Source organism: Actinophytocola xanthii (genome assembly GCF_001921205.1).
Classification (GTDB): Bacteria; Actinomycetota; Actinomycetes; order Mycobacteriales; family Pseudonocardiaceae; genus Actinophytocola; species Actinophytocola xanthii.
In genome coordinates, this window is the sequence record NZ_MSIE01000085.1 from 1 (window position 1) to 40,715 (window position 40,715).

Genomic DNA, 40,715 nt, shown 5'->3' on the forward strand with positions numbered 1-40,715 from the left:
CGCGCTGCAGGAGTTCCTCCGCAACCCGGACGACGTCGACGGCCTCACCAACAGCATCGAGGACCAGAAGGCATCCATCTTCGGAAGCTGAGGTGCCATGACGACCAACCCGTCCCCCGACCCGGTCCGGCACGTCCTCAGCGAGGCGATGGGATACGTGTACGCGGCCGCGATGCGCGCCGCGGTGGAGCTCGAGATCGCCGAGCGGCTGGCCGACGGGCCGCGTCTGCCCGAGGAGCTCGCCGCCGACGCCGGTGCGGACGCGCCGTCCCTGGCGCGGCTGCTCAGGTTCCTCGCCACCCGCGGCGTCTTCCGCGAGGACGCCGAGGGCCGGTTCCACCTGACCCCCTACGCCGATCCGCTGCGCGCCGACGCACCGAGGTCGATCAGGACCGGCGTCCTCGCCGTGACCGCCGAGGTGTTCTGGACCTCCAGCAGGGACCTCGGCGAGGCGGTGCGGAGCGGCGAGCCCGCCTTCGACCGCCGGTACGGACGTCCGTTCTTCGACTTCCTGGCCGCGAACCCGGACGAGGGCGCGATGTTCAACGACGGCATGGCGAACCTGTCCGCGATCGAGGTCGACGACATCGTCGCGAGCTACGACCTGCCCACGACGGGCACGGTCGTGGACGTCGGCGGTGGCCAGGGTGGGCTGCTGCTGGCGGCGCTCCGCGCACGCCCGGGGCTGACCGGCATCCTGTTCGACCGCCCGGAGGTGTTGCCGGGCAACGTCCTGGCCGGGCTTGGCGAGGCCCGCTACGACCTGGTCGCCGGGGACTTCTTCGAGTCGGTCCCCGGCGGGGACCTCTACCTGCTGAAGAACGTCCTGCATGACTGGTCCGACGAGCAGTGCGTGCGGATCCTGGAGAACTGTCGCCGCGCGATGCGCCCGGGCGGGCGGGTGCTCGCCCTCGACGCGGTGATCGAGCCCGACAACCAGCCGCACTTCGGCAAGACGACGGACATGTTCATGATGCTGCTGGTGCCGGGCCGGGAGCGCGGGCGGCGGGAGTTCGAGGACCTGTTCGACCGGGCGGGGCTGCGGGTCACCCGGGTGCTGCCGACGCCCAGCGCCGTCGCCGTGGTCGAGGCGGTGGCCGCGGCGTCGTAGGGCCCGTCCGGGCGCCTCAGCGCACCTGGACCAGGGCGTGCGTGCCGGTGGTCCGCCAGGGTTCGCCGTCAGCGTCGAGGTGGGTGAGGACCTCGTCGGGGACGCCGACCACGACGTCGGACTTGAGCGTGCGCAACGCGGCGACCGGACCGGGGAAGTAGTCGGTCGCCGCCGCGAACGGGGTGGTCGGCGGCCACCAGCGGTCGCCGACGAGGCGGCGGTAGTTGAGGTCGCCCTTCATGATCGTCAGCGAGGCGGCGGCGAAGTCCTCCGCGAGGTCGGCCGGCATGTGGTGGTAGGACCACGGCGCGCACGAGAACGGGTGGGCCCGGATCGCGACGACGCCGTCCACCACCCCCTGCCACAGCCGACGGCCGGCCTCCCCGGCGGCGCCGGAGGCGGCGACGAGCCGGCGCAGCGCGGCCGTCACGTCCGCGGGCGTCGCGTCCGAGACGAAGTAGGGCGTCGGCTTCACGTGCAGGAGGACGGTCGCCGCCCGGCCGGTGGCGAGCAGGTGGTCGGCGAGCAGCAGGTCGGGCACCAACTCGCGGGCCGCGTTGTCGACAACGAGACAGACCCCCGCGGGAGCGGCCTCCTCGAGCAGGGTCCACAGCCGCGCGCTCTGGTCGGCGACCAGCGGCGTGGACGGGTCCCGCTCGTCCGGGTCACGCCGAGCGGTGACCTGGAACCCCAGGTCGGCCCGGTTTCCCCAGAGCGAGGCGGTCAGCAGCGCCGCGTCCTGCTCGGCGTCCGGCAGCGCGGCGAGCGGGTCGAGCGCGGCGAGGTCGCTCTCGAGCGCGCCGCCGAGCAGCTCCGCGGTCTTGAACGGCTCGAACGGGTCGACACCGCGCCACGGCCCGTCGGCGAAGTAGCCGACGGCGTGGAGCAGCTTGCGGTAGAAGTAGCTCTCCGCCCACAGGAACGGCACGTCCTGCCAGTGCGCGCCGAGGTACTCCCGACCCCACTCGGCCCAGAGGTCCCGATCGTGGGCGTCGGCCGGGAGTGGTCGGACGGGGCCGGTGATCTCCTCGGCGAGCTCGTCGAGCGCGCGCCGCCGGTCGGGCGGGTACGGCAGACCGGCCGCGACCTTCGCGATGAGCGCCGGGTGGCGCTCGCGCCAGACCCCCCAGGGCAGGGAGCCGGGCACGTTACTGAGGATCTGCGGCACGTCCGGCAGGGCCGGCGCCTCGACGTCGCGGTTGGTCACAGCCGAGTCTCACACATCCGTCGGGGGCGTCGTGCTTCGGCAGCCGCGGACGCTGTTCGACCCGCACGCCTTGAGCACGGCTCGGGCGTGGTTCGTGATGAAGCGCCTGCTCGGGGCCGAGGACTCACGAAGAGCGTCGCCCTGCTCGGAGAAGGAGCGGCCGCCCGGCGAGCACCACCGCTGCCGCGCTGAACCTCCAGCAGCCAAACCCCACCCGCAGGGCACCACCGCTCCCGCGATTGAGCGTCCAGCCCCCAGTGAACAACCCCCGCCCGTTCCCGGGGGCGTCCCGCCTTGCCAGCGTATCGGCCGGTGGGGCTCCGTGCGGGGTGGGGCGCGAACTGTGGACAACTCCCGGCTGCGAACGGAAGGTTCGGTCGCGAGGGGACGGTTCCCGGCGGCTACTGGAGGGGCCGCCGGAAACCGTACCGCCGGTCAGCCGGGCAGGCGCCAGACCTGGTTGCTCGCCCCGGCGCAGTCCCAGATCTGCAGTCGGGTGCCGTCCGCGGAGCTGGGGCCGGTGGCGTCCAGGCAGCGGCCGGACGCGGGGTTGCGGAGGGTGCCGTTCGACTGGGGCTGCCAGACCTGGGCGCCGGTGCCGTTGCAGTCCCAGAGTTGGACGACCGTGCCGTTGGCGGTGCCTGCGCCGGACACGTCCAGGCACTTGCCGAGGGCACGCAGGGTGCCGCCGGCGGCGACGGTCCAGCTCTGGGCGCCGGTGCCGTTGCACGTCCAGAGCTGGACAGCGGTCCCGTTGGCGCTGCTGGCACTCGCGACGTCGACGCACTTGCCCGCGATGCCGGTGATCGGTCCGGTCTGCCCGCCGGGCGGGGGCGTGCCGCCCGTCGCCACCTCGTAGATCGCGCTGACCAGCGACGTGCTGCCGGTGGTGTCCTGGGACAGCTCCCAGTTCATGATGCCACCGGCGTTGGCCATCGCCCACTGGGTCTTGCGCCGGATCGTCGGCAGACCGTTGTAGCACTGCGAGACGCCGTTGACCGTGGCGCAGTCGCGGTTGGCGTTGGCCGGGTCCATCGCGACGAGCTGAGCATAGGTGTAGTAGTCGGGGCGGCTGTAGAACGGCACGCCGAGCACGGTCTTGGCGGCCGGCAGACCCCGACTCTTCCAGTACTCGGCCGAGGCGATCGACCAGTCGTAGTTGGCGTGCGGGCTGCCGCCGTCGTAGGCCATGACGTTGAGGAAGTCGACGTAGCCGAACACCGCCGGCTGGACGCCGCCCGCGGTGTTGCCGCCGGAGACCACGGCCGCGGTCAGCAGCTTGCCCCGGCTGTGCATGGCGTCGGCCAGCTCCCGCATCAGCGCGGTGAAGTTGTTGCCCGAGGTCCCGGGATCCGGGTACTCCCAGTCGATGTCCACGCCGTCCAGGTTGTACTGGTTGACCACGCCGACCACGCTGTTGACGAACGTGGTGCGGCTCCCGGCGTTGGCGGCCAACGCCTCGAACGCGGAGTCGTTCCCGTCGTTCCAGCCGCCGACGGCGAGCGAGACCTTCACGCCGTTGGCGTGGCCGAGGGACACCAGCGAGGACAGCTTGCCCGGGTCGGGTACCGCCTGCAGGGTGCCGTTGGAGTTGGGCAGGACGAACGCGTAGTTGATGTGCGTGAGCTTGCCGTACTGGACGGAGTTGACGCTGCCGGACCAGGACGGCAGGTAGCCGACGCTGCGGAAGCCGTTGGGCAGCGCGGCGGCCGCCCCCACCTCGGGGGCGGCGGCGGCCGTGGCTGTGGGGACGAGGGCGGGAAGAGCGAGGAGGAACGCCAGGAGCACGGCGAACACACGGGACGTACGCAACGGAACCACCTTCCGAGGCAGGGGGTGAAGGTGCTGGCTCCTATGCATTATTTGGTCTAGACCTATTCGCCGCAAGCCCCTGGCGTTCCCAGTGCCTCAGGCCTCGGCCGGCTCGGCGTACTGGCGCGCGGCGATCTCCTCCGCCCGGCGCACGTCGGCGTTGGTGAGCCGCGGCGCCGGGCGGCCCGGCTCGGCCGGTCTCGCGATGTCCATGAAGAACCGCTCCATGCCGCCCGGCGTGTAGATGCGGATCATTCTGGCCGTCCCCTCGCCGACGTTCTTCCAGATGTGCCGCGTGCCGCGCGGGATGAAGGCGTAGTCGCCGGGCCGGATCACGAACCTCCGACCGCCGGCGGACACCTCGAACTCGCCGTCCAGCACGAAGAAGGACTCGTCGGCGTCGCGGTGCAGGTGCTCCGGTGGGCCGTTGAGCGGCGGGACGACGGTGTCGACCACGGCCAGCGCGCCGCCGGTGGTGTCGGCCGTCGCCTTGAACGTGTAGGTCGACATGATGGGACCGGCGCCGTCGACCAGATCGGCCGGCGCCTCCTCGGGCACCCACAGGGCGATGCCCTCGCCCGCGGGGACGTGCACGACCTGCGGCGTGTGGTGGGTGGTCTCGGTCGTGGACATGGCTACCTCCGGTGTACGCGGGGAACTGAAGTGGAACGGACGGTTGGGGAACCGGACCCGCGCTGCTGGAGTCCGAATTTTCGATTGTCCAGGCACCGCTTCATGTTGCGCCTCGCACGTTTACGCGAAAATCGGCCTTTCCCGACCCCGCCCGGCTGTCCGCGGGAATTCCTGACCGTGCACAGGATCCCGTGAAGACGTGATACCGGCAGCCGGCGCCCCGCCGCATTCTCGTGCTCGGAGGAAGTGCTCCCGCGGTGTGGCCGCGGGGGGCAGTAGAGATGTGGGGATCACCGAATGACCGGGACCGGTTCCAGCCCGTGGCGAACCTTCACCCTGCTCGCGGCGACCCAGTTCATGGTCGTGCTGGACGCCGGCATCGTCTACGTGGCACTGCCCTCGATCCAGCGCCAGATGGACTTCTCCCCCGCCGGCCTGGCCTGGGTGATGGACGCCTACATGCTCGCGTTCGGCGGGTTCATGCTGCTCGGCGGCCGGGCCGCCGACCTGCTCGGCAGGCGGCGGGTGTTCCTCGTCGGCCTGGTCGTGTTCGCCGCGGCCTCACTGGCCTGCGGGTTGTCCACGCAGGCCTGGCAGCTCGTCGGGGCCAGGGCGGCGCAGGGGCTGGGGGCGGCGATCGTGTCGCCCGCGGCGATGGCGCTGATCATCGAGCTGTTCGAGGGCGAGGACCGGCACAAGGCACTGGGTGTCTTCGGCGGGATCGGGGGACTCGCCGGCGCCACCGGGGTCCTGTTCGGCGGACTGCTCACCTCGGTCGGCTGGCAGTGGACCTTCCTCGTCAACGTGCCGGTCATCCTCGTCGTCCTGGTCCGGAGCCTGCGCGTGCTGCCCTCGACCGGTCACCGCGCCGAGGGCGGCCTCGACCTCGTCGGCGCGCTGACCAGCACCGGCGGGCTCTGCCTTGCCCTGTACGGGATCCTGCGCCTCGGTGGCGATGGCTGGGGCACCGGGGCCGCCGCGGCACTGGCCGGCTCCGCCGCGCTGCTGCTCGCGTTCCTGGCCAGGCAGCTCCTCGCCACCGCACCGCTGATCCCCCGCACGCTGTTCCGGGTCCGCGCCGTCGTGCTGGGCAACCTGGCCAACACCGCGGTAGGCGGGCTGATGTTCGGCGTGTTCTTCCTCGTCACCCTCTACCTCCAGTCCGTCCGCGGGTACTCCCCGCTCGTCGCGGCCCTGGCCACGGTGCCGATCAGCCTCGCGTTGTTCGCCGGCTCGCAGCTCGCCATCCGCGCCTTCGGCAGGATCCGGCCGGTGGCCGCGCTCGCCGGTGGCCTTCTGGTCCAGGCGTTCGCCCTCGCCGACTGGGCGCTGGTCCTGGCGCCGCGCGGAAACCTCCTCACCTCGTTCGTCCTGCCGGGGATGGTCTGGGGTGCCGGTCTCGGCGCCTCGGTCGTCGCCGCCTTCGTCGTGTGCACGAGCGGGTTGCACGGTCCGGTCCAGGGCGCGGCCTCGGGCATGGTCTCGACGACCCTGCAGGTCGGCGGCGCGGTGGGGTTGGCGGTGTTCAGCGCGACAGCCGCCCGCCACACCGAGACCGCGCTCGCCGACGGCACGGGTCCGGTGGAGGCGATGGCGGCCGGGCACGCGCTCGCCCTGTGGGCGGCGGCCGTGCTCGCCGTGCTCGCGATCCCGGTCGTGGTCTGGGCACGCCACACCCGAGGAGGGCGGGACGACGCTCCCGCGGCGCCCCCGGCCCAACCCCGGCCCGCAGCCGACCGACCCACCGCCACGCACGCAGAAGGGGACCGACCGTGACGACACAGCTCGCGAAGGACTACATCACCATCGACGAGGGCGCGCAGGACCAGCTGTTCCGCCGAGCCCGGACGGCGAACTCGTTCACCGACGAACCGGTGACCGAGGCACACGTCCGCGCCATCTACGACCTCGTGAAGTGGGCACCGACCTCGTTCAACCAGCAGCCGCTTCGGGTCGTACTGGTCCGCTCGCCGCAGGCCCGCGCCCGGCTGGTGGAACACATGTGGGACAACAACAAGGCGAAGACCGCCGGCGCGCCGCTGGTGGCCGTCCTCGCCGCGGACACCGAGTTCCACCACGAGCTGCCGGCCCAGTTCCCGGTGTTCCCGGAGGCCAAGGACGCCTTCTTCGCCGACCCCGAGGTGCGCCGGGACTCCGCGGTGCTCAACGCGGCGTTACAGGTCGCGTACTTCCTGATGGGGGTCCGCGCGGCCGGGCTCGCCGCGGGACCGATGAGCGGGTTCGACGCCGTGGGGGTGGCGAAGGAGTTCTTCCCCGACGGGATCCACCGGCCGCTGGTCGTCATGAACATCGGGCTGCCCGGCGAGAACGCGTGGTGGGACCGGTTGCCCCGGCTGGCCTACGACGAGGTGTTCGCTTCGGTGTAGGCGCCGGGAGCGTGCGCGGGGTCGGCCGACGCGGCCCGCACGTCCTGCTCGACCACCCAGCGGGTGAGCGCCACCCGGCTGGAGACCCCGAGCTTGCCGAAGATGTGCCGCAGGTGGCTGTCGACGGTGTGCGGCGAGAGGAACAGCTCCTCGGCGACCTCCCGGTTCGTCTTGCCGCGCGCCACGATCCGGGCGACCCGCATCTCCGACTCGGTCAGCACGCTCCGCCCCGCCGCCCTGGTGGCGGGCCGCTGCTGGCCGCGGCGCACCCCGAGGTCGGCCAGCCTGCGGTTCACCCGCTCGAGGTCGCGGCGCGCGCCGCTGCTCGAGTAGAGCCCGGCGGCCTCCCTGAGCAGCGCGACCGCGCCGTCTCGGTTGCCGGCGCGACGCTCGGCGTCGCCGGCGTCCTCCAGCGCGGAGGCGCGGCCGAGCAGCCGAGGGCTGTCCCGGAAGGCCGCCACCGCGGCTTGCAGCGCGGCCCGGTCCTCCCGCAGCAGCCCGAGGGCGTGCTGGGCCGCCCCGGTGATCGACCGGACGCCCGGGTTGTTCCTGGCCAGCGCGGCCGACGCGGCGACGACGACCTCAGCCGGCTCGACGGCTCCCGCCCGCAGGCACATCCGCACCAGCACCGGCGCCGAGCATGGCTCCTGGGTGAGCAGCAGTGGGCGGCGTGGGATCGCGGCGAACAGGGGGGCGAGCGACTCCATTGTCCCCGCGGGGTCGCCGCACGCCTCCTGGTACAGCGCCGAACGCCAGGCGAGGTCCTCCATCCGGGAGCCGATACCGGTCATCCGCAGCTGTCGGGCCCGCTCGACGCAGTCGCCGGCCACCGCAAGCTCGTTGCGCCGCACGGCCAGCGCGGCCAGCGTGCCGAGCAGCGGGACGACCATCGCCATCGCGGTCAGCTGCTCGGCGATCGCGACACCGGCCTCGGCCTCGGCCTGCGCGTCCACGAGCATGCCGGACGCCATCAGCAGCTCGGCCCGGTAGTAGTGCCACAGCGGCTGCGACCAGGCGGTGCCCAGCTCCACCGCCTCCCGCTGCCCCATCTCGTAGACGGTGGACGCCTCGGTGAAGCGGTCGGCCGCGGCCAGCGCGTGGCCGAGCCACACCCCCGGGTGCTGGTACCTGGTCTCCCCGCCCACCGAGTCCGCGATCCCCACGGCGTCCCTGGCCCGGGCCACGGCACCCGCGATGTCGCCCCTGGCCTGCTCCACCATGCTCTGCGCGGCGAGGCCGAGCACCAGGGCGGACTGCTCGCCGGCGGCGTCGCTGAGTCGGACCGCCTCGTCCGCGGCGTGCCCGGCGTCGTCGATGTCGCCCGCGTTGAGCAGGGCGTGCGCCCTGATCGCCCAGAGCTGGGCGCGGACCTGCACCGGGGCGTCCTTCCTGGTGAGCACCCGGCCGGTGTACTCGACGGTCGCGGTGTCCTGGCCGGCGTGCTTGAGCGCCTCGGCCATGCCGAGCAGCAGGGTGGCCTCGGTGTGCGCGTCCAAACCGGCCCGCAACGCGGTCTCACCGAGCGCCTGGGCCTCGGCCAGCCGCCCGACGCTCGCCAGCAGCCGGACCGCGTCGGCCACCAGCCGCGGCCGGGCGGGGTCACCGGGCTCGAGCAGGGGCAGCGTGCGGGTGATCAGGTCGGCCGCGGCGCCCGGCGCGGTCACCGCCACCCGGGCGACGGCGTTCTGCACCACGCCGACCGCGTCCTGGTTGCCGCGCAGCCCGCAGCGCAGCAGGTGCTCGGCGATCTCGGTCGGCGGCCGGCCCTCGTTCCTGAGCACCTCCGTGGCCTCCCGGTGCAGGACCTGGCGCACCGGGCCGGGCAGGTTGCTGTAGACCGCCTCGCGGATCAGGTCGTGCCGGAAGGCGAGCTCGGAGCCGAGGTCGACCAGCGTGTCCACCCTGATCGCCTCGTCGGTAGCCGGCACCAGCTCGATCGCGGAGCGGCCGAGGATCCGGGCGGCCTCGTGCAGGGTGAACGGCCGACCGAGCACGCTGCCGGCCTCGAGCAGCCGCCGGACGTCCTCGGACAGGGCCCGCAGCCGGTGCTGGACCGAGGTCAGGAAGCTCGGCGGGAGGTCCTCGGCCACGGCGGTCGCCGTCTCACCGGAGATCACGATCTGTCCCTGCTCACGCAGGCCGGTGAGCACCTCCTCGAGCAGGAAGGGGTTGCCGGCGCTGCGCTCGGCGAGGGCCAGCACCGTGTGGTCGGGCCGCGCCCCCAGGATGGCGGTGGACAGCTCCACGACCTCGGCCGGCCGGAGCGGGCCGAGGGTCAGGCGCGGGTAGTCCGAGGCGATGAGCCGGCTGATCGCCTCCTGGGCCGGGGTGTCGGCCGGGGTCGGCCGCCGCGCGAGCACCCACAACACCGGTGAGGAGGACAACGCCGGCACCAGGATGCGCAGGGCGAGCGCGGTGAGCTCGTCGGCCCACTGCAGGTCGTCCAGGATGATCGTCAGCGGTCGGCTCCGGACGTACTGCTCCACCAGGTCGCCGAGGTGGTCGACGAGCCAGAACCGGCTCCCGGCCGGGTCGCCGAGCCGGCCGAGGTCGGTCAGGACCGGCGGCGTGCTGGCGCGCAGCGCGCCGAGCAGCGCCGCGAGCGGGGCCATGTGGTCCAGCTCGGTCGCCGCGCCCGCGGCCACCGCGACCCGGGCGGCCGCCGCCTCGCCGGCGAACGCCTCGAGCAGCCGGCTCTTGCCGATGCCGGCGGGCCCGTCGACGATCACCAGGCCACCACTGCCCTGCGCCACCGCGGTCAGCGCCGAGCGCAGCTCGGTCAGCTCGGTCCGCCTGCCGACGAACGCGGACCTCGCGGCCTGCATGTTCCTGTCCCCCGACGCAGTCACCCGCCTTCGCTCCCACCCATATCACTCATCGGTAATTGGTAGGGATCGTAACGCGGCCTTTTGCCTGGGGGGCACCGGCAACAATTTTCTACTGTCCGTAGATTTGAACCGAGATATTCTCCGGCGTTCACCCGAACGGGCAATGTTGGGAAATGGCGTGAAAACGGGACGCGGACGAAATTCCGCTCGCTCAGCGCGGGATCGGCAGTGCGGCCCGGTCCAGGTGGTCGAGCAGGTCCTCCGCCCAGCCGGCGTCGTAGTCGAGCAACCGCGGGAAACCGGTCGGCGGCCGGTTGGACCACCGGTAGGTGACCCCCGGGTTGTGCACCTCGAACCCGTCGGCGGTGAACAGGTGCGGGCTGCCCTGGACCTGCTCCTGCTGGGCGGTCCGCCAGTCCCGGTAGACCTCGGCCCGCCCCCGGCCGTGGGCCAGCGCGTGGGCCAGCGCCTCCGCGTCCACCTGGGCGCACTGCCCCGCGACCTCGAGGATCACCGCGGGGATGCTCACGCAGCGGCCCTGGGCGTAGAACGCGTCGCGCAGCGCGGCGTCCAGCTCGTCGCTGCCGGACAGGCCACCCACCTCCGGGTCCTTCGCGGCCTGGACGGCCTCCATGGCCGGCAGCATCGTCACCGGGTACGCGCAGTCCGGCCCCGGCCACATCCGCCACCCCATCGTCGCGTCGTACCCGCCGATCACGACGATCTCGGCGTCGACGATGTGCTTGGGGGTCGGCATGCGGTTGAACAGCTCGAGCGGGAAGGCGCGGTGGTCGACCCGGAGCTCGCCGCCGCGCCGCGCCGCGGCCGCGCGGAGGGTGTGCAGCGCGAGCGAGGCCCACGGGCACCCGATGTCCGACCACACGGTCACCGTGCCCGGGTCCGCGTTCACCACCGGATCGTGCCCCCGGGCCGCCAACGGTGTCTCGGCCATGTCGCCTCCTCTGAGCAGGATCGATGCCCTGAACAGCACCGACGCCATCGTCACGTTCTCTTTGACCGGCGCGCATCGCTGCTTCTCGTGATCCCCGCTCCCCCGTTCGGGTGGCCGTGGCGGAGTTCGGGGTGACTCCGCGGTGGGCGGACATGGCGTGAAACCGGGATACCGCCGGGACAGACGGGAGGCGAGGCTGGTGCCCGTCGCGACCCACCGATCGGTGGGTGGGGATCGAGGATCGATCGATGGGGTGGAGCCGATGAGCACCGTAGCCGGGAACGTCGCGGAGTTCACCGCCGTCGACGAGGCACCCGACGCGGCCTGGTTCATCGACTTCATGGACGCGGCGAACTCGCTGCCGGCCTACGGCGAGATCCGGGCGCGGCTCGCCGGCGAGCTGGGCGAGCTGACCGGACGAGCCGTGCTCGACGTCGGCTGCGGCACCGGCGACGACACGCGCGAGCTCGCCTCGCTCGTCGGCGACGGAGGCCGGGTAGTTGGCGTGGACCTCAGCGTCGCGATGGTCGCCGAGGCGCGCCGCCGCGCCGCGGGGACGCGGCTGCCGATCGAGTTCCGGGTCGGCGACCTCGCCCGGCTCGAGCTCCCGGACGGCTCGTTCGACCGCGTCCGCGCCAAGCTCGTGCTGATGCACTGCGCCGACATCGAGGCGGCGGCGGCAGCCCTGGTCCGGGTGACCCGGCCCGGTGGACGCCTCGCCGTGTTCGACTACGACTTCGACACCGCGACCGTGGACCACCCCGACGTGGACGCCACCCGCGAGGTCGTCCGCTGCGCCTCCGACGGCCATCCCAACAACTGGAGCGGCCGGCAGCTGGCGCGCCGGTTCCGGGACCTCGGCCTGCGGGACGTGCGGGTGACCCCGCTGACGGCGCTGCTTCCGTTCGAGTTCTTCCACAGGTCGCTGAGTGGGAGGCTGGCCTCCGCGCAGGCCGGTGGCGACCTGCGGATGTCGGCCGGCGAGCTCCGCGCCTGGTGGCGTCCCTTGGCGAGGGCCGCGGACGAGAACCGGTTCTTCGGGTCCCTGACCGGTTTCGTCCTCGGGGGGACGCGGTGAGACGGGCCGACGGGAACGAGGGCACCCCGTTCACCGGCCCGGCCACCTCGCCGCGTCCCACCCTCGTGTTGGTGCACGGCGCCTGGCACGGCGCCTGGTGCTGGTCACCGCTCGCCTCGGCCCTGCGCAAGCGGGGCATCGAGACCCGGGCCGTCGAGCTGACCAGCCACGGAACCGACCCGGCCGTCGTCGGCGACCTGCGCAGCGACACCGAGCTGGTGCGGGAGACCGTGCGGGCCGTACCGGGTCCGGTGGTGCTGCTCGGCCACTCCTACGGCGGGGTCGTGGTGACCGAGGCGGCCGAGGGACTGGACACCGTGTCGCGGCTGGTCTACCTGGCCGCGTTCGTGCCGGACAAGGGCGACACGATGCGGAGCCTGACCGGCGGAGGGGACGCGCCGTGGATCCACTTCGAGAACGGCCTGCTGAGCGTCGAGCGGGGGTGGGGGCGCCGGCTGTTCTACAGCGGCTGCGGCCCGAGGACCGCGCTGGACGCCGAACGCAGGCTCCTGCCCCAGTCGGCCGCGTCCTTCGCCCAGGAGGTGCGCGGGACCGCCTGGCGCACCATCCCCTCGACCTACGTCGTCTGCGCCGAGGACCGGGCGATCGCGCCCGGCGTCCAGCGCCGGATGGGCGCCGCGGTCGGGGAGGTGGTCGAGCTGCGGTCCGGCCACTCGCCGTTCCTGTCGCATCCGGTCGCCGTCGCCGACCTGCTCGACAGCCTGGTCTGATCGCGTCGGGGGAACGCGATCGCGGAGCAGGGCCCCGGTCCGAGCCCGCCGGGGCCCGCTCCCGCGTCATCCGCGAGGAGCGCCGAGCTCCTCGCGCACCCGCGCCGTGGACAGCACCCGCGCGCAGCTACGCGCCGCGTAGCCGAGCGCCCGGCGGTGCTCCTCGAGCGAGAAGTCGGCGAGCGCGTCGGCGGCCAGGAACGGCTGGATGTCCAGCGTGAACGCGTCGACCGCGGTCAGCAGGCAGCCGAGGTTGGCGTAGACGCCACAGACGATCACCTGGTCGCGCCCGAGCCGGTCGAACAGCTCCCGCAGCCCGGTGCGGTGGAACGCGCTGTACCGCCACTTGGTCACGACCGTGTCGCGCCGGCGCGCGGCCAGCGGCTCGACGATGCGCCGGTGCTCGGGGCTCGTGCTCATCCCGGGCCCCCAGAAGTCCCGCAGCAGACCACGTTGCTCCCGGCTCATCCCGCCGGGTTGGGCGGTGTAGACGACCGGGACGCCGTGCGCGTCCGCGGTGTGCCGCAGCAGCGCGATGTTCTCGACCAGAGTGGTCACCGGCTCCTGCCCGGGGCTGAACGGGTCCACGAAGTACTGCTGCATGTCGTGCACCAGCAGGACCGCCCGGTGCGGGTCGGGCGACCACCCCACCCGGTTCTCGGGCAGCTCGGGCTCGGTCGGCATCGGGTACCCGGCGATCGGCGCCACGGCCACGATCTCCTCCTCTCAGCCGCCCAGCGCGGCGCCGCCGTCCACGTACAGGTCGTGCATGGTGATGTGGCCGGCCAGCTCGGAGGCGAGGAACACCACCGCGTCGGCGACCTGCTCGGGCCGCGCCAGCCGGCCAAGCGGGATGCCGACCCGGAAGGCCTCCGGCGAGCCCGCGACGACCGCGCGTGCCCCGTCCGCACCGTCCCACATGGACCGCTGCATGGGCGTGTCGGTCGAGCCGGGCGAGACCACGTTGCACCTGATCCCGTGGGACGCCAGCTCGAGACCGAGGCACTTGGTGAACGCGACGGTCGCCGCCTTCGACGCGGCGTAGGCCGCCATGTCGACCCGCGGGACGCCCGCGGCGTTGGACGCCACGGTCACGATCGCGCCGGACCTGCGCCGCACCATCCGGCGCGCCACGGCACGGGACACGTGGAACACCCCGTCGGCGTTCACGGCGAACACGGCCCTCCAGTCGGAGTCGCTGAGCTCCACGACCGGTCCGGTGCGGAGCACGCCGGCCGCGTTGACCAGGATCCCCACCGGCCCCAGCGCCGCCTCCACGGTGGCGACGACCTTCTCGACCGCGTCGGCGTCCCGGACGTCGGCCGGGAACGCGAGCAGCCGCCCGGGCAGCCGGGTGGCCAGCCGCCGGAGCGCCTCGCCGTTGACGTCCACGCCGGCGACGGTGACGCCGTTGGTGCAGAGCGCCTCGCTCACCGCGGCCCCGATTCCCTGTGCCGCACCGGTCACCAGCGCGACCTTGCCGGCGATCCCCAGCTCCCTCATCTCCGCGCCCCGTCGGTCCGGCCGACCGCCGCCGCGACACGCTCGGCGTCGTGACCGAAGAGCCATGCCCGGCTGTCCAGCTCCCAGTCGTCGTCCAGTGTTCGGTCCCGGGCGTGTTGGCCGGGACCGTCCAGGAGGTGGTGGTCGCGCTGGTTGTCCGCGACGAAGCGGCGGACCCTGGCCACCCGGGGGCGCCGGATCCGCTCGTAGCGGCGCAGCGCGTGCGGCACGGTGTCCGCTGAGGACCGCGCGAGGAGCGCGGCGAGCGTGACGGCGTCCTCGACGCCTTGGCTGAGCCCCTGGGCGCCGAACGGCAGCATCGGGTGGGCGGCGTCGCCGACCAGCGTGGTGCGGGCGCCACTCCAGCGCGCCGGCTCCGGCCGGTCGTGCAGCGCCCACCGGGAGACGCTCTCCGGCGCGGCCAGCAGGGCGCGCAGGACCGGGCTCCAGCCGGTGTAGGCGGCGAGCAGGTCGGACACCTCGCCCCGGACCGACCACGACTCCTCCCGCCAGTCCCCGGCCGGCGTGCTGGCGGCGAAGCTGAGCCGCCGGCCGGCCGAGATCGGGTAGCACACGCAGTGCCGGCCGGGACCGACCCAGATGCTCACGTCGCCACCGGAAATCCCGGGCACCGCGGCGATGTCGACGACGCCGCGGAAGACCGCCTGGCCGGAGGGGCGCGGGGCGTCCTCGACCAGGCACCCGCGCACCACCGAGCGGATCCCGTCGGCGCCCACGACCACGTCGGCCTCCGCCACCGAGCCGTCGGCGAACTCCACCCGCGCCGTCCCGTCCAGCTCGCGCACCCCGACACAGCGTCGGCCCAGCCGCACGACCCCGGCCGGTACCGCGTCCAGCAGGCACCGCTGCAGGTCGGCGCGGTGCACGGTCAGGTAGGGGGCGCGGTAGGCGCGTTCGCAGTCCGCGCCGAGCACCGTCGAGGTGAGCAGGCGGCCGTCGTCCCACCGCCGCACCTCGATCGCTCCCGGCCGGGCCGCCACCCGGTCCAGCGCGGGCCCGAGGCCCAGCTCCAGCAACGGCCGCGTTCCGTTGGGAGACAGCTGGATTCCCGCGCCGACCGCGGCCAGCCCGCCCGTCTGCTCGAACACGCGACACTCGATTCCGTGCCGCGCCAACGCCGCCGCCAGGGTCAGACCCGCCATGCCGGCGCCGACGACGGCCACCCGGAGACTCCGCTGGGCCACACCGATCCTCCTCGCCTCCGCACCGCTCAGTGGTAGAGCAGCGCCTTGCCCCAGTCCTCGTCGGCACCGAACAGGCTGCGCGGCTTGACCACGTCGTGCGAGGCGGTGAGCACCTCGGTCGGGACCAGGGTGCCGGGCTCGACACCGGTCACCGCCACCTCGACGCCGTAGGCGGCGCGGACCGCCGCGGTGAGCGCCGAGACCGCCGCCCTCCGGTGCGCCGCGGCGACCTCGATCTCGACGGTCAACCGGTCCGGCTCGGCCCTGGCACGCCAGAAAAGCACCCCGTAGTGCGCCGGGAGCTCGAAGACCAGCTCCTCCAACCGGTTCTGGGTGACCGTCGCCGAGCCGACCGGGTAACCGAAGGCGGACCGGCCGAGCACCCGCACGGTCGGCAGCGGCGAGCCGCAGTCACAGCCGGCGTAGCTGACCTCCACGGTGTCCTCGAGGTTGTACCGCAGCAGCGGCATCGCCTCGCGGAACAGCGGGGTGACCACCAGCTGGCCGCGGCCCTCCCGCCCGGTCCGGCCGGTGGCGGGGTCGTGGACCTCGAACAGCGCCCGGTCGGCCCACAGGTGCAGGCGCTGGCACCGGCACTCGCCGGCGAGGCTTCCCGTCTCGGTCGAGCCGTACTCCTCCACCACCGGCACGTCCCAGATCTCGGTGATCCGGCGTCGGCGGGCTGGGGTCAGCGGCTCGCCTCCGACGAACAGCGCGCGCAGCGCGGGGAAGTCCGCACCCGGCCGGCGTCCGGCGGCCTCCGCCGCGGCCGCCCACAGCAGCGTCTCGGTCGGCATCGACCAGGTGAGCGTGACCTCGAGGTCGTGCAGTACCCGTACGACCCGCGAGTACGGCATGGCCAGCGAACGGTTGTCGCCGGGCACGACCGTGGCGCCGTGGCGGCGGGCCGCGGCCTGCGCCAGGTGACCGGTGATCATCAGCGCGTACGGCGTGCGGACCAGGAACACGTCGGACTCCTCGATCGGGATCCGCTTGCGCGCGTAACGCTCCGCCAGGTCCACCCAGTCGCTCTCGGTGTAGTAGGAGGGCGTCGGGGTGCCGGCGGTGCCGCTGGACTCGTGGTAGGTCGCCAGCTGCCGCTTGGGCACCGCGAGCATGCCGAACGGGTAGGCCTCGCGCAGGTCCTGCTTGGTGGTCAGCGGCAGGGTCGCCAGGTCCGCCCGGCAGCGCAGGCCGGACAGCGCCGTGCCGAACCGCTCGCGGTAGAACGGCGAGCGGCCCGCGGCGGCCAGCACCTCCGGGATCCGACTGTCCTGTAAGTGCTCCAGCTCCTCGCCGGTTCCGAACATGCTCACTCCTCCCCCAGCAGCCGCAGCGCGTTGCCCGCGGAGATCAGCCGCCAGTCGCGGTCGGCCAGGCGCAGCGCGGCGAACTTGGCCAGTTCGACCCGCGGGTGCTGCAACGGGTACTCCGTGCCGAACACGAGCCGGTGGGCACCGAGCCGGTCCAGTGCGACCCGGAGCGTCGCGGTGTATCCGCCCGAGGTCTCGACGGAGATGTTGGGTTCGCCGGCGACGAGGCCGACGCCGAAGGTGTCGATCAGGGTCACGCCCAGGTGCCCGAGGACGAACCGGACGGCGGGGAACCTCCTGGCCAGCGCGACCAGGTCGGCCACCCTCGCTCCCGGCCGGGGCAGGCACACGACGTAGACCGGGTGCGCGGCCCGCTCCGCGACCGCGACCAGCCGGACCGTCCGGGGGTCGGTCAGCGCGACGCCGTGCACGGCCGGCGAGAGCTCGAGACCGCGGAACTCGCCGGTACGGGCGCGGTAGTCGTCCGGGTCGCGGTGGGGGTTGGCGAAGAAGAAGGGCAGCAGCCGCCCGGCGGACCCGGCGCAGGCGGCGAGCACGGCGTCGTTGTCCGCGTCCTCGTCCGCGTGGCCGCCCTCGACGACCTGCCGGGAGAGCCTGTCCAGCTCGATCACACCGCCGGCCGACACGGCGGCGCGGCCGATGCCGTTGTCGTCCATCGCCGCGAGCAGCCGGTCGAGGGCGTCGGGTCGCGGCACGAACCTGGCGTGGAAGTCGATGACGGGCGTACGCACGGCGGCTACCGCTCCAGGCAGAACTCGTCGATGGGGTAACCGACGTGCCGGTCCGCGGTGGGCAGGTACCCGAGCACGCGGTCTCCCGGCTGGAGCTCGGTGCTGTTCAGCACCGTCCCCTGTGGACCCAGGACGCGGACGTGCCAGTCGTCCTGCAGGATCAGGTTCACCCGCTGCCCGTCCGGCGCCACCGCGTCGATCGACAGCAGCGGGCGAGTCTCGATCTTCACCCGGCCCACGGTCACGGCCCTGGTCTGCCCCTTGACGTCGACCGCCAGAACCGTGCTCCCGGCGGCCAGCTCGCTCAGGTAGCTCGTGCGACCGTGCTCGGCGACGGTGTAGGAGTGGATGGCTCCGGCGTTGACCCGGAAGGGCCGGGTCGGCATGTACGGCAGCGGGTGGGTCTCGCTGACGCAGAGGATCATCCCCTTCGAGTGGGAGCCGACCAGGATCCCCTCGTCCTCCCGCAGGTACGAGCAGGTGTCCACACAGGCCCGCTCACCCATGCCGGCGTGCTCGGTCGCGACGACCTCCAGCTCGACCAGCTCGAGAGGGCCGGGCCGGGTGGTCGCGGCGGCCTTGAGCGCGGTGGCGTCGCCGACCGCTCGCGGCGCGAGCAGCACGCCGTCGGAGCCGTGTTCGAGCACCCCGAACACGATCCGCGCCTCCGCCACGTCCGCCACCGCGCTCACCGTGCTCCCGGTGGCACCGCTGGCCGCGGCGAGCACGATCTCGAGAGGGATCTTGGTCGGGTCACGGAACTCGAGCACGCTCCACCGTTCCGAACGGGCCGCCGCGCAGGCGAGGTCGAGCGTTGGCTTGTCCACGATCTCGACGTACCGGCCGAGTTCGAGCTCGGGGTGGGCCGCGGCCAACGGCTCCGGGAGCACCTCCCCCGGGCCGAGCAGGACGATGTCGACGCCGTCGAGCCGCTCGGGGAGCCCACCGGTCGGCGCGAGCAGCACCTTCCGGACGGTCGGCGGCAGACCGCGCAGCACGCCGGGGTCGGCGGCGACGACCGCGTCGACCCGCTGGTGCACCGCCTCTTCGAGGATCGCGTCCAGTCCGGACCGGACGGCACGCACGTCGAGCCAACAGAGTTTCACGTCAGGTCTCCTTGTCGAAGCCGGGTGTCCGCGCCTCAGGTGGCGGGCACGGACTCGAGCCGGCCGCGCGGCCCGCCCAACCGGCCGTGGACGAGCGCGGCCACGCGGCGGGCCAGCAGCGCCGGGTCGGCCGCCCGGAAGATGTTGCGGCCCATGGCGAGGCCCGCCACCCCGCCGCGCAGCGCCTCCCCGACGAACGCGACAACCTCGTCGTCGGACGCCAGCTGCGGCCCGCCGGCGACCAGCAGCGGGATCGGGCACGCCCGCGTGACCTCGGCCATCTCCGCGGCCGTGCCGGCGAACGGGGTCTTGACGATGTCCGCGCCGAGGTCGGCGGCCAGCATCGCGGCGTGCAGCACCAGCTCCGGGTCCCGCGGGTCGGTGATGCGCGGGCCGCGCGGGTACATCATCGCCAGCAGCGGCACGTTCCACCGGTCGCAGACGTCGGCGACAGAGCCGAGGTCGGCCACCTGGCTCCGCTCGTCACGCGAACCCAGGTTCACCTGCACGCTCACCGCGTCCGCCCCCAGCCGCAGCGCCTCCTCCACCCCGCTCACGAGGTACTTGGCGTCGGGGTCGGGCGCGTGCACGGTGCTGGCACTGAGATGGATGACCAGCGACAGCCGGCTGAAGCACTCGTGGCGCACCCGGCGCAGGCTTCCCTTGTGCAGCACCACGGCGTCCACCCCGGTGCCCGCCAGGGCGGCCACCACGTCGTCGAGGTCACGCCCCGGGACAAGCCGACCCGCGCTGACCGAGTGGTCCAGCGGGACGACGAACAGCCGCTCGCCGCTGTGCCGGTAGAGCCGGCGCAGCCTCAGCTCGCGGGCGAAGTGGTTGACCGACATGCTTCCCCCTCAGACGGCGATGTCACGGGCCGCGGCGTCACGGTCCACGGCGGTGCGGTACACGGCGTCACGGTCCACCGCCTCGCCGCCGGCCGGACCGAGCCCGAACTCCTCGTGCAGCAGGGTCACCGCCTCACACACCCGCTCGCGCGGCACGGTGGCCGAGGCACGCAGCTGGGAGGTGGACACCCAGCTCGTCGCGATCCCGGCCGCGGCGAGGACGGCGATCATCCGCGCCACGTACGCCGGCCGGTTCAACAGCCCCATCCCGATCAGCGACACCTTCCCGACGCCGTCGTCGACCCGCACGTCACCGCCGCGGCTGCCGGCCGACTTCTCCAGGGCTGCCCGCACGTCGGCCACGTCGCTGCGCCGGATGGTGAACCCCATCCGGAACTCGTCCTCCTGCGGCCCCGACCGGGCGACCAGGTCGACCGGTACCGCGTTGTGCGCCAGGATCTCCAGAATCTCCGCGGCGAGGTCGGCCCGCCCTCGGCAGTGCACGAGAACCCTGGCCACGTCCAGGTCGTGGCTGACCGCGACCACCGCTCCGCTCGTCTCCAGCAAACCCACGCCTCCCCGCCTCGAAACGACCGTTCCCGCACCGGGTCCGGTGGCGCTGCGCACCCGCAGCTCGACTCCTGTCATCGCGGCGAGCTCCACCGCACGGGAGTGGAGCACCCCCGCGCCCGCGAACGACATCTCGGCCATCGCCTCCGGGGTGATCCGCGGCAGCTGCCGGGTCCGGGGCACGACCCGCGGGTCGGCCGAGCGGACCCCGTCCACGTCGGTGAACACCTCGCAGCGGTCCGCCCCCATGGCCGCCGCCACCGCGACGGCCGTGGTGTCCGAGCCGCCACGGCCCAGCGTCCGCACGTCCCCCGCCCGGTCGGCCCCGTGGAACCCGCCGACCACGGCCACCCTGCCCGCCTCGAGCAGCTCGGCCATCCGACCGGTGTCGATCCGGTCGATCATGGCGCCGCCGTGCCGGCCGGTTACCCGGATGCCCGCCTGCGGACCGGTCAACGAGACCGCCGGGACACCCAGCCGGGCCAGGGTTATCGCCAGCTGGGCGGCCGCCGCGCACTCGCCGGTTGCGAGGAGCTGGTCGACCTCGCGGGCGGCGAAGGAGCCCACCGCGCCGCCCGCGACCTCCTCGGAGAGCCGCAGCAGCTCGTCGGTGGTGTCGCCGCGGGCGGAGACGACGACCACCAGCCGGCGCCAGCGGCGGTGCGAGTCGGCGACGCGACGCGCGACCGACCGAAGTTTGTCCACAGTCGACAACGAGCTGCCACCGTACTTCTGCACCAGGACCGCCATGTGCATCACTATCGCCGCCTGTTCCGGACCGTAAGGGGCCATGACCCGATCGGGGCGGATGGCCGACCCGATCAGGTAGAGCCAGGCTGCTATGCCGCCCGAATCGGGGCATCACCTGATCACGGGATGTTCCACCAGTACCCGATCAGTCCCTTCTGGACGTGCACTGTGGACTAACAGTCGGAAGCGAATGACGTGAAGACGTGATACGCGCACGGGACCGGTGGCGCGACGATCGGTGCTGCGTCCCGGCGGGAGGAAGAGGTGCGAGTTGAGCGTGCGACAGCTGCCCGGAAGACCCGCCCTCGACGAGCGGGTACTTGTCGTCGGCGCGGGCCCGGTGGGGTCGGTCCTCGCGCTGGAGCTCGCCAGGCACGGCGTGGGCAGCACGGTCGTCGACCGGTCCACCGCGGCGCCGGCGTTCCCGAAGATGGACTACCTCAACGGCCGGACGATGGAGCTGCTCCGCCGGCTCGGGCTCGCCGACGAGGTCCGGCGCGGCGGCGTGGACACCCGGCTGAGGTCCGACTTCATCTGGACCGACACCCTCACCCGCCCACCGATCGCCACCTGGCACTACCCGGCGCCGGACACGCTGGCCGGGGAGCTCGGCGAGGTCGACGACGGGTCGGCGCCGCTCGAGGTGTACCAGCGGATCCCCGGCTCCCTGCTCGAGAACCTGCTGCGCCGCCGGCTGCGCGAGCACCCGCTGGTGGACCTGCGGGAGGGCTGGACGTTCACCGACCTCGACGAGCGGCCCTCGGGGGTGGTCGCCTCACTGGTCGCGCGGGACGGGGGCGCCAGACACACCCTCCACGCCCGGTACCTCGCCGGCTGCGACGGGGCCAACAGCGTCGTGCGCCAGTGCCGCGGCATCCCGATGCCCGCGGCGGGACCGGTCACCAGCCGCTGCTCGGTGTACTTCACCTCCGCCGACCCCCTGCTGCGCCGCCACGGCCGGGCGTTCGTGACCGTCGGTGCCAAGGGCATCACGCTCGTGTCGCGGGACGAGGAGGACACCTGGACCGCCTCGTTCCAGGTCCCGACCGACGAGCCGTTCGTCGGCGACCCGGTCGAGGTCATGCACGACATGCTCGGCGCCGAGTTCACCGTGGACGAGGTGATGGGGGTCGGCCAGTGGCAGGGCTCGCTCGCCGTCGCCAGCCGTTACCGGGTCGGCCCGGTGTTCCTCGCCGGGGACGCGGCGCACCAGTTCTATCCGTTCGGCGGACACGGCGCGAACACCGGAATCGCCGACGCGGTCGATCTCGGCTGGAAGCTGGCGGGGGCCGTACACGGCTGGGGCGGCGACCGGCTGCTCGACAGCTACGAGGCCGAACGACGCCCGGTGGCGCTGTTCAACCGCGAGATGTCCGCGGACCTGCTCGAGGTGTGGGGCCGGTTCGTCCGGCTGGCCGCCGACGGCGCCTCCCGCGGCCACATCGGGGGCTTCCTCGACCGCGAGTCCCACCAGCTCGACAACCTCGGTGTCCACTTCGGATACCGGTACACCTCGTCCCCGGTCGTGGTGCACGAGCCGGGCCCGGCACCCCGCTGGGACTGGCACCGGATCGAGCCCACCACCTGGCCCGGTGGTCGCGCGCCCTCGGTGCGGCTGTCGTCCGGTACCGCACTGTTCGACCGGTTCGGCACCGGATTCACGCTCGTGGACCTCACCGGAACCGGCGCGGGCGAGGTCGCGGTGAAGGAGGCCCTCGGGCAGGGGATTCCGATGGAGCGCCTGGCCGTCGACGAGGCCGCCGTCCGGGCGGTCTGGGAACGCGACCTCGTGCTCGTCCGTCCCGACCAGCACGTCGCCTGGCGCGGCGACACAGTGCCGGACGACTGGTCTGCCGTCCTCGACGTCGTGTGCGGCCGTTGACCCCTCCCCCGCTCTCCACCGTCCCACCTGGAGCTACCGCATGCCCGAACCCGCACCCACCACCGACGCCGACGCCACCCTCCGCGCCCTGGCCTCGGCGCCGGGCCAGGCCTTCGCCCTGCTGCACCGGCCCGAGGCGACCGGGGCCGGACGGCTCGAGCTGCTGCTCGGCGAGGCGTCGACGGCGCGGTGCCTGGCGGACCTCCCCGTGCCGGCAGCGCCCGGCCACGGCGCCCGCCACGACCTGCTGGCGGTCGTCCCGTACCGCCAGCTGACCGAGCGGGGCTTCGCCTGCCACGACGACGGCGAACCCATCCTGACCCTGCGGGTGCGGCGGTGCCAGCGGCTGGACCGGGCGGACGTGCTGCGCTGCCTTCCCGACATCCCGGTCAGCGTGCGCGACGGGCGGTTCGACCTGGACGACGACGCCTACGCCGAGGTCGTCCGGCGCGTGCTGGCCGAGGAGATCGGGCGCGGCGAGGGGGCAAACTTCGTGATCCGCCGGGAGTTCCTCGCGACCCTCGACGACTACTCGGTCGCGACGGCGCTCTCGGTCTTCCGCCGCCTGCTGGCCGTCGAGCCCGGCGCGTACTGGATCTTCTGCGTGCACCTCGGATCCCGGACCTTCCTCGGCGCCACCCCGGAACGGCACGTCAGCCTCGCGGCCGGCGAGCTCGTGATGAATCCGGTGAGCGGCACCTACCGCTACCCCCCGTCGGGACCTCAGCTCGCCGAGGTGGTCCGCTTCCTCCGCGACCGCAAGGAGACCGACGAGCTGTACATGGTGGTCGACGAGGAGCTCAAGATGATGGCCGCGCTGTGCGAGGGCGGAGGCCGGGTGCGGGGGCCGTTCCTCAAGCAGCTGGCCCGGGTGGCGCACACCGAGTACCTGATCACCGGGAACAGCGGGGCCGACGTGCGGGAGATCCTGCGGCAGACCATGTTCGCGCCCACGGTGACCGGCAGCCCGCTGGAGAACGCCTGCCGGGTGATCGCCCGGCACGAGCCGACCGGCCGCGGCTACTACAGCGGCGTGCTGGCACTCCTCGGCCGGGACGCCAGCGGCGGGCCGGCACTGGACTCGGCGGTGCTGATCCGGACCGCGGACCTCGACGCGGGTGGCCGGCTGCGGCTCGGCGTCGGCGCGACGCTCGTGCGGGAGTCCGACCCGCGGTCGGAGGCGGCGGAGACGCGGGCCAAGGCGGGTGCCCTGCTCGCCGCGCTCGGGATCGGGGAACCGGGCCACCGGGCGGCGCCGGGCCGGACCGCCCTGGCCATCGGCGACCACCCGCTGGTCCGCTCGGCGCTGGGCAGGCGCAACGCCAACCTGGCGCGCTTCTGGGTCGACCCCGGGCAGGGCCGGACCGGCCGGCAGCGGCTGGTCGTCCCCCGGCTGCTCGGCAGACGTGTCCTCGTCGTCGACGCCGAGGACACGTTCACCGCGATGCTGGCCCACCAGCTGGCCGCGCTCGGCACCACGGTCACCGTCCGGTCCTGCCACCGCCGGCCGGAGCTGACCGGGTTCGACCTCGTGGTGCTCGGCCCCGGCCCGGGCGACCCGCGGGACCGGCGGCTCCCCACGGTCGCGGCGCTGCACGGGATGGTGGAGGAGCTGCTGGCGGCGGGCACCAGCTTCCTCGCGGTGTGCCTGGCCCACCAGGTGCTGTGCTCGGCACTCGGTCTCCCGCTGGTCCGCCGGGAGCGGCCGCACCAGGGCGTGCAGCGGGAGATCGACCTGTTCGGCCGGGCGGAGCGGGTCGGCTTCTACAACAGCTTCGCCGCGGTCGGCGACCGGTCCACGCTCGTCCGCTCGGCCGCCACCGGGCCGGTCGAGCTGAGCCGGGACCCGGTCGACGGCCAGGTGCACGCGCTGCGCGCGGCGCGGTTCGCCTCCACCCAGTTCCACCCGGAGTCGGTGCTGACCCGGCACGGCCCCGAGATCCTCGCCGGGCTGCTGGTCGCGACGCTCGGCGAGGAGAGCACGGCGCTGGCGGCCGGCGGAGTGGGGAGCTGAGGATGGAGATCCGCACCTCGGTCCTGGGGTTCCTGTCGGCCCGGCTGCTCGACCGCGAGGCGGGCGGGGCGTTCACCGCCACCGACGTGACCGGGCGCCGGCCGCTGTGCCGCGACAAGCGGCTGGTCGACCAGGCCGCCGCCGTGTTCGCCCTCGCCGAGCACGAGCACGAGGACCTCGGGGTCGCGCTGACCGGCCTGCACCGGCTGCTCGACCCCCACGGCCAACCCGGGTTCGTCGAGGTGACCGACCGGTACTGGCGGGTGCTCCCGGCCGGGCGCACCCGCACCCTGCGGCTCCAGCTCCTCGCCTCCACCGCACTGCTGACCGCCGCCCACCGCCGCGACGACGACGAGCTGCGGGTCCACGCCGTCGACCTGCTCAACCGCTGCCTGAGCACGGCCCGGGACGGCAGGCTTCCCGAGGCGGTCACCGAGGACTGGCGCGCGGTGCGCGGCAACCCCTCCTCGCCCCGGGCCGGCGCCGCCGCGGTCCGGGCCCTGGCCGTCGCCGACCTGCTCGGCGAGTCCGACGTGGACACGGCGGTGCTGCCGCTGGTCGCCGACCGGCTCCGCGAGCTGGCCGAGGTCCCGCGGCCCGAGCACCTCACCGACTGCGCGGGGCTCACCCGGACCGCGATCGCACTCGCCCACGCCGGCCGGCTGCTCGCCAGGACCGCCGACCTCGCCGTCGCCCAGCGCGTGCTGCGCTCGGCCGTGGACAACTTCCACGACCCCGAACTCGGCGGCTTCTGGGACCGCCGACCGTGCCCCGGCGCGGTGCTCCCGCCGGTCAAGCGGACAGCCGACGCGGCCGACCTCCTGCTGGCCGGGCGGCTGGTGCGCTCGTGCGGGCTCGACGACCACGGCGTGGCCCGGCTGGCCGAGTCGGCCCTGCGCGAGCTCGCCGACGAGGACAACGGCGGCTTCTACGCCGGCGTCGGCTACCACTGGGCCACGCCGAGCGACCCGGTCGCGCCCGCCGTCCAGCAGCTGCTGCCCGCTCCGGCCGGGAGCGCCGCGCACGGCGGCGACGACCGAGGCTCGCTGCCGCTGCACCGCAAGACCACGCTGGTGCACGCCCGCCTGGCGCGGGTGGCCCGGGACGCCCCGGCCCGTCCGACACGTGAGCGGGGCGAGGACCGGAAGCGGCCGAGCCACCTCGCCGGTGCGCTGCCCGGCGACGGGGCGGCCTGCCCGGTGCCGACCGTCCCGCGGGTGGACCCGACCGTCGCGCTGCCGGTGGACCGGGAGCGGCACCTCAACGCGATCCGGTCGGGGGCGCGGCGCATCCGCCGGGTCAGCGCCGCCTACCGGCTGATTGCCGACACCTGGCTGCTCGCCCGAGGGCTGCCGCGCAGCTGGCCGCCGGTCGCGCTGGTGTGCGCCGCACAGAACGGGGACGGCGGGTTCGGCGAATGCCCCGGTCAGGACAGCGACGTGGCCAGCACCCACGGGGGTGTGGTCGGGCTGCTCCTGGCCGGCGCGCTCGGCCAGCTCTCCCCGGCCGTGGCCGACTACCTGCACGCCTGCCGCCGGCCCGACGGCGGGTTCGGCGCGGTGCCCGGCATGCGCTCCGACGTCTCGCACACCCACCTCGCGGTGGCCGCGCTGCACGCCCTCGGCCTGGACGGGCGGTGGCCCACGGACGGGTGCGCGGCGTTCCTGGCCTCCTGCCGGGTCGGGTCGGGCGGGTTCGGCGCGCGGCCGGGACACCCGGCGAACACGCTCGCCACCCGGCGGGCGGTGGCGACCCTGCGGCTGCTCGGTGCCGAGATCCCCGACCGGCAGGGCCTGGTGCACTGGCTGCGGGCGTGCGAGACCGGGACCGGGGCCTTCGCCCATCGCCCCGGCCACGCCGCGAGCACGCTCGGCACCTGCCACGCGCTGGCCGCGCTCGCCCTGCTCGACGCGCCCGAGGGCCCGACCGGCCGGTCCCCCGAGGGCGACCCGGGAGCGGTCGAGGACGGGTTCCACTACCTCCAGTCGGTCGCTGTGCGCAACGGCGCGGTCGGCCAGGACTGGATCGCCCTGATCAGCTGAGATCGGCGACGGGAGGCAGAGGAGTGCGGGTCTCGACGAGGACGGCGCCGGCGTGGGCGGGCCTGCCGGCGGCCCAGCAGCCGCACTGGCTGGCGCACCCGGCGCGCTCACGCGTACTGGACACGCTCGCCGGCCTGGAGCCCCTGGTCACCCCGGCCGAGCTGGACACGCTGCGGGGTGCGCTGGCGGAGGTGGCCGCCGGGCGTGCGAGGGTGCTGCAGGCGGGCGACTGCGCGGAGAGCTTCCACGGGTGCACCCCCGGCGCCACCGCCGCCAGGCTCGAGGTCCTCGACCGGCTCGCCGACGCCCTCGCCGAGCGGACCGGTGCCCCGGTGGTGCGGGTAGGCCGGATCGCCGGGCAGTTCGCCAAGCCCCGGTCGAGCCCGACGGAGCTGTGCGGTGGGGTCACGCTCCCCGCCTTCCGCGGACACATGATCAACTCTGAGGTGCCGACGGCCGCCGCCCGTGCCCACGACCCACGCCGGATGGTGTGGGCGTACCAGGCGAGCGCGCGGACGGGTGCCTGGGTCGCCTCGGCCAGGGTCGGGCGGGCCGGCCCGTGGACCTCCCACGAGGCGCTCGTGCTCGACTACGAGGCCGGGCTGGTGCGGACCGACCCGGCGAGCGGGAAGCCGTTCCTCGGTTCGACCCACCTGCCCTGGGTCGGCGAGCGGACCCGGCAGCCGGAGAACGCGCACGTCCGCCTGCTCGGCGCGGTGACCAACCCGGTGGGGTGCAAGGTCGGGCCCACCGTCGCACCGCCGGACCTGGTGCGGCTGTGCGCGCTGCTCGACCCGGAGCGGCTGCCGGGGCGCCTGGTGCTGATCGCCAGGATGGGGGCCGGCAGCATCGAGCGGGTGCTTCCCGGGCTGGTCGCGGCGGTGGCCGGCGGTGGGCATCGGCCGGTGTGGCTGTGCGACCCCATGCACGGCAACACCGTCACGGCGGCGAGCGGCCGCAAGACCCGGTACGTGGCGACGATCATCGCCGAGGCGGCGGGGTTCGCCAGGGTGATGGAGCGGACCGGGCAGTTCGCCGGCGGCCTGCACCTGGAGACGGCACCTGGGGTGACCGAGTGCGTCGGGGGCGCGGTACCGGACGAACGGCGCTCACGGCTCACTACACGACACTGTGCGATCCGAGGTTGAACACCGAGCAGGCGCTGGAGTGTGTTGAGGGGTTGGTGGGCTAGCGGCGGCGCAGGGCGGGGTCCTCCAGGGCCGGTGGAAGGTAGTAGCTGTCGGCGCGGTTGAGGTCGGTGCCCGGGGGGACGATCTCGTCGATGCGGTCGAGGACGTCGGCGGTGAGGGTGGCCTCGGCGCCGTCGAGCAGGCTCTCGAGTTGGTCCATGGTTCGGGGGCCGATGAGCACCGAGGTCACCGCGGGGTGGGCGCGCACGAAGCCGACCGCGAGGTGCGGGAGCGACAGGCCCGCGTCGGCGGCGAGCTTGGTCAGGGCGCCGACCGCCTCCAGCTTGCGGGCGTTCTCCGGGAGCGACGGATCGAACTTGTGACCCTCGGTGCTGACCCGCCCGCCGCCGCGCTCGGTGACGTCGGACGCGGTGGTGTACCGGCCGGACAGCCAACCGGCCGACAGCGGGCCCCAGGTCAGCACGCCCATGCCGTACTTCTGCGCGGTCGGCAGCACCGCCGCCTCGACACCGCGGGCCAGGATCGAGTACGGCGGCTGCTCGGTGCGCATCCGGACGTGGCCGCGCCGCTCCGACACCCACTGCGCCTCGACGATCTGCTCCGCCGGGAACGTCGAACTGCCGACGGCGCGGATTTTGCCCGCACGGACCAGGTCGGTCAGCGCGCCGAGCGTCTCGTCGATGTCGGTCGTCGGGTCGGGACGGTGGATCTGGTAGAGGTCGACGTGGTCGGTGCCGAGCCGGCGCAGGCTGTTCTCCAGCTCCCGCACCAGCCAGCGGCGGGAGTTGCCGCCGTGGTTGGCGTCCGGGCCCATCGAGCCGTGTGCCTTGGTGGCGAGCACGACGTCGTCGCGGCGGCCCTTGAGCGCCTTGCCGACGATCTCCTCGGACTCGCCGTCGGAGTAGATGTCGGCGGTGTCGACGAAGTTGATGCCCGCGTCCAGCGCGCGGTGGATGATCCGCACGCTGTCGTCGTGGTCGGGGTTGCCGATGGCGCCGAACATCATGGCGCCGAGCGCGTACTCGCTCACCGAGATGCCGGTGCCGCCGAGAATCCTGCGCTTCATGGGTGATGCCTCCAGGGGGTCGTCTGCCTGCACCCTCCGTCGTCGGGCCGGCGCGTACCAGGCCCGGTCCAACCTGGGTCTCCCAGAACCACCCTCGTTGTCAGAGGAGCCCCAGTGGACGGATCACCACAGGGGAAGGAAGCCCGGCGGGCAGCAGACACCGCCGGATCGGGACCTCCGGCTGGAGCACGACTCCGGGCGTGCCGGGATCAGGAAGAGCGTATACCGCTCGAAACGTCCAGTAGGCATTCGCGTGGTGGAACTGCCATGCCACGATCTCGGGGCGAAACATGTTCCGCTCGTCGAAGTAGAGCGTCCGATACGCGGTGGCCGAGCCGTCCTCGCGCAGGAGCAGCACATCAACGTAATTTCCTGGCCAGCGGAAAACCGCCGCGAAGTGCTCGGGATTTCCCCGCGGACCCCACAGATAAAGGGTCCAATGTCGGCGACGCAGCTCCTCGATCAGGAAGTCGAGTTCTTGTTCAGCCACACGGTGTCCTCGATTGTTCCTTCGGATAGTTCGGACGCTACCGTACTTTTCGGCAACGCGATCAGCGTTCCGAGGTCCGGAAAGGATGGGGATGTCCGAACGAAACCCGGAAGCACGCGACCGGTTCAGGGGAATGCGGCTGCGCGCGATACGTACCCAGCGTCTTCGCCTGGGCCTCAAAGCGGCCGCGACGATGGCCGGTTGGCATGCCTCGAAGCTCAGCCGTACCGAACGCGGTCTACGCACAGTGGCCATTCACGAGTTCGCGATGCTGCTCACGGCGTGGGGACTGGCGGCCGACGAGCGCGACCAGATCCTTCGGGATCTGGCCGAGGGCTCGTCGAGCGGCTGGTGGGATCGGCCCATCGCCGGGGTGCCGATCGACGTCGGCACCCTCGCCGCGTACGAGGCGGAGGCAACCGAATTGATCACGGTGGTCGTCGCCGTCCTGCCCGGCCTGCTCCAGACCCGGGAGACAGCGGCGGCCGTGATGGCCGCGGACGGTGTTCCGCGCGAGGACATCGACCGGCGGTGGATGGCACGGCTACAGCGACAGCAGATTCTCACCACGATCGACTACGCGGCCTTCGTCTCGGAGACGGCGTTGCGGACCCGTTGGGGAGGGCCCCGGGTGTGGCGGGAGCAGCTGGCCCACCTGCTGCAACGGGACGAGCTGGGCCTCGCTCGGATTCGGGTCATCCCCCGGGAGCAGACCGATGTCGTGTTGCTGAACACCTGGCACTACATGCGGTTCCCCGAGGCCCCGCCGGTCGTGCACGTCGAGCTCGGCTCGGGGGTGACCTACATCCACGAGGCCGAGTGGTACACGGACCTTCTGGATCGAATGGATCGGATAGCTGTTTCGAGGGACGGAACCCGTAGACTCATCAGGGACATGATGGAGGGTTGATGATCACTTGGCGTAAGTCTTCGAGGTCGGAATCGGCCGGTCAGTGCGTCGAGGTGCGCGGTGACCTGGCCGCGCTTCGCGACAGCAAGGATCCCGCCGGTCACCCCCTGTGCCTGGCCCTGGGTCGCCTGCTGACCGAGGTCAAGGCCGGTCGCTTCGACCGCTGAGCGAAGCCGGTCGCGCGGAACCGCCCTTGTGGATAATGGCGCGCATGGGCCACGTCGACGAGATCACGCCGTTCCTCAAGGCACGGCGCGCGGCACTGGACGCCGCCGCGCTGGGTCTGCCGGACGGGCTCGGGCGTCGGCGGGTGCGCGGGCTGCGCCGCGAGGAGGTCGCCGCGCTCGCCGGCATCAGCGTCGACTACTACACGCGCATCGAGCAGGGCCGCGCTCCCGCGATCTCCGACAGCGTGCTCGACGCGGTGGCCCGCGCGCTGCGGCTCACCCCGGACGAGCACACCTACCTGCGCAACATCACCCAACCGGGTCGACGGGCCGCCTCCGGTAGCTGCGGGACCACCCCGCCGCTGGTCCGGCCCCAGCTGCTGGAGCTGCTCGACGCGATGGCGGACACCGTCCCCGCGATCGTCTACGGCCCGGGCACCGACGTGCTCGCGTGGAACCGGCTCGGCGCCCGGCTCTCCTTCGACTTCGACGCGCTGCCGGCGCTCGAGCGCAACGCGGCCCGGCTGCTCTTCCTGCACCCCGACGCCCGCGACCTCTACCCCGACTGGGAGCAGAACGCCGAGGCAACCGTCGCCGCCCTGCGGGCCGAGGTGGGCCGGTTCCCCGACCACGGCCGCCTGCAGCGCGTGGTCTGCGAGCTCCAGGAGGCGAGTGCGGACTTCCGCCGCTTCTGGGAGACCCAGGACGTGGTCGACCGCGACCACGGCGTCAAGCGGATCAACAACCCCGAGGTCGGCGAGCTGGTCGTGACGTTCGAGGCGTTCACCCTCCCCGCCGAGCCCGACCTGCGCCTGTGCACCTACACCGCTCCCCAGGGCTCACCGACCGAGGAGCGGTTGCGGCTCTTGGCGGCCGGGCTGGCCGCCGGGGTGGGTTAGGCGATACCGGGCTTCGGGTCAGCGCAGTCGCGGCAGCAGCAGGGTCGCGACGTCCAGCGCTCGGGTCGGTGTCGACGCCGGGTCCGGAGGTCGCAGGGTCTCCACCTCCGACAGCACCGCGGTGACGAAGCCCCAGGCCACGGTCCGGTCCAGGGGCATCGCCAGCATGTCGGAGAGCTGTTCGACCCGGGCCGGCACCAGCCGGGTGAGCGACTCGGCCCTGTCGGCCGGCTCCGGGTTGTAGAGCAGCGGACCGATCTCGTAGCCGGGGTCGCCCACGATGCCGTGCGGGTCGATCGCCAACCACGGTTCCCGGGTGGCCCGCAGGACGTTGTCGTGGTGCAGGTCGCCGTGCAGCACGACGCGCTCCGTGCTCGACTCGCACAGCTCGCGCATGAGCCCGGCCGCCCGGCCCACCAGGCCGGCGGGCAGCGGTACGTGGTCGCCGTGGGTTCTCAGGTGCTCGTCGAACACGGCGATCCGGCTCGCCACGTCGGGCAGCGGGCAGCCGGGGGGCGCCGGGAGGTGCAGCCGACGGACCAGCGCCGCCACCACCGCGGTGGCCTCGGTGTGCCGAGCCGGGACCAGGTCGCGCAGCCGTCGGCCGGGGACCGCGCGTTCCAGGAGGACCGCGCCGCGAGCCGGATCGGCGCGCAGCACCTGGACCGCTCCCCGGCCGTCGAAGGCCAGCAGCGCGGGAACCTCGGTACGCAGGCCCTCGCCGCCGGGAACGCCGAGCTTGAGCACCGCCGGGGTGCCGTCGGCCAGGGTCACCGCGGTGACGAAGTGGAACGTCAGGTCGAACGGCGTGTCGAGGACCAGGTCCCAGTTACGGGCCAGGTCCGCGAGCAGCCGCGGCAGGCGCTCCAGCCACTGAGCGCCTGCCGCACCCCACACCCGGACGGCGTTGCGCGCGAGCGCGGCGTTGATCACCCGCCCAGGGTAGGGCGCGGCGCTCAGCCGATCGCGAAGCTCGGGTGCGGTGGCTGGTTGTAGCCGGTGTTCTGCCAGGCCACCGCCAACCGGTACTGGCGGTCCTGCATGAGCGACGGCCGGTTGATGTTCGTGCTGTCGGTCGTGGAGTAGATGCGCAGGGCGCGGTTGTCCGACGTCCGCCAGATCACCTCCTCGCGCCAGTCGCCGAGGATGTCGGCCGAGAGCGCGGGGGTGGACTTGGTGCCGTTGTTGGACGCGACGCCGGAACCGGTCAGCAGGCGGGTGTCTCCGCCGGTGCCGTACTTGTCGATGTTCGTCCCGTCCAGCAGTTCGCGCTGGGCGTCGCCGTCCCACCAGATGACGAAGTTGGTGGACCCGGGTTTGCGGGCCGCGACCTGCGAGCCGTTGGTGCCGCTGCGCAGCCCGGCCACGCACGAGGACCAGGCCTCGGCACCGGCGTTGCCGGACCAGACGTCCGCGGCGACACCGCGGCCGTTGTCGCTGCCGCAGGAGGGCGCGCTCCAGATGATCTGACCGGTCCTGGCGTCGCCCATCCAGTGTGCCGGGTCGGAGGTCGACTCCGACGGCTTGAACACCTCGAGGCCCGCCCGGGACGGGATCAAGTCGCTGACGTGGTAGGCGTCGCCATGGTGGGTGTTGTTCTGCCACAGCCCGGCGCCGTTGTCGTCGATCGCCATCGAGCCGTACATGATCTCGTCCCGGCCGTCGCCGTCCACGTCGGCGACCGACAGCTGGTGGTTGCCCTTGCCCGTCCAGGCCGAGCCGTTGGTCGAGGAGTTGGAGTCGAACGTCCAGCGCCGGGTCAGCGAGCCGCCCCGGAAGTCCCAGGCGGAGATGACGCTGCGCGTGTAGTAGCCACGGGCCATGATGATGCTGGGTCGCGAACCGTCTACATAGGCCGTTCCGGCGAGGAAGCGGTCGACCCGGTTGCCGTAGCTGTCACCCCAGCCGCCGACGTTCCCCCGCGGGGGCACGAAGTCCGCGGTGGCCAGCACCGCGCCGTCGGTGCCGCGGAAGACCGAGAGGAACTCGGGCCCGGCCAGCACGTAGCCCGACGAGTTGCGGTGGTCGGCGTTCGCGTTCCCGATCACCTGGCCGGTGCCCGACCGGGTGCCGTCGGCGGTCTTGACCGCGACCTCGGCTCGGCCGTCGCCGTCGTAGTCGAACACCTGGAACTGCGTGTAGTGCGCGCCGGAACGAATGTTGCGCCCGAGGTCGATCCGCCACAGGCGGGTGCCGTTGAGCTGGTAGGCGTCCAGGTAGGTGTTGCCCGTGTAGCCGGACTGCGAGTTGTCCTTGGCGTTGGAGGGATCCCACTTCAGCACGATCTCGTACTGCCCGTCGCCGTTCAGGTCTCCCACGCTCGCGTCGTTCGCGGTGTAGCTGTAGCTCTCGCCCGAGGGCGTGGTGCCGCCGGGCGGGAGCTGCAACGGCACGTCCCGGGACTCGGCGAAGGGGATCGCCCGCTCCTGGTCTCCGGCGCGTTCCACCCCGCCGGAAACCGTCCGGACCGTGTAGACCGCGTCCGCGGCCGCGGCCCGGTCCCGGTAGTTCGTCGCCCCGCTGATCGGAGCCGCGTTGACCTTCGTCCCGTCCCGGTAGAGGTTGAACGCGATGTCCGCCGGGTCGCTCACCAACCGGCGCCAGCTCAGGAAGTTGCCGTCTCCGGCTCGGATACTGACCAGTCCGCGGTCCAGAGCGTCCACAGTGGCCAGCGGCGCTCCGGCACGGTCGGCCTGAGCCGGCGGCGTGACCACCAGCGCGCCCAACAGGGCCCCGATCGCCGCGACGGCAGAACATGCACGAGGGTTGACCCGCATCTGCGCCACTTCCTTGTGGTGATGGGTCGTCGGGTCGTCGGAGCGCGACCCTGGAAGGGCGGCCTGGGAGCGCTCCCAAAGCCGCCACGACATTGGTAGCACTGAAGTTCGGCCACTGTCAACGTTTCTTGTGAGCGTTAACAGCCCAACGGCCGCACCGGTCTCGGCGACGCAATAGTCCACGTCCTGCCCACGATCGTCCACGTGCTCCGGGCGTAGCGTTGACGCCGGGGAGGGCCCGGCCGACCGCACGTGAAGGGAGACCCCATGGGTCATCGGTGGAACGCCCGGCGGTTGCTGCCCATGCTCGGTACCGCTGTCTGCCTCACCCTCGCACCCGCCGCAGTCGCCGAGCCCGCCCCCGCCGAGCCGACCCTGGTCGTCGCACCGGACGGCGACGACAGCGCTCCCGGAACGCTCGCCCAGCCACTGCGCACCATCCAGCGTGCGGTGGACCTGGCCGGGCCGGGGGACGTCATCGCCGTGCGCGGCGGTACGTACGCCCCGACGGTCAACATTCAGCTCCGCACGAGCGGCACCCCGGCCGAACCAATAACGCTGACCGCCTACCGCGGCGAGCACGTGGTCGTGGACGGCGAGCAGATGCCCCACACACCGGCACCGCTGGGCGGCAGCATCCCCCGCGCGGAGCGGGGCGCGATCCACCTGGCGGCGTCCCACTGGCACCTGGTCGACCTCGAGATCGCCAACGGCCCCTACGGGATCTTCGGCATCGACAGCAGCAACAACACCTTCGAGCACCTCGTCACCCGGGACAACTACGAGAGCGGGCTGCACCTGCAGGGCGCCTCCGGCGGCAACCTCATCCTCGACCTGGACAGCTCCGGCAACCGGGACCCGCGCAAGAACGGGGAGAGCGCGGACGGCCTGGCCATCAAGGAGGGTTCGGGAACCGGCAACGTGGTGCGCGGCGCCCGCCTGTGGAACAACGTCGACGACGGTTTCGACGCCTGGGAGTTCCTTTCCCCCGTCACCATCGAGGACAGCGTCGCCTGGGGCAACGGGGTCAACCGGTGGGGCTTTCCGGACTTCGCCGGTGACGGCAACGGGTTCAAGCTCGGCGGCGGCGACGAGGACCTGCCGGCCGACCACGTCGTGCGCAACAGCATCGCGTTCGACAACACCGCCGGCGGGTTCATCGACAACGGCAACCCGGGCTCGATGACCCTCGACCGCAACACCGCCTGGCGCAACACGGGAACCGGGTTCGACACCGAGGACTCGACCTCGCGGCTGACCCGCAACCTCGCCGTGAGCAACGGCACCGACGTGCGGCTCGGCTCCTCCACCGGCAGCGGCAACTCCTGGGACCTGGGTGGCGACTGGGACGACTCGTCGCTCGTGAGCACGGACCCGAGCACGATGGCCGGCCCGCGTGAGCCGGACGGGGACATCCCGCACTCCGACTTCCTGCTACCCAAAGGCGGTCTCGAGATCGGAGCCAGGCTGTGAAGGCGGTACTCGCGGCCGTTCTCACGGCCGCCGCCGTCCTCGTGCCAGTCAACGTCCCCTTGGGACAGAGCGACCCCGGGGCGGCCGCCGCGCCGACGGTGACCCGGCTGCGGGACACGCAGCTCGACGCGACCGCGCTGTACTTCGTGTCCTACGACGGCCTGGTCAACAACGAGTCGTTCCAGTTGGACGCGCTGCTCACGCACCAGGGCTACCAGTACACGGCCTGGTACACCGCGGACCGCAGCGCCGTGCTCGCCCGTCGACGGCTGCCCGACGCCGCCTGGGAGAAGGCGGTCCTGCCGCACCGGCTGACCGTCGACGACTCGCACAACGTGATCTCGCTCGGCATCTCACCCACCGACGGTCGCCTGCACGTCGCCATGGACACCCACGACACGCCGGTGTTCTACGTGAAGTCCGCCGCCGGCCTGGTGTCCACACCGGCCTCGCAGTCCTGGTCGGCGTCCCGGTTCGGCCCCGTACAGCGGACGTTGGACGGGGTGGACCTCGGCGGGATCAGCTACCCGCAGTTCGTCCTGACGCCCGAGCGCCGGCTCCAGCTGAGCTACCGAACCGGTCGCTCCGCGAACGGCACGAACGAGCTGGCCGAGTACGACGGGGCGACGTGGCGCAAGCTGGGCAGGTGGACCTCCGCGACCGGCTCGTGGACCGCGCCCAACGGCGTCACCAGCACGACGCGCAACATGTACCTGCACGGGCTGACCTACGGCCCGGGCGGCCGGCTGCACGCGGCGTTCACCTGGCGCGAGGGCAACGCGGGGGTGCTCTGTGCCTCGGGCGGCCTCACCAACCACGACACCGGCTACGTCTACAGCGACGACCGCGGCCGCACCTGGCGCACCCCCGCCGGTCAGCTCGCCGGCACCACGGGCGGAACGCCGGTGGGCGTCTCACCCTCGCTCGTGGTCGACCCGCTCGACCCCAACCACGGCCTGATGAACCAGGAAAGCCAGGCCGTCGACTCGACCGGCGCGCCCCACGTGGTGATCAGCTACGTCCCCGGCCGGTTCACCCAGTGCGTCACGAGCTATGCCGCGGACCGCACCCGGTGGGGCCGAGCGTTCCACCTCTTCCGCCAGGCCAACGGGTCCTGGACCAAGCGCGAGGTCCCGGTCCAGCCCGGCGCCACCGGACGCACCAGGATCGTGTTCGACCGGGCCGACAACGCCTACCTGGTCATGCCGTTCGGCCGGATCGTGAGCGCCTCCAGGGCCAGCGGCTGGACCGACTGGACCCTCGTGTTCGACGCCGCCGGGATGAACGCCTTCGGCGAGGTCACCGTCGACTACTCCCGGGTCGCCGCCGAAGGCGTGCTGTCGGTGCTCTACCAGCGCAGGTCCAGCGGGACGACGCCCTCCCCCATCCACGTCGCAGACTTCCGGCTCGGCGCCTGAGGCGCGCGGTACCGGGCCGCGTCGTGTGAGATGGGGTCATGGCGATTTCCCTTCCGCGCGTCCCGGGGCCGCGTGACCTGGTTCAATGGACCTTCCGGACGACGACGACCCTGGCGTCCGTGCCGGGGCGGCTGCTGGCGCTGGTGGAGGCGGTCGAGTCGGTGGCCGCCCGCGCCGACGAGCTGGTCGGGCGCACCGGCCGCGTGGTGACCGCGGCGGAGGAGGCGGTGGCCCACTCCCGACGGGTGATCGCGTCGGTCGAGGCCCAGGTGGAGGCGGCCCGACCCCTGCTCGAGTTCGTCGAGGAGTTCAGCCAGCACGAGATGCAGGCCGCGATCAAGCTGGTCGACGAGCTGCCCCGGCTGTCCAGGCACCTCACCGAGGACGTGATGCCGATCCTCACCACCCTCGACCACGTCGGCCCGGACCTCCACGAGCTGCTCTCGGTGGTCAACGACGTCCGCCAGGCCATCCTGGGCGTCCCCGGCTTCGAGTTCCTGCGCCGCCGCGGGGAGGACAAGGACGAGAAGCGCGAGGACTGACGCGGGCGTTCCGGAATTATCGGCCGTTTCCACGTGGGCACCCAGCCGGAAATGTCCACACCTCGAGCATTGATATCGGAAAACTTCCGAAAGAAGATGGAGGGCACGACACCTCCCTGCTCGAGGAGACCTCATGAGGATCGGGAAACTCGTCCTGGGCTGCCTGGGGATGGCGGTGGTCCTGCTCGCCGCACTCGTCCGGCTGGCCACACCGGCGGCGGCCGCGACGCTGGTCGAGGTGACGAACTTCGGCGCGAACCCGAGCAACCTGCGGATGCACCTCTACGTGCCGGACTCCGTCGCCTCCCGCCCGGCCGTCCTGGTCGCCGTGCACTACTGCACGGGGTCGGGCCCGGCCTTCCACAGCGGGACCGAGTTCGCCCGGCTCGCCGACCAGCACGGCTTCGTCGTGATCTACCCGTCGGCGACCCGCAGCGGCAACTGCTTCGACGTCTACACGCGGGAGGCCCTGCGGCGTGACGGCGGCAGCGACCCGGTCGGAATCAGGTCGATGGTCGGCTACGTCCAGCAGCGGTACGGCGCGGACCCGGACCGGATCTTCGTCACCGGCGCCTCGTCCGGGGCCATGATGACCAACGTCCTGCTCGGCAACTACCCGGACGTCTTCCGGGCGGGCGCGGCGTTCATGGGGGTGCCGTTCGGCTGCTTCGCGACCACGCCGCCGAGCACCTGGAACAGCGAGTGCGCGAACGGGCAGGTGGTCCGAACGCCCCAGCAGTGGGGCGACCTGGTCCGCGCCGCCTACCCCGGCTACACCGGCCCCCGCCCGCGCATGCAGGTCTGGCACGGCACGCAGGACACCACCCTCCGCTACCCGAACTTCGGCGAGCAGCTCAAGCAGTGGACGAACGTGCACGGGGTGAGCCAGACACCGGTGTCGACCGACACCCCGCAGGCCAACTGGACCAGGACGCGCTACGGCGCCACCGGCACCACCCCGCCGGTGGAGGGGATCAGCCTGCAGGGCGTCGGCCACAACCTGCCGAGCGGTGGCATGGCGGCGATGGCCCTCGCCTTCTTCGGCCTGACCGGCTGAGGCGCGGCAGGGCTCGGCCGACAACCGTCCGCCCGTGCCCGGCGGTTACCCCGCCGGGCGCAGGAGGGCGACGAGGAAGCCCGCGTCCTCGGTGAACGGGCGCAGGTCCCAGGTGGACAGCAGCAGGTCGGGTTCGAGGCCGGCGGCCGCGGCGTCGGCGAGGAACTCGCGGAACTCGTAGCCTCGGCCGGCGCCGAAACCCACGGCGGCGCGGCCCTCCTCCGCGAGGTGGGCGCGGAAGGCGCCGAGGACGGCGCCGCGGGTGCTGGGCGCGAGGAAGGTCATCACGTTCCCGGCGCAGACGATCGCGTCGAACGGGGCGCTCTCGCCGCGGGCCGGCAGGTCCAGCTCGGCCAGGTCGCCGACCAGCCAGCGCGGCCCGGGGTGGTCCTGCCTGGCGGCGTCGATCAGGGCCGGGTCCACGTCGACGCCGACGACGTCGTGGCCGGCGGCGGCCAGGGCACCGCCGACGCGGCCGGGCCCGCAGCCGGCGTCGAGGACCCGTGCGCCGCGCGGCAGCATCGCGTCCACCAGGCGGGCCTCCCCGGCGAGGTCCTCACCGGCGCGCGCCATGGCGCGGAAGCGCTCGACGTACCAGGTGGAGTGACCGGGGTCGTCGGCGACCTTCCGCATCCACATGCTCTGCTCGACCATGCCGCCATTATCGCCGCGGGCAGGGCCGCCCACCCGCCCGATCGGGCTACCCCGAGGTGACCGGATGGCCGGGTGCCCTCCCGCTGCCTAGGGTGACCACTGTGGTCATCGCGCCTCGACGTCTGGAGTGGCCGTGCGCAGGTCAGGCAGCAACACCATGGCACGGCTGCGCGAGCAGCTGTGCCTCGCGGCAGGCGACAACGAGGTCCCGGTGCACGTCGCCCCGCGGATGATGATGTTCATCGGCGAGGAGGTCGGCGGCCTGTCCTGGTTGGATGCCGCCAACCAGCCCGCGGACCACGGCGGGTTCCGGGGCCAGGCCGTCGCGTTCACGAGCTCGCTGGTCGTGTACGCGACGTGGGGCTCCCGGTCCGGGGCGGTCGGCTCCCCGACGAACTCGAGCGCCAGCGTGGAGGCGTGGTCGCGCCGTTCCCTGTGCGCGGCCGCCATCGTCGCCGCGCCACCCCGGGGCGGAGCGGTCAACCTGGACGACTCGTGGGCGGCCTCCGACGGCGACTGGCCGCGCTCGGGTCAGCTGTCGCTGACCTACGCCCACCGCCAGGAGAGCCTGCGGGTGCCGTTGGACCCGGATCGCGAGCTCATGAAGGACGCCCTCATCCGGCCGTTCATCCACTCCCTGATGACCGACCTGCGGGAGCCGCACCCCTGACCTGAGCGGGACGACCCGGCCGGAAAAAGTCCGGCCCGGGGTGTCGATCAGAGCGTCTCCCGCTCGACGAGGTGGTGAACGAGCGTTCCGCGCCCACGGGAGGACACAGTCATGACCTCGCCCCTGCACACCAACGAGCTCACCACCCCGCCGGCCAGCGGGCCGCTCTCGGCAGTCGTCGGCCGGCTGCCCAACGCCGCGCTCGGCGCGACCCGCGTCGTGGTGTCGTTCCTGTTCGTCTGCCACGGCCTGGTCGGCCTGTTCGGCACCTTCGGCGGTGTCGACGGCCAGGGCGGCACCGTCGAGCCGCTGAGCTGGCCCGGCTGGTGGGGGTCGGTGATCCACCTCGTCGCCGGCGCCCTGGTGCTGGTCGGCCTGTTCACCCGCCCCGCGGCGCTGCTCTGCTCCGGCTCGATGGCCTACGCCTACTTCACCGTCCACCAGCCGATCGCGCTGTTCCCCATCCCCAACGGCGGCGAGCCGGCCGCGCTGTTCAGCTGGATCTTCCTGCTGGTCGGCGTGCTCGGACCGGGCGCGTTCGCCCTGGACGCGCTGCGCCGCCGCCGCTGAGGCGCACTGCCCGACGTGGACGTGGGCCTGCCGGGAGGACACGGCAGGCCCACGTCGGGGTGTCAGCTCACGGTGCAGGTGGCGAACCGGGCGAGGTCCTGGGGCCGGTCGGCGACCCGGTCGATCGCGATCGCGATCCGATCCAGC

36 protein-coding genes are annotated in these 40,715 nt (G+C 73.0%); 18 read left to right on the top strand and 18 right to left on the bottom strand.

The features are described 5' to 3' along the window. Window positions 1-97: 97 nt before the first annotated feature. Window positions 98-1,111, top strand: coding sequence for a methyltransferase (locus BU204_RS32900; protein ID WP_075129711.1), 1,014 nt, complete (start codon window positions 98-100; stop codon window positions 1,109-1,111). Window positions 1,112-1,127: 16 nt separating this feature from the next. Here BU204_RS32900 and BU204_RS32905 read toward each other — a convergent pair whose 3' ends face one another. The 3 genes from BU204_RS32905 to BU204_RS32915 all read right to left on the bottom strand — a co-directional run bounded on the left by BU204_RS32905 (window position 1,128) and on the right by BU204_RS32915 (window position 4,763). After that, entirely contained in the window at window positions 1,128-2,318 is a 1,191-nt protein-coding gene (locus BU204_RS32905; RefSeq protein WP_198943073.1) for a damage-control phosphatase ARMT1 family protein, read from the bottom strand. A 435-nt stretch (window positions 2,319-2,753) separates the two neighbouring features. Next, on the bottom strand, window positions 2,754-4,130 hold the full coding sequence (locus BU204_RS41655; protein WP_233160881.1) for a glycosyl hydrolase family 18 protein: 1,377 nt from the start codon (window positions 4,128-4,130) through the stop codon (window positions 2,754-2,756). Window positions 4,131-4,226: 96 nt separating this feature from the next. After that, on the bottom strand, window positions 4,227-4,763 hold the full coding sequence (locus tag BU204_RS32915) for a cupin domain-containing protein (protein ID WP_075129713.1): 537 nt from the start codon (window positions 4,761-4,763) through the stop codon (window positions 4,227-4,229). Between the two features lie 297 nt (window positions 4,764-5,060). On the opposite strand from BU204_RS32915, the gene BU204_RS32920 reads away from it, so the two are divergent. Further along, window positions 5,061-6,539, top strand: coding sequence for an MFS transporter (locus tag BU204_RS32920; RefSeq protein ID WP_075129714.1), 1,479 nt, complete (start codon window positions 5,061-5,063; stop codon window positions 6,537-6,539). Further along, window positions 6,536-7,150, top strand: a complete 615-nt coding sequence (locus tag BU204_RS32925) for a malonic semialdehyde reductase (protein ID WP_083661844.1) — start codon at window positions 6,536-6,538, stop codon at window positions 7,148-7,150. Before BU204_RS32920 ends, BU204_RS32925 begins: the two co-directional genes overlap by 4 nt. Here the strand turns inward: BU204_RS32925 and BU204_RS32930 are convergent. Continuing rightward, window positions 7,123-9,975 carry a helix-turn-helix transcriptional regulator gene (locus BU204_RS32930; protein WP_075129715.1) on the bottom strand — a complete coding sequence of 951 codons (2,853 nt, stop codon included), beginning with the start codon at window positions 9,973-9,975 and terminating at the stop codon, window positions 7,123-7,125. The genes BU204_RS32925 and BU204_RS32930 overlap by 28 nt on opposite strands. Before the next feature lie 214 nt (window positions 9,976-10,189). Beyond that, a complete protein-coding gene (locus BU204_RS32935) occupies window positions 10,190-10,930 on the bottom strand; it encodes a DsbA family oxidoreductase (protein ID WP_075129738.1) in 741 nt (246 codons plus the stop codon). Between the two features lie 262 nt (window positions 10,931-11,192). Between BU204_RS32935 and BU204_RS32940 the strand changes: the two genes are divergently transcribed. Continuing rightward, window positions 11,193-12,008: a methyltransferase domain-containing protein gene (locus tag BU204_RS32940; protein ID WP_075129739.1), complete on the top strand. Its 816-nt coding sequence runs from the start codon at window positions 11,193-11,195 to the stop codon at window positions 12,006-12,008. After that, window positions 12,005-12,739 carry an alpha/beta hydrolase gene (locus BU204_RS32945; RefSeq protein WP_075129716.1) on the top strand — a complete coding sequence of 245 codons (735 nt, stop codon included), beginning with the start codon at window positions 12,005-12,007 and terminating at the stop codon, window positions 12,737-12,739. Before BU204_RS32940 ends, BU204_RS32945 begins: the two co-directional genes overlap by 4 nt. Window positions 12,740-12,805: 66 nt before the next feature. Here BU204_RS32945 and BU204_RS32950 read toward each other — a convergent pair whose 3' ends face one another. From BU204_RS32950 to BU204_RS32985, 8 genes are read right to left on the bottom strand one after another with little or no spacing between them, the layout of a single operon-like run. After that, window positions 12,806-13,453: an isochorismatase family protein gene (locus tag BU204_RS32950; protein WP_269844679.1), complete on the bottom strand. Its 648-nt coding sequence runs from the start codon at window positions 13,451-13,453 to the stop codon at window positions 12,806-12,808. Between the two features lie 12 nt (window positions 13,454-13,465). Further along, window positions 13,466-14,242 (bottom strand): 2,3-dihydro-2,3-dihydroxybenzoate dehydrogenase, encoded by a 777-nt coding sequence (locus BU204_RS32955; protein WP_075129717.1) that lies wholly within the window; start codon window positions 14,240-14,242, stop codon window positions 13,466-13,468. Beyond that, on the bottom strand, window positions 14,239-15,447 hold the full coding sequence (locus BU204_RS32960) for an FAD-dependent monooxygenase (RefSeq protein ID WP_233160886.1): 1,209 nt from the start codon (window positions 15,445-15,447) through the stop codon (window positions 14,239-14,241). The genes BU204_RS32955 and BU204_RS32960 overlap by 4 nt, the downstream gene beginning before the upstream one ends. A gap of 26 nt (window positions 15,448-15,473) precedes the next feature. Next, window positions 15,474-16,757 (bottom strand): phenylacetate--CoA ligase family protein, encoded by a 1,284-nt coding sequence (locus BU204_RS32965; RefSeq protein WP_075129719.1) that lies wholly within the window; start codon window positions 16,755-16,757, stop codon window positions 15,474-15,476. Between the two features lie 2 nt (window positions 16,758-16,759). Next, complete coding sequence (locus tag BU204_RS32970; protein WP_075129720.1) at window positions 16,760-17,512, bottom strand: amidohydrolase family protein; 753 nt, start codon at window positions 17,510-17,512, stop codon at window positions 16,760-16,762. A 5-nt stretch (window positions 17,513-17,517) separates the two neighbouring features. Next, window positions 17,518-18,618, bottom strand: a complete 1,101-nt coding sequence (locus tag BU204_RS32975; RefSeq protein ID WP_083661846.1) for a 3-dehydroquinate synthase II — start codon at window positions 18,616-18,618, stop codon at window positions 17,518-17,520. A gap of 35 nt (window positions 18,619-18,653) precedes the next feature. Continuing rightward, entirely contained in the window at window positions 18,654-19,466 is an 813-nt protein-coding gene (locus BU204_RS32980) for a 2-amino-3,7-dideoxy-D-threo-hept-6-ulosonate synthase (protein WP_075129721.1), read from the bottom strand. Between the two features lie 9 nt (window positions 19,467-19,475). Further along, window positions 19,476-20,786, bottom strand: coding sequence for an aspartate kinase (locus tag BU204_RS32985; RefSeq protein WP_233160888.1), 1,311 nt, complete (start codon window positions 20,784-20,786; stop codon window positions 19,476-19,478). Between the two features lie 277 nt (window positions 20,787-21,063). Between BU204_RS32985 and BU204_RS32990 the strand changes: the two genes are divergently transcribed. Genes BU204_RS32990 through BU204_RS33005 form a run of 4 tightly spaced genes read left to right on the top strand, consistent with a single transcriptional unit; the run spans window position 21,064 to window position 27,872 of the window. Then, a complete protein-coding gene (locus tag BU204_RS32990) occupies window positions 21,064-22,668 on the top strand; it encodes an FAD-dependent monooxygenase (protein ID WP_233160896.1) in 1,605 nt (534 codons plus the stop codon). A 40-nt stretch (window positions 22,669-22,708) separates the two neighbouring features. After that, window positions 22,709-24,682: an anthranilate synthase family protein gene (locus BU204_RS32995; protein ID WP_075129723.1), complete on the top strand. Its 1,974-nt coding sequence runs from the start codon at window positions 22,709-22,711 to the stop codon at window positions 24,680-24,682. A 2-nt stretch (window positions 24,683-24,684) separates the two neighbouring features. Then, entirely contained in the window at window positions 24,685-26,724 is a 2,040-nt protein-coding gene (locus BU204_RS33000; protein ID WP_075129724.1) for a prenyltransferase/squalene oxidase repeat-containing protein, read from the top strand. Between the two features lie 23 nt (window positions 26,725-26,747). After that, complete coding sequence (locus BU204_RS33005) at window positions 26,748-27,872, top strand: 3-deoxy-7-phosphoheptulonate synthase (RefSeq protein ID WP_198943074.1); 1,125 nt, start codon at window positions 26,748-26,750, stop codon at window positions 27,870-27,872. Window positions 27,873-27,912: 40 nt separating this feature from the next. Here BU204_RS33005 and BU204_RS33010 read toward each other — a convergent pair whose 3' ends face one another. Then, the gene (locus tag BU204_RS33010) at window positions 27,913-28,941 is read right to left on the bottom strand and encodes an aldo/keto reductase (protein ID WP_075129725.1); all 1,029 of its coding nucleotides are present in this window, start codon (window positions 28,939-28,941) and stop codon (window positions 27,913-27,915) included. A 100-nt stretch (window positions 28,942-29,041) separates the two neighbouring features. Further along, a complete protein-coding gene (locus BU204_RS38645; RefSeq protein ID WP_143229913.1) occupies window positions 29,042-29,431 on the bottom strand; it encodes a hypothetical protein in 390 nt (129 codons plus the stop codon). Window positions 29,432-29,522: 91 nt separating this feature from the next. On the opposite strand from BU204_RS38645, the gene BU204_RS33020 reads away from it, so the two are divergent. The 3 genes from BU204_RS33020 to BU204_RS33030 are packed head-to-tail and all read left to right on the top strand — an operon-like array spanning window position 29,523 to window position 31,407. Further along, a complete protein-coding gene (locus BU204_RS33020; protein WP_158073547.1) occupies window positions 29,523-30,341 on the top strand; it encodes a helix-turn-helix domain-containing protein in 819 nt (272 codons plus the stop codon). Then, on the top strand, window positions 30,341-30,508 hold the full coding sequence (locus tag BU204_RS33025; RefSeq protein ID WP_075129727.1) for a DUF397 domain-containing protein: 168 nt from the start codon (window positions 30,341-30,343) through the stop codon (window positions 30,506-30,508). The genes BU204_RS33020 and BU204_RS33025 overlap by 1 nt, the downstream gene beginning before the upstream one ends. A gap of 44 nt (window positions 30,509-30,552) precedes the next feature. After that, a complete protein-coding gene (locus BU204_RS33030; RefSeq protein WP_075129728.1) occupies window positions 30,553-31,407 on the top strand; it encodes a helix-turn-helix domain-containing protein in 855 nt (284 codons plus the stop codon). Between the two features lie 18 nt (window positions 31,408-31,425). On the opposite strand, the gene BU204_RS33035 is transcribed toward BU204_RS33030, so the two are convergent. Beyond that, window positions 31,426-32,340 carry an aminoglycoside phosphotransferase family protein gene (locus tag BU204_RS33035; protein ID WP_075129729.1) on the bottom strand — a complete coding sequence of 305 codons (915 nt, stop codon included), beginning with the start codon at window positions 32,338-32,340 and terminating at the stop codon, window positions 31,426-31,428. Window positions 32,341-32,363: 23 nt separating this feature from the next. Beyond that, complete coding sequence (locus BU204_RS33040) at window positions 32,364-34,133, bottom strand: rhamnogalacturonan lyase (RefSeq protein WP_233160898.1); 1,770 nt, start codon at window positions 34,131-34,133, stop codon at window positions 32,364-32,366. Between the two features lie 318 nt (window positions 34,134-34,451). Here BU204_RS33040 and BU204_RS33045 point away from each other — a divergent pair, with 318 nt between their 5' ends. The 4 genes from BU204_RS33045 (at window position 34,452) to BU204_RS33060 (ending at window position 38,674) form a co-directional block, all read left to right on the top strand. Next, the gene (locus tag BU204_RS33045) at window positions 34,452-35,657 is read left to right on the top strand and encodes a right-handed parallel beta-helix repeat-containing protein (protein ID WP_198943075.1); all 1,206 of its coding nucleotides are present in this window, start codon (window positions 34,452-34,454) and stop codon (window positions 35,655-35,657) included. After that, window positions 35,654-37,075 carry a BNR repeat-containing protein gene (locus tag BU204_RS33050; RefSeq protein ID WP_075129730.1) on the top strand — a complete coding sequence of 474 codons (1,422 nt, stop codon included), beginning with the start codon at window positions 35,654-35,656 and terminating at the stop codon, window positions 37,073-37,075. The genes BU204_RS33045 and BU204_RS33050 overlap by 4 nt, the downstream gene beginning before the upstream one ends. A gap of 38 nt (window positions 37,076-37,113) precedes the next feature. Continuing rightward, entirely contained in the window at window positions 37,114-37,617 is a 504-nt protein-coding gene (locus tag BU204_RS33055) for a hypothetical protein (RefSeq protein WP_075129731.1), read from the top strand. A gap of 133 nt (window positions 37,618-37,750) precedes the next feature. Continuing rightward, entirely contained in the window at window positions 37,751-38,674 is a 924-nt protein-coding gene (locus tag BU204_RS33060) for an extracellular catalytic domain type 1 short-chain-length polyhydroxyalkanoate depolymerase (protein WP_075129732.1), read from the top strand. A gap of 45 nt (window positions 38,675-38,719) precedes the next feature. On the opposite strand, the gene BU204_RS33065 is transcribed toward BU204_RS33060, so the two are convergent. Next, a complete protein-coding gene (locus BU204_RS33065; RefSeq protein ID WP_075129733.1) occupies window positions 38,720-39,328 on the bottom strand; it encodes a class I SAM-dependent methyltransferase in 609 nt (202 codons plus the stop codon). Window positions 39,329-39,461: 133 nt separating this feature from the next. Here BU204_RS33065 and BU204_RS33070 point away from each other — a divergent pair, with 133 nt between their 5' ends. Next, window positions 39,462-39,998 carry a hypothetical protein gene (locus BU204_RS33070; RefSeq protein ID WP_143229914.1) on the top strand — a complete coding sequence of 179 codons (537 nt, stop codon included), beginning with the start codon at window positions 39,462-39,464 and terminating at the stop codon, window positions 39,996-39,998. 111 nt (window positions 39,999-40,109) lie between these two features. Then, window positions 40,110-40,568 carry a DoxX family protein gene (locus tag BU204_RS33075; RefSeq protein ID WP_075129735.1) on the top strand — a complete coding sequence of 153 codons (459 nt, stop codon included), beginning with the start codon at window positions 40,110-40,112 and terminating at the stop codon, window positions 40,566-40,568. Window positions 40,569-40,715 lie beyond the last annotated feature (147 nt).

Coding starts and splice junctions, on each gene's coding strand:
- BU204_RS32900 (WP_075129711.1), top strand. CDS start 98: ATGACGACCAACCCGTCCCCCGACCCGGTCCGGCACGTCCTCAGCGAG.
- BU204_RS32915 (WP_075129713.1), bottom strand. CDS start 4,763: ATGTCCACGACCGAGACCACCCACCACACGCCGCAGGTCGTGCACGTC.
- BU204_RS32920 (WP_075129714.1), top strand. CDS start 5,061: ATGACCGGGACCGGTTCCAGCCCGTGGCGAACCTTCACCCTGCTCGCG.
- BU204_RS32930 (WP_075129715.1), bottom strand. CDS start 9,975: ATGCAGGCCGCGAGGTCCGCGTTCGTCGGCAGGCGGACCGAGCTGACC.
- BU204_RS32935 (WP_075129738.1), bottom strand. CDS start 10,930: ATGGCCGAGACACCGTTGGCGGCCCGGGGGCACGATCCGGTGGTGAAC.
- BU204_RS32940 (WP_075129739.1), top strand. CDS start 11,193: ATGAGCACCGTAGCCGGGAACGTCGCGGAGTTCACCGCCGTCGACGAG.
- BU204_RS32955 (WP_075129717.1), bottom strand. CDS start 14,242: ATGAGGGAGCTGGGGATCGCCGGCAAGGTCGCGCTGGTGACCGGTGCG.
- BU204_RS32965 (WP_075129719.1), bottom strand. CDS start 16,757: ATGTTCGGAACCGGCGAGGAGCTGGAGCACTTACAGGACAGTCGGATC.
- BU204_RS32980 (WP_075129721.1), bottom strand. CDS start 19,466: ATGTCGGTCAACCACTTCGCCCGCGAGCTGAGGCTGCGCCGGCTCTAC.
- BU204_RS32985 (WP_233160888.1), bottom strand. CDS start 20,786: ATGGCGGTCCTGGTGCAGAAGTACGGTGGCAGCTCGTTGTCGACTGTG.
- BU204_RS32995 (WP_075129723.1), top strand. CDS start 22,709: ATGCCCGAACCCGCACCCACCACCGACGCCGACGCCACCCTCCGCGCC.
- BU204_RS33000 (WP_075129724.1), top strand. CDS start 24,685: ATGGAGATCCGCACCTCGGTCCTGGGGTTCCTGTCGGCCCGGCTGCTC.
- BU204_RS33010 (WP_075129725.1), bottom strand. CDS start 28,941: ATGAAGCGCAGGATTCTCGGCGGCACCGGCATCTCGGTGAGCGAGTAC.
- BU204_RS33020 (WP_158073547.1), top strand. CDS start 29,523: ATGTCCGAACGAAACCCGGAAGCACGCGACCGGTTCAGGGGAATGCGG.
- BU204_RS33025 (WP_075129727.1), top strand. CDS start 30,341: ATGATCACTTGGCGTAAGTCTTCGAGGTCGGAATCGGCCGGTCAGTGC.
- BU204_RS33030 (WP_075129728.1), top strand. CDS start 30,553: ATGGGCCACGTCGACGAGATCACGCCGTTCCTCAAGGCACGGCGCGCG.
- BU204_RS33045 (WP_198943075.1), top strand. CDS start 34,452: ATGGGTCATCGGTGGAACGCCCGGCGGTTGCTGCCCATGCTCGGTACC.
- BU204_RS33055 (WP_075129731.1), top strand. CDS start 37,114: ATGGCGATTTCCCTTCCGCGCGTCCCGGGGCCGCGTGACCTGGTTCAA.
- BU204_RS33060 (WP_075129732.1), top strand. CDS start 37,751: ATGAGGATCGGGAAACTCGTCCTGGGCTGCCTGGGGATGGCGGTGGTC.
- BU204_RS33065 (WP_075129733.1), bottom strand. CDS start 39,328: ATGGTCGAGCAGAGCATGTGGATGCGGAAGGTCGCCGACGACCCCGGT.
- BU204_RS33075 (WP_075129735.1), top strand. CDS start 40,110: ATGACCTCGCCCCTGCACACCAACGAGCTCACCACCCCGCCGGCCAGC.